Origin of the sequence: Citreicoccus inhibens, assembly GCF_019039035.1 — a bacterium.
Classification (GTDB): Bacteria; Myxococcota; Myxococcia; order Myxococcales; family Myxococcaceae; genus Citreicoccus; species Citreicoccus inhibens.
Genome location: NZ_JAHNZT010000034.1, coordinates 1 through 57671 on the forward strand (window position 1 = coordinate 1; position 57671 = coordinate 57671).

General features: G+C 70.8%; 48 protein-coding genes (1 of these 48 running past the window's edge). 21 read left to right on the forward strand and 27 right to left on the reverse strand.

What is annotated here, in order from left to right; all coding sequences use genetic code 11:
* From KRR26_RS28975 to KRR26_RS28985, 3 genes are all read left to right on the forward strand, one after another.
* Nucleotides 1-1400: type IV pilus twitching motility protein PilT (locus KRR26_RS28975; RefSeq protein ID WP_217081385.1), on the forward strand; the 1400-nt coding region annotated here is incomplete at its 5' end.
* A 1-nt stretch (nucleotide 1401) separates the two neighbouring features.
* Nucleotides 1402-2508 carry a type IV pilus twitching motility protein PilT gene (locus tag KRR26_RS28980; RefSeq protein ID WP_120209115.1) on the forward strand — a complete coding sequence of 369 codons (1107 nt, stop codon included), beginning with the start codon at nucleotides 1402-1404 and terminating at the stop codon, nucleotides 2506-2508.
* Nucleotides 2509-2679: 171 nt separating this feature from the next.
* On the forward strand, nucleotides 2680-3078 hold the full coding sequence (locus tag KRR26_RS28985) for a DUF5684 domain-containing protein (RefSeq protein WP_217081386.1): 399 nt from the start codon (nucleotides 2680-2682) through the stop codon (nucleotides 3076-3078).
* Between the two features lie 366 nt (nucleotides 3079-3444).
* Here the strand turns inward: KRR26_RS28985 and KRR26_RS28990 are convergent, their stop codons facing one another.
* From KRR26_RS28990 to KRR26_RS29000, 3 genes are all read right to left on the reverse strand, one after another.
* Nucleotides 3445-5424 carry an ATP-dependent DNA helicase gene (locus tag KRR26_RS28990; protein ID WP_120209216.1) on the reverse strand — a complete coding sequence of 660 codons (1980 nt, stop codon included), beginning with the start codon at nucleotides 5422-5424 and terminating at the stop codon, nucleotides 3445-3447.
* A gap of 137 nt (nucleotides 5425-5561) precedes the next feature.
* Entirely contained in the window at nucleotides 5562-6299 is a 738-nt protein-coding gene (locus KRR26_RS28995) for a hypothetical protein (RefSeq protein WP_217081387.1), read from the reverse strand.
* Nucleotides 6296-7294 (reverse strand): site-2 protease family protein, encoded by a 999-nt coding sequence (locus KRR26_RS29000; protein ID WP_120209113.1) that lies wholly within the window; start codon nucleotides 7292-7294, stop codon nucleotides 6296-6298. The genes KRR26_RS28995 and KRR26_RS29000 overlap by 4 nt, the downstream gene beginning before the upstream one ends.
* A 226-nt stretch (nucleotides 7295-7520) precedes the next feature.
* On the opposite strand from KRR26_RS29000, the gene KRR26_RS29005 reads away from it, so the two are divergent.
* From KRR26_RS29005 to KRR26_RS29035, 7 genes are all read left to right on the forward strand, one after another.
* Complete coding sequence (locus KRR26_RS29005) at nucleotides 7521-7868, forward strand: hypothetical protein (protein ID WP_120209112.1); 348 nt, start codon at nucleotides 7521-7523, stop codon at nucleotides 7866-7868.
* A 75-nt stretch (nucleotides 7869-7943) separates the two neighbouring features.
* Nucleotides 7944-8744: a hypothetical protein gene (locus KRR26_RS29010; RefSeq protein ID WP_217081388.1), complete on the forward strand. Its 801-nt coding sequence runs from the start codon at nucleotides 7944-7946 to the stop codon at nucleotides 8742-8744.
* Between the two features lie 45 nt (nucleotides 8745-8789).
* Entirely contained in the window at nucleotides 8790-9506 is a 717-nt protein-coding gene (locus KRR26_RS29015; protein ID WP_120209110.1) for an HAD family hydrolase, read from the forward strand.
* Between the two features lie 231 nt (nucleotides 9507-9737).
* The gene (locus KRR26_RS29020) at nucleotides 9738-10139 is read left to right on the forward strand and encodes a hypothetical protein (protein WP_217081389.1); all 402 of its coding nucleotides are present in this window, start codon (nucleotides 9738-9740) and stop codon (nucleotides 10137-10139) included.
* Nucleotides 10140-10462: 323 nt separating this feature from the next.
* Nucleotides 10463-11371 (forward strand): lipid kinase, encoded by a 909-nt coding sequence (locus tag KRR26_RS29025; RefSeq protein ID WP_328707232.1) that lies wholly within the window; start codon nucleotides 10463-10465, stop codon nucleotides 11369-11371.
* Between the two features lie 93 nt (nucleotides 11372-11464).
* Nucleotides 11465-11929 (forward strand): PDZ domain-containing protein, encoded by a 465-nt coding sequence (locus KRR26_RS29030; protein WP_328707233.1) that lies wholly within the window; start codon nucleotides 11465-11467, stop codon nucleotides 11927-11929.
* Nucleotides 11930-12029: 100 nt separating this feature from the next.
* Nucleotides 12030-14285, forward strand: a complete 2256-nt coding sequence (locus KRR26_RS29035) for a TonB-dependent receptor (protein ID WP_217081390.1) — start codon at nucleotides 12030-12032, stop codon at nucleotides 14283-14285.
* An 18-nt stretch (nucleotides 14286-14303) separates the two neighbouring features.
* Here KRR26_RS29035 and hrcA read toward each other — a convergent pair whose 3' ends face one another.
* Complete coding sequence (gene hrcA / locus KRR26_RS29040; protein WP_217081391.1) at nucleotides 14304-15335, reverse strand: heat-inducible transcriptional repressor HrcA; 1032 nt, start codon at nucleotides 15333-15335, stop codon at nucleotides 14304-14306.
* 187 nt (nucleotides 15336-15522) lie between these two features.
* On the opposite strand from hrcA, the gene yedA reads away from it, so the two are divergent.
* Nucleotides 15523-16452, forward strand: coding sequence for a drug/metabolite exporter YedA (gene yedA / locus KRR26_RS29045; protein ID WP_233577352.1), 930 nt, complete (start codon nucleotides 15523-15525; stop codon nucleotides 16450-16452).
* A gap of 14 nt (nucleotides 16453-16466) precedes the next feature.
* Here the strand turns inward: yedA and KRR26_RS29050 are convergent, their stop codons facing one another.
* The 3 genes from KRR26_RS29050 to KRR26_RS29060 all read right to left on the reverse strand — a co-directional run bounded on the left by KRR26_RS29050 (nucleotide 16467) and on the right by KRR26_RS29060 (nucleotide 25369).
* Complete coding sequence (locus KRR26_RS29050; RefSeq protein ID WP_217081392.1) at nucleotides 16467-18440, reverse strand: hybrid sensor histidine kinase/response regulator; 1974 nt, start codon at nucleotides 18438-18440, stop codon at nucleotides 16467-16469.
* An 8-nt stretch (nucleotides 18441-18448) separates the two neighbouring features.
* Nucleotides 18449-24253, reverse strand: coding sequence for a HAMP domain-containing protein (locus tag KRR26_RS29055; RefSeq protein ID WP_217081393.1), 5805 nt, complete (start codon nucleotides 24251-24253; stop codon nucleotides 18449-18451).
* 198 nt (nucleotides 24254-24451) lie between these two features.
* The gene (locus KRR26_RS29060) at nucleotides 24452-25369 is read right to left on the reverse strand and encodes a hypothetical protein (protein WP_217081394.1); all 918 of its coding nucleotides are present in this window, start codon (nucleotides 25367-25369) and stop codon (nucleotides 24452-24454) included.
* A gap of 183 nt (nucleotides 25370-25552) precedes the next feature.
* Between KRR26_RS29060 and KRR26_RS29065 the strand changes: the two genes are divergently transcribed.
* Entirely contained in the window at nucleotides 25553-26584 is a 1032-nt protein-coding gene (locus KRR26_RS29065; RefSeq protein ID WP_217081395.1) for a hypothetical protein, read from the forward strand.
* 57 nt (nucleotides 26585-26641) lie between these two features.
* Here KRR26_RS29065 and KRR26_RS29070 read toward each other — a convergent pair whose 3' ends face one another.
* A complete protein-coding gene (locus tag KRR26_RS29070; RefSeq protein ID WP_120209102.1) occupies nucleotides 26642-26881 on the reverse strand; it encodes a hypothetical protein in 240 nt (79 codons plus the stop codon).
* Nucleotides 26882-26907: 26 nt separating this feature from the next.
* Nucleotides 26908-27753 carry a 2-oxo acid dehydrogenase subunit E2 gene (locus KRR26_RS29075; RefSeq protein ID WP_217081396.1) on the reverse strand — a complete coding sequence of 282 codons (846 nt, stop codon included), beginning with the start codon at nucleotides 27751-27753 and terminating at the stop codon, nucleotides 26908-26910.
* 105 nt (nucleotides 27754-27858) lie between these two features.
* On the opposite strand from KRR26_RS29075, the gene KRR26_RS29080 reads away from it, so the two are divergent.
* From KRR26_RS29080 to KRR26_RS29090, 3 genes are all read left to right on the forward strand, one after another.
* On the forward strand, nucleotides 27859-28782 hold the full coding sequence (locus KRR26_RS29080) for a DUF1684 domain-containing protein (RefSeq protein WP_120209100.1): 924 nt from the start codon (nucleotides 27859-27861) through the stop codon (nucleotides 28780-28782).
* A gap of 88 nt (nucleotides 28783-28870) precedes the next feature.
* Nucleotides 28871-30457 (forward strand): cation:proton antiporter, encoded by a 1587-nt coding sequence (locus tag KRR26_RS29085; protein ID WP_233577351.1) that lies wholly within the window; start codon nucleotides 28871-28873, stop codon nucleotides 30455-30457.
* Entirely contained in the window at nucleotides 30454-31590 is a 1137-nt protein-coding gene (locus KRR26_RS29090; protein WP_120209099.1) for an NAD-binding protein, read from the forward strand. Before KRR26_RS29085 ends, KRR26_RS29090 begins: the two co-directional genes overlap by 4 nt.
* Nucleotides 31591-31789: 199 nt before the next feature.
* Here the strand turns inward: KRR26_RS29090 and KRR26_RS29095 are convergent, their stop codons facing one another.
* The 13 genes from KRR26_RS29095 to KRR26_RS29155 all read right to left on the reverse strand — a co-directional run bounded on the left by KRR26_RS29095 (nucleotide 31790) and on the right by KRR26_RS29155 (nucleotide 45327).
* Nucleotides 31790-32959, reverse strand: coding sequence for a tetratricopeptide repeat protein (locus KRR26_RS29095; RefSeq protein WP_120209098.1), 1170 nt, complete (start codon nucleotides 32957-32959; stop codon nucleotides 31790-31792).
* A gap of 72 nt (nucleotides 32960-33031) precedes the next feature.
* The gene (locus KRR26_RS29100) at nucleotides 33032-34747 is read right to left on the reverse strand and encodes an aldehyde dehydrogenase family protein (RefSeq protein ID WP_217081397.1); all 1716 of its coding nucleotides are present in this window, start codon (nucleotides 34745-34747) and stop codon (nucleotides 33032-33034) included.
* Between the two features lie 85 nt (nucleotides 34748-34832).
* Nucleotides 34833-36974: a M56 family metallopeptidase gene (locus KRR26_RS37490; protein WP_217081398.1), complete on the reverse strand. Its 2142-nt coding sequence runs from the start codon at nucleotides 36972-36974 to the stop codon at nucleotides 34833-34835.
* Nucleotides 36975-36977: 3 nt separating this feature from the next.
* Nucleotides 36978-37361, reverse strand: coding sequence for a BlaI/MecI/CopY family transcriptional regulator (locus KRR26_RS29110; RefSeq protein WP_120209096.1), 384 nt, complete (start codon nucleotides 37359-37361; stop codon nucleotides 36978-36980).
* A gap of 85 nt (nucleotides 37362-37446) precedes the next feature.
* Complete coding sequence (locus KRR26_RS29115; protein WP_147423036.1) at nucleotides 37447-38232, reverse strand: metal-dependent hydrolase; 786 nt, start codon at nucleotides 38230-38232, stop codon at nucleotides 37447-37449.
* A 95-nt stretch (nucleotides 38233-38327) separates the two neighbouring features.
* Complete coding sequence (locus KRR26_RS29120) at nucleotides 38328-39173, reverse strand: helix-turn-helix domain-containing protein (RefSeq protein WP_217081399.1); 846 nt, start codon at nucleotides 39171-39173, stop codon at nucleotides 38328-38330.
* Nucleotides 39174-39177: 4 nt separating this feature from the next.
* On the reverse strand, nucleotides 39178-40587 hold the full coding sequence (locus tag KRR26_RS29125; RefSeq protein WP_217081400.1) for a hypothetical protein: 1410 nt from the start codon (nucleotides 40585-40587) through the stop codon (nucleotides 39178-39180).
* 113 nt (nucleotides 40588-40700) lie between these two features.
* Nucleotides 40701-40940, reverse strand: a complete 240-nt coding sequence (locus KRR26_RS29130) for a chaperonin (protein ID WP_120209092.1) — start codon at nucleotides 40938-40940, stop codon at nucleotides 40701-40703.
* A 278-nt stretch (nucleotides 40941-41218) separates the two neighbouring features.
* On the reverse strand, nucleotides 41219-41671 hold the full coding sequence (locus KRR26_RS29135; RefSeq protein ID WP_120209091.1) for a hypothetical protein: 453 nt from the start codon (nucleotides 41669-41671) through the stop codon (nucleotides 41219-41221).
* Nucleotides 41668-42330 (reverse strand): anti-sigma factor family protein, encoded by a 663-nt coding sequence (locus KRR26_RS29140; protein WP_120209090.1) that lies wholly within the window; start codon nucleotides 42328-42330, stop codon nucleotides 41668-41670. Before KRR26_RS29140 ends, KRR26_RS29135 begins: the two co-directional genes overlap by 4 nt.
* A 71-nt stretch (nucleotides 42331-42401) precedes the next feature.
* The gene (locus KRR26_RS29145; RefSeq protein WP_120209210.1) at nucleotides 42402-43019 is read right to left on the reverse strand and encodes an RNA polymerase sigma factor; all 618 of its coding nucleotides are present in this window, start codon (nucleotides 43017-43019) and stop codon (nucleotides 42402-42404) included.
* Between the two features lie 115 nt (nucleotides 43020-43134).
* On the reverse strand, nucleotides 43135-44112 hold the full coding sequence (locus KRR26_RS29150) for an Immediate early protein ICP0 (RefSeq protein ID WP_120209089.1): 978 nt from the start codon (nucleotides 44110-44112) through the stop codon (nucleotides 43135-43137).
* 306 nt (nucleotides 44113-44418) lie between these two features.
* Nucleotides 44419-45327 (reverse strand): LysR family transcriptional regulator, encoded by a 909-nt coding sequence (locus KRR26_RS29155; protein WP_158611549.1) that lies wholly within the window; start codon nucleotides 45325-45327, stop codon nucleotides 44419-44421.
* 64 nt (nucleotides 45328-45391) lie between these two features.
* Here KRR26_RS29155 and KRR26_RS29160 point away from each other — a divergent pair, with 64 nt between their 5' ends.
* The 3 genes from KRR26_RS29160 to KRR26_RS29170 all read left to right on the forward strand — a co-directional run bounded on the left by KRR26_RS29160 (nucleotide 45392) and on the right by KRR26_RS29170 (nucleotide 50158).
* Entirely contained in the window at nucleotides 45392-46882 is a 1491-nt protein-coding gene (locus tag KRR26_RS29160; protein ID WP_217081401.1) for an alpha/beta hydrolase, read from the forward strand.
* A 271-nt stretch (nucleotides 46883-47153) separates the two neighbouring features.
* On the forward strand, nucleotides 47154-49556 hold the full coding sequence (locus KRR26_RS29165) for an ABC transporter permease (protein ID WP_268905901.1): 2403 nt from the start codon (nucleotides 47154-47156) through the stop codon (nucleotides 49554-49556).
* Between the two features lie 41 nt (nucleotides 49557-49597).
* Nucleotides 49598-50158, forward strand: coding sequence for a hypothetical protein (locus tag KRR26_RS29170; RefSeq protein WP_120209086.1), 561 nt, complete (start codon nucleotides 49598-49600; stop codon nucleotides 50156-50158).
* Nucleotides 50159-50167: 9 nt separating this feature from the next.
* Here KRR26_RS29170 and KRR26_RS29175 read toward each other — a convergent pair whose 3' ends face one another.
* The 4 genes from KRR26_RS29175 to KRR26_RS29190 form a co-directional block, all read right to left on the reverse strand.
* Entirely contained in the window at nucleotides 50168-50662 is a 495-nt protein-coding gene (locus tag KRR26_RS29175; protein ID WP_233577349.1) for a hypothetical protein, read from the reverse strand.
* Nucleotides 50662-51555: an oxygen-dependent coproporphyrinogen oxidase gene (gene hemF / locus KRR26_RS29180; RefSeq protein WP_120209085.1), complete on the reverse strand. Its 894-nt coding sequence runs from the start codon at nucleotides 51553-51555 to the stop codon at nucleotides 50662-50664. Before hemF ends, KRR26_RS29175 begins: the two co-directional genes overlap by 1 nt.
* A 37-nt stretch (nucleotides 51556-51592) precedes the next feature.
* Nucleotides 51593-52351: a hypothetical protein gene (locus tag KRR26_RS29185; protein ID WP_217081402.1), complete on the reverse strand. Its 759-nt coding sequence runs from the start codon at nucleotides 52349-52351 to the stop codon at nucleotides 51593-51595.
* 61 nt (nucleotides 52352-52412) lie between these two features.
* Complete coding sequence (locus KRR26_RS29190) at nucleotides 52413-52703, reverse strand: DUF3467 domain-containing protein (RefSeq protein WP_120209083.1); 291 nt, start codon at nucleotides 52701-52703, stop codon at nucleotides 52413-52415.
* A gap of 69 nt (nucleotides 52704-52772) precedes the next feature.
* Between KRR26_RS29190 and KRR26_RS29195 the strand changes: the two genes are divergently transcribed.
* The gene (locus tag KRR26_RS29195) at nucleotides 52773-53591 is read left to right on the forward strand and encodes an alpha/beta hydrolase (protein WP_120209082.1); all 819 of its coding nucleotides are present in this window, start codon (nucleotides 52773-52775) and stop codon (nucleotides 53589-53591) included.
* On the opposite strand, the gene KRR26_RS29200 is transcribed toward KRR26_RS29195, so the two are convergent.
* Nucleotides 53545-55644 carry a hybrid sensor histidine kinase/response regulator gene (locus KRR26_RS29200; protein WP_120209081.1) on the reverse strand — a complete coding sequence of 700 codons (2100 nt, stop codon included), beginning with the start codon at nucleotides 55642-55644 and terminating at the stop codon, nucleotides 53545-53547. The two genes, KRR26_RS29195 and KRR26_RS29200, sit on opposite strands and share 47 nt — an antisense overlap.
* A gap of 188 nt (nucleotides 55645-55832) precedes the next feature.
* Here KRR26_RS29200 and KRR26_RS29205 point away from each other — a divergent pair, with 188 nt between their 5' ends.
* A complete protein-coding gene (locus tag KRR26_RS29205; RefSeq protein ID WP_120209080.1) occupies nucleotides 55833-56555 on the forward strand; it encodes an ABC transporter ATP-binding protein in 723 nt (240 codons plus the stop codon).
* Nucleotides 56552-57671 carry the 5' portion of an FtsX-like permease family protein gene (locus KRR26_RS29210; RefSeq protein ID WP_120209079.1) on the forward strand. 1418 nt of this gene lie beyond the right edge of the window, so 1120 of the gene's 2538 nt are visible here — the first part of the coding sequence; the start codon lies at nucleotides 56552-56554; the stop codon falls past the right edge of the window. Before KRR26_RS29205 ends, KRR26_RS29210 begins: the two co-directional genes overlap by 4 nt.

Genomic DNA, 57671 nt, shown 5'->3' on the forward strand with positions numbered 1-57671 from the left:
CCGCCGCCGCGCCGGCCCCTCCCGCCGCATCCCCCAGCGCCCGGCCCGCCGCGCCCGCCTCAGCAGCCCCCGCGCCCGCCGCGGGAGCTCGGCCCGGCGTTACGCCGGCGCGCACCACGCATCCCTCCATGCCGGCGGCCTCGGTACCGGGCGCGGAGGCCCGAACGGGCGCTCCCGCTTCAGCGCCCACCGCGGAGGCCCGGCCCGCCGCGCGCGCCATCCCCGTCTCGCGCACGGGCCCCACCGCGGGCCGTGAGCTGGCCCTGTTGCTGGATGAGGCGCGGCGCTCGGGAGCGAGCGACCTGCATGTCGTGGCGGGCCGACCCGCGCTGTTCCGACTGGTGGGCGAGCTGCGGCCACAAGGCGCCGTGCTGGAGGCCGCCACCGTGGAGCGCATGCTGCTCCCCGTGGTGCCCGAGCGACTGCGCGCGGTGCTGGAGAAGGACGGCAGCTGCGACTTCGCGCTCGACTCGGCCGAGACGGGACGCTTCCGCGTCAACGTGGGCCGCCAGCGCACGGGCCTCAAGGGCGTCTTCCGCGTCATCAGCCGCGAGGTGCCCACGCTGGAGTCGCTGGGCCTGCCGATGGACATCGCGAAGGCCACGCACCACCACCAGGGCCTCATCGTCATCACCGGTCCCTCCGGCCACGGCAAGACGAGCACGCTGGCCGCCATCGTCGACATCATCAACCGCGAGACGACGCACCACGTGCTCACCGTGGAGGACCCCGTCGAGTACCTGCACCCGCGCAAGCGCGCGCTCATCAGCCAGCGCGAGGTGGGCAGCACCACGCGCACCTTCGCCAGCGCGCTGAAGGGCTCGCTGCGTGAGGACCCCGACGTCATCGTGGTGGGCGAGCTGCGCGATACCGAGACGGTGCGCATGGCGCTCGCGGCCAGCGAGACGGGCCACCTGCTCATCAGCACCATGAACACGCCGAGCGCGGCGAAGACCATCGACCGGCTCATCGACTTGTTCCCTCCGGCGGATCAGCAGCAGGTGCGGCTGTCGCTCGCCAGCGGCCTGCGCCTCATCGCGAGCCAGCGCCTCATGGCGAGCGCGGACGGCAAGTCCCTGGTCGCCGCGTCCGAGGTGCTCCCCGGCTCCGTCGCGCTGGGCAACCTCATCCGCGACAACAAGACGTACCAGATTCCGTCGCTCCAACAGCGCGGCAAGTCGCTCGGCATCATCCGCTTCGAGGACTCGCTGGCGGACATCGTGCGCGCGGGCAAGGTCTCGCTGGAGACGGCGAAGGGCTTCGCCGAGAACCCCGAGGAGTTGGAGGCCGTGGTGACCGGCAAGCGAGGCGGCGTCAGCGTGGCGCCGCCCCAGACACCGCAGGAAGGTGCGCGGATGCTGTCGAAGATGGGCTCGCTGCTCGGAAAGAAGGGGGCGTGACATGAGCGCCACGCCGCGAATCGCCTCCTGGTTCGACCAGCTCCTGGAGAAGAAGGGCAGCGACCTGCACCTGAGCGTCGGCTATCCGCCCATGGGCCGCATCCGAGGCGAGCTGACGCCCCTGCGCGAGGAGGCCCTCACGGAGGCCGAGCTGGAGGGCCTGCTGTTCGAGATCGTCTCGCCCGAGCAGAGGCGGCAGATCGTCGAGGAGTTGGACCTCGACTTCGCCTATGGCTACGAGACCAAGGCCCGCTTCCGCGCCAACTACTTCTACAAGATGACGGGCCTGGCGGCCGTCTTCCGCACCATCCCGAGCAAGGTGCTGACCCTCGAGGACCTCAAGACGCCCGAGGTGGTGCGCAAGCTGGCCGACCGCCGCAGCGGGCTCGTGCTGGTGACGGGCCCCACGGGCAGCGGCAAGTCCACCACCCTGGCCGGGATGATCAACCACATCAACCAGACGCGTCCCGCGCACGTGCTCACCATCGAGGACCCGGTGGAGTTCGTGCACGAGCCGCTGAAGGCTCAGGTCACCCACCGCGAGGTCGGGCCCCACGCCTCGAGCTTCGCCACGGCCATCCGCTCCGCGGGCCGCGAGGACCCCAACGTCATCCTCATCGGCGAGTTGCGCACCAATGAGACGATGAAGCTGGCGCTCCAGCTCGCGAGCTTCGGCGTGCTCGTGTTCGCCACGGTGCACACCAACAGCGCGCCCGCCACCATCGACCGCATCATCAACGCCTTCCCCGCCGACGAGCAGGGGCAGGTGCGAGGCATGCTCGCCGAGAGCCTCGCGGGCATCGTCGCGCAGCAGCTCATCAAGACCGCGGACGGCAAGGGCCGCGTCGCGGCGCTGGAGATCCTCATCGGCAGCAGCGCCATCGCCGCGATGATTCGCGAGGGCAAGGTCTTCCAGATCGCCTCCAAGATGCAGGCAGGCCAGGGCCAGGGCATGCAGACGCTCGACATGCACCTGGAGCGGCTGGTGAAGGACAACGTCATCACGCCCGAGTCCGCGCTGGAGAAGGCCGCCGACAAGGAGAACTTCGTGAAGGTCATCCAGCGCCTCAAGCCCGACTGGGAAATCCCCGAGTCCGCGAAGGCCTGACCTCCTTCGCCCACTCAAACTCCGCGAATTCGAAACGCCCCCGCAAACCCAAGCAGGGGTGTTCACGCCGTGCGGGGCCAACGCATTGCATCCCCTCCAGGAATCGTCTTTTGTTCGGTTTCACACCAATGCGCCCGTGGTTCACGGGCACCACCTTTGGAGGGGGAATCCATGGATGAGCAGCAGCAGTTGGAGATGATTCAGGCGCAGCAGGCGGCCGGCGGTATCGGCATCGTGGGCGGCATCATCTATCTCGCCGTCATTGGCCTGATGATCGCCGGGCTGTGGAAGACGTTCGCCAAGGCCGGTGAGCCGGGCTGGGCCGCCATCGTCCCCATCTACAACATCATCGTGATGCTGAAGATTGTCGGCCGGCCGATGTGGTGGTTCGTGCTCCTCATGATCCCCTGCGTGAACTTCATCGCGCTCATCATCCTCGGCATGGATATGGCGAAGTCGTTCGGCAAGAGCACGGGCTTCGGTCTGGGCCTCGGGCTGCTGGGCTTCATCTTCTACCCGATGCTGGGCTTCAGCGACGCCAACTATCAGGGTCCGTCGGCCACGGCGTAAGCCGCGCCCTGATACACCCACGCTTCATGCGACGGCGATGGAGGGCACCGGGCCCTTCATCGCCGTTCGTGTTCCCAGGGATGCCCACCACCGGGGTCCGAGTCATCCGGAGGCACTTGCTCCGCCCCCCCGTCCTCGCGATGCCACGAGCCCCCGTCTGGCGCGACCGGCGCCATGGGTTCACCGCTCGCGGCGGGCCCCAGGACAATCGGGTCGCACGCCCCCAGCACCAGCCCAGTGGCGAGACAGCAAAAGAACAAGCGGCGAAGGGGCGCCACGGACATGGGGTTCGCGCGGCATGGGGGCAGCGAGGGGCCGCACCCTGCATACGCACCCAGGCCCATTTTCGGGTCGCTCGAGCGCCGCTCAGCGCACCAGACGGACGGGACCGTTGAACCAGCGGTTCAGCTCCGTCACGTCATCCAAGCGGTGCGCGGGCGGGAGGCTGGACAGGAACACGCGGCCATAACCCTTGGTCACGATGCGTCGGTCCAACATGGCGACGATGCCTCGGTCCGCTTGCGTCCGGATGAGCCGCCCGAAGCCCTGTCGCAGCGCGAGCGCCGCCTGCGGGAGTTGATACTGCTCGAAGGGCTCCTCGCCTCGCGCTTCAAGCTGCCGGATGCGCGCGGCGACCAGCGGGTCTCCCGGCGACGCGAACGGCAACCGGTCGATGATGACCAGGCTGAGCGCATCCCCGGGCACGTCGACACCCTCCCAGAAGCTGTGCGCCGCGAACAACACGCTCGGCGTCGAGCGGAAGGACTCCAGGAGCTGGGCCTTCGGGCGCTCGCCCTGGAGCAGCGCGGGAACCATGAGCCGCCCCGCCACCAGCTCATACGCGCGCACCATGTTCCGCAGGCTGGTGAAGAGCACGAAGGCGCGCCCTCCCGTCACCTGGCACAGCTCCAGAATCTCCTCCGAGGCCGCCTCGATGAAGCCGGGCGCGCTGGGGTCCGGCAGGTGCGTGGGCAGGTACAGCGCGGACTGGCGCGGGAAGTCGAACGGGCTGGGCACGGACAGCGTGCGCACGCGAGCCACCGGCTGGCCCTCGTCGTCGTACATCCCCATGCGGCTGGCGAAGAAGTCGAAGCGGCTGTCGGCCGCGAGCGTGGCCGAGGTGAACACCACCGTGTCCACCGCGCCATACAGGCGCTCGCGAAGCTCCTTCGCCACGTCGATGGGACTGGCGCGCAGGAACACGCCCCGGCCTCGCGACTCCGCCCAATACACGTGGTCCGCGGACTCGGCCTTCTCCAAGAAGGAGAGCTGCTCGACCATCTCCTCGCCGCGCCGGTGGATGGCCGCCAGCTCCGGCTCGCGCTCCCCCGCCGCGAAGGACGCGAGCGCGGCAAGCCCCTCGCGCACCTGCTCCATCGCGCCGGACAGCTTCGCCAGGCTCTCCGGCCGCAGCGCCACGGACGACTCCGCGCCCGACAGGCCCAGCGCGCGCGGCGCCTGATTGAAGAAGGCCTCCGCGTGCGTGCGCACCCGAGCGGCCAAGGCTGACAGCGTGGTGTGTCGCTCGTCAGTGGCGGGCAGCAACGCGGAGGCGTCGCGCGCCAGCTCCTCCAGCCGGAAGTTCGAGACGCCGTAGCCGAAGTTGCCGCTGGCCGCGTCCTCCAACGCGTGCGCCTCGTCGAAGACGACCGCGTCGTACCAGGGCAGCACGCCCTCCACGCGCTTGCCCGAGCTGCGCAGCGACAGGTCCGCGAAGAACAGGTGGTGGTTGACCACCAGCAGATCCGCGGCCTCCGCGGCCTTGCGCATGCGCGTGACGAAGCACGTCTCATACAGCGGGCAGCGCGAACCCAGACACGTCTCCGAGGTCGTGGACAGCCGCGACCACGCGCCGAACGACTCGGGCAGGTCCAGTTCGGCCCGGTCCCCCGTCTTCGTCTCGCCCACCCACGCCTTCAGCCGGGGCCACTGCCGAGCCTCCTCGCGCGAGGGGAACTGCGGGTCCTTCGCGAAGGACTCGTAGCGGTGCAGGCACAGGTAGTTGCTGCGGCCCTTGAGGTACGCGGCCTCGAACTTGAGGCCCATCTTCTCGCGCAGCAGCGGCAGGTCCTTGAAGAAGACCTGATCCTGCAGCGTCTTCGTCGCGGTGGAGACCACCACGCGGCGCCCAGACAGCAGCGCGGGGACCAGATAGGCGAGCGTCTTGCCCGTGCCGGTGCCCGCCTCGGCCAGCAGGTAGCTGTGCTCGGAGAAGGCCCGCTCCACGGCGCGCGCCATCTGGAGCTGTTCCGGACGGTGCTCGTACGCGGGCAACGCTTCCTGTAGGGCGCCACCGGGGCCCAACAGACTGTCGACGGAGAGCGATGGAGTGGCGGAGAGGGACATGCGCGCGAGCCGGTGCGCCAGAGGAAGCGCCCGGCCGGTCAAGATAGCAGCGGGACCCGCTTCCGGCGCGTTCCTGACCGCACATCCGCGCCAGGCCCTCGCGCCCGCCCGCTCAGCGGGGGGCCAACAGGTGGGGACTACGGTCCGCCGAGGAACGCACCGGCAGCGAAGTGGATGGCCATCATCGTGAGCACCAGCGCCACCACCAGGGTGATGCCCATCATCACCGCCTTCGCGCGACGCGCGGCCAGCGGCACCTCCGCGTGCGTCATCTCCGCGGAGGAAGCGGTGGCGGCGCGACGCACGACCTCCTCTCGCCCGCGCCGCGCCTGCGCATCCTCGGGAGCCTGCGCCAGCTGAAGGCGATACAGCCGCCCCGCCATGGCCAGCTCGCCTCGCGCCAGGGCCTGCGCCAGCCATTGCTCGTGCGCGTCCCAGTCCGCCCATCGCTCGCGCAGCGCCCGCCAGCCCTGGGCCAGCACCTCCGAGGGCCGATGCTCCTCCGCCAGGAAGTTGGCGTAGACGAGTCCGCACGCCGCGCAGGACTCACGGTCCTCGCGCCGAGGGGACACGCACTTGGGACAGAAGCCCGGCGGAGCACTGAAGTCATCGCGCACCGGGGCGCCGCCCGTCGCGACAGCGGTCGCGTCCTCCGTGCGCACCACGCGCAGCGCGGGCACGCTCGGGCGAACTGACGGCTCGGCGGGCGTGGGCGTGGCCACCGCGGCCACGGCCTCGGGCTGAGCGGCGGCCACCGTCAGCGCGGCGCGGCTCTCCGCTCCGCAGCGACCGCACGCGACGACGAGCGCGCCTGCTTCGACGCGGAAGACTTCCAATGGGACCAACCGCTCACAGGCCTCGCACTGGAACTTCATGACATCACCGTCCGCAAGGGAATGGGCATGGCACACCCGATGAGCGCCAGCAGGCAGATGGCGCATATCCATTGACGACCTCGGCTCAATGGCTCGCGCGGTTCAATGACTTCCGGATGGCCGAACCCCACCATCTTGCTCGTCACCACCAACCACAGCCCCCAGGACGCGGTGGCGAACACCGTGAGGAACAACAGCAACAGGGCCACGCCCTGCCCCACCCGACGCGCGCGAGAACCCAGCACCGCGAAAGACAGATGTCCGCCGTCGAGCTGTCCCACTGGCATGAGATTGAGCAGCGTGACCAGCAATCCAAACCATCCCGCGATGACCACGGGATGCACGGCCACATCCTTGCCCTCCGGCACCGGCCCCACCGCCAGGCGCGTGAGCCCCTTCATGAGCAAGCTGTCACCGAACAACGTCTGAACCTGTCGCAGCGGCGCCTCGGGCGGCGGCGGCGCGTGCGTCAGCTTCGCGACGAGCCAATGGAACAACTCCGTTCCCAGCACCCACAGCGACGACTCTCCGGGGAAGGGCGACGCCACCGACGGCGCATCCACCACCGCCGAGTGCCGCAGCCCCCAGTAGAGGATGGGCAGCGCCACCACCAGCCCCGCGAGCGGCCCCGCCGCGCCAATGTCCACCAAGGCATTGCGCGAGGGAATGCGGCTGCGGATCCGGATGACCGCGCCCAGCGTGCCCAGACTGCCCGGCACCGGCAGCGGGATGAAGTACGGCAACGACGTGTCCACGCCGTGGATCCGCGCCAGCACGTAGTGCCCCATCTCGTGCGAGCCGAGGATGGCCAACAGCGACAGGCTGAAGGCCAGCGCTTGCGCGCCATCCTCGGGACGCAGGCCCGCTTCGGTGAACGGAAACGAGCCCGTGAAGAGCACCAGATACGCGAGGAACGTGGTGCCCACCGTCAGCACGAACAACAAGACGTGCAGCCAGAGCCGGGCATAGGGACGGGCAACGGAGACGGAGTCCATGGACAGGTGAAGCCTCGGCGGGTGGCGAGCAACAGGAGCGATGTAATTCAACGCGACCAGGCTTTCAGCACAGCCTGGAATGAGACGGGGACGGGTCTTGACAGACAGTTGACATCTGCTACGAAACCCGGCCGCTTGAGGTTTCATCGAACGGCTGGGCGCCTGCCCAGGCCGCCCAGCCACCTCGCAAGCGCTCAACTCTTAGTTTTTAAGGGAGCGAACAACCATGAAGAAGCTCATCCTGTCCGCCGTTCTCGCGAGCAGCCTGGTGGGTTGCACCAGCGTCGAGTCCGCCGTTGTCTCCGGCAGCGAGATCGCCGCCAATGGCGAGGCCGTGGCTGTCGTTCAGGCCAACGCGCTGGGTCTGACGGCCATCTTCCACATCATCGACATCGTGCAGAGCGATCTCGACACCGTGGTGAACAAGCTCCTCATCACCGAGGCCAAGGCCATGGGCGCCTCCAAGGTTGACCTGAAGGGCGCCTCCACCACGCCCCGTCACGGCATCTACGCCCTGTTCGGGACCATCATCGGCGTGACCAGCTCCTCCGCCACGGGCGTCGCCGTCAAGTAGTCCGCTCCGCCTTTCCTGGCGGATAAGAAAGGCCCCCTGGAAACAGCGGGGCCTTTGCTTTTTTCTGGGTCCCTCATGCGTCTTCTTCTCCTGCTGTCGTGTGTCGCACTCGTCGCCTGTCGCTCCCGCTCCGCCACGGAGGAGCCCGGCGCGCTGCTGTCGCAAGCGCGTCAGCGTCTGGCCGAGCGCGACGCGAAGCTCGCCCACTACCGACTGGAGGGCACGCAGCGAGAGGGAGACAGCGCGCAGGCGTCCTTCACCTTCACCTATCGCGCGCCCCAGCGAATGCTGGGCACGGTGACGGCGCCGATGTCTCGCACGGTGGCCTGGGATGGCACGCACCTGTTCGAGAAGCTCGATGAGCCCAAGCAGTTCACCACCTTCGCCAATGAGCTGCCTCCCGAGAAGCTGTCGGGATTTCTCACCGAGGTGTTCGCGCCCTTCGTGCCCGAGGGCTTCCGCGCGCCGCTGCTGCTGCGCAGCGTGACCGCGAAGCGCGTGACGCACGCGCGCGCCAGGGACGCCGTGGAGCTGTCCATGAAGCTGGAGGGCGCCGAGGCCGAGGGCCTGGAAGTGGCCTACGTGCTGCGTTGGCCCACGCTGGACTTCCTCGCCAAGCGCACGCACGCGCCCGACGGTGGCACGTCCGAGGTGCGCGTGGAGGACGAGCACTGCGATGCGGCGCTCCAGCTCTGCGTGCCGCGTCGGCTGACCCGTTGGGTGGATGGCAAGCAGGTAGGAGAGACCTCGCTCTCCCGAGTGGACCTCCAGGCCGCCCTGCCCAATGACACGTTCACCCTGGTGGCGCCGGCGGGCTACACCGCGCAGAGCCGCACGCTCGTGGAGAGTGGGGCGGCCAGCTCGGACGGCGGTTGACCCATCCCCCACGCGTCCCCACCTTCCGCCGGGGGGAGGTGCCGCATGGTGGAGAACGTCATCTTCGACGTGGATGGGACCCTGGTGGACTCGGTGGACGAGCACGCCGAAGCATGGCGCCGCGCGTTCCTGCACTTCGGTCGGGACATCCCCTTCGCCCATGTCCGCAGCCAGATTGGAAAGGGCGCGGATCAGCTCCTGCCCGTCTTCTTCAGCGAAGAGGAGCTGGAGCGCATTGGCAAGGAGCTGGAGGACTACCGCTCCGCGCTGTACCTGCGCGAGTTCCTCCCCAAGGTCCGGGCCTTCCCACGTGTGAAGGAGCTCTTCCAGCGGCTGCGCCAGGAAGGCCGCCACCTGGCCTTGGCCACCAGCGCGAAGGGCGACGAGCTGAAGCACTACGTGAAGCTGTGCGGCATCGACGGTCTGTTCGAGGCGAAGGCGAGCCAGGACGAGGTGGACCAGAGCAAGCCGCACCCGGACATCTACGAGGCCGCCCTGGCGCGACTGGGAAAGCCCGCGCCCGCCGCGACGGCGGTGGTGGGCGATGCACCGTATGACGCTCTCGCCGCGACCAGGCTGGGACTGTCCACCGTGGGCATGCTGTGCGGCGGCTTCTCGCGCGAGGACCTGAACGCCGCGGGGTGTCGCACGCTCGTGAAGGACCCGGAGGCCCTGCTGCGCCGCTTCGAGTCCAATCCGCGAAGCTGGCCGTGGGAGGAGACGCGCGCCGAGGCCACGAGCAAGGACGAAGGCCGCCGCTGAGGTCCTCATGCGCGGTCGGGTGCCGAGACCTGCCCGAGACGCTTCGGAGCCCAACCCCTGGACCATGAACCGGGTCATGCGCGTGGAGTCTGCCCTCCTGCGACCTGCGCGGGCGCGCGTGAGGGCTTGAGGTGTCACTGAGTCGAGACACATGGGCCCTCGGCGGCCTTCACCGCCGAGGGCCTCGTCACGAGCCCGCGCCACTATCTGCGCGAACCGCGCCGCTTCGTCATGCTTCGGCCCCGCGATGCGGTGGCGCGCCTGGCGCCGCGACCGGAGACCCGTGAGCGCCGAGACGTCACGCGCTTGCCCGCGGTTCCCGCGCGCGCCGTGGACTTGCGCCCCATTGTGCGCGTGGCCCGCCGAGGACTGGCCCGCGTGGAGCGACGCGCCGTCGTCCGCTTGCGCGCCGCGGTCGCCTTGCGCGCCGTGCGCTTGCGCGCGGCCGCCACGGACCGCCTGCGGCCCGACACCCGACCCGCCTTGCGCGCGTTCTTCCGCGCGGCGGGACGCCGACGCGCCACCTTCGCCCTGCTTCCGGATCCACCCTTCATACCGCCCCCCGTGAGCTTGTTGACGGTGGCCCAGGCCCGCGCCACGGACGTGCTCTCGTCAACTCCTCGCTGCTCGTAACCCTGCTCGATGTCCCGAGCCATTCGCTGCTGCCTGTTCGAGTACTTCGCCTTGCTCCCTCTCGCCATCCCCACCTCCTGCCCATGCACCCCGCCGGTCGGTATGGAACCAGCGTCGCTTGCAAGGTGTTCAGCCCTCCGCCTCGGCGGAAGTGCGCATGTCACTTCCTCTGTCCACATGGGAACGGCCGCCCCCACACCTGGCCCTCGCGCGCGTGCGTGCACACCCTGTGGGCACGACACCCGTGAGGAGGAGCCACCCTGGAACCCGCGCTCATCGAGCCTCCCCGTCGCCGCCCCCTGGACGAGGGCCCCGCCATCCTGGTGGTCAACACCCGCTCACGCTCCGGCCGCGAAGCCTTCGCCCAGGCACGCGAGCGGCTCGCCGCGCTGGGGGTGACACTCCAGTCCTCGCATGCGCTCGCGACGCCGGAGCAACTGCGCGCGGTGCTGGAGCAAGGCATTCACGGCGGCGTGCGTCGCATCCTGGTGGGCGGCGGCGACGGCACGGTGAGCCATGCCGTGGGCGCGCTGCTGGGCCGAGACGTGACGCTCGGAGTCCTACCCCTGGGCACGGGCAATGACTTCGCCCGCTCCCTGGGAATCGCCGACTCGATGGAGGCGGCCTGCGCGGTCATCGCGAGAGGCTACGCGGCGCGCGTGGACGTGGGGCTCGCCAACGGGCGGCCGTTCCTCAACGCCGCGAGCGTGGGGCTGACGGCGGGCATCGCCCGGCGGCTCACGAAGCGCCTCAAGCAGCGCGCGGGCAAGCTCGCGTATCCCGTGGCCGCCGCCGCGCAGGTGCGCGACCTGCGTCCCTTCCACCTGCGCTTGCAAGCCGACACCGAGATGCTGGAGCTGGACGCGCTCCAGCTCGTGGTGGGCAATGGGCTCTTCCATGGCGCCGGCAACATGGTGGCGCCCGATGCCACGCTGGATGACCGGCTGTTGCATGTGTATGCCGTCGCGGCGGCGTCCTCGGAGGGTGGAAGGACTGGCACGGGCCTGGGCTACTTGCAGGACGTGGCCACGCTGGCGCGCGTGGCGCTGGGGCTGCGCACCGGCGAGCATCCCGAGCACCCATCGGTCATCACGCTCCGCACCGCGCGGCTCTACGTGGAGACCCAGCCGGCCCTGGAGGTGAACGTGGACGGCGAGCTGGGCTGCCGCACACCGGTGCGCTTCGAGGTGGCCCCCGCTGCCCTTCGCGTCTACGCGCCCGCGCCGCACTGAGACGCCGGGTGGGGTTCTCGCGAGCGTGAGACTTCTGGCCTAGGCTCGGTGTTCACCGTGGCGGTTCCCCGCCGCTCGACGGAGGACGAGCCCGTGCGCCAGCGTTCCCGCCTCCCACTCCTCTTCGCCGGCACCTTGGGCTGCGCGGCGATGCTGCTCTTGTGGCTGCGCATGCCGCCACCGGGCTCACCCAGTCTTCGGCCTCACGTCACCGCCACGCTCGACCCGAATGCGCGCGGGGCCGTGCCCGCCCATGACGAGACCCAGCGACTCGAGCCCACCGCGCCGGAGACACGGCGGGCCGCGCCGGGCACGGTGGGCGCGGGCTTCCGCGAGGAGCAGGGCCGCGTCGCCATCGCCTGGTTGATTCCCAATGGGCCCGCGGACCGCGCGGGGGCACACGTCGGCGCATGGTTGCTCGCGGTGGATGGACAAGAAGTCCGCGACGCACAGGAAGCCGAGGCCCGCACGTTCGGTCCACCCGGCACATCGGTTCGACTCCAGGTCCGAGACGACAGCGGCACGGAGCGCGAGGTACGGGTGTCTCGCGCGGACTGACCTCGCGGTCCGTTGCGCATGCATGGCATGATCGCCACGGGCCGGAGGGGTGATGTCCATGTCTGGGTTGGGTTGGGGTTGGTTGGCGAGTGTGGTCGTCATGGCATCGGGTGGAACAGCGCCGGAGGAAGCAACGGCTGCGAATCCACCCTCGGAAGCACGCACCACGCAGGCCCTCACGGGGCACGTGGTGTCTGGGGAGACGAAGCAGTCCTTGCCCGACGTCGTCGTGACCGCGACGTCACCTGTGCTCGCGGAGCCGCGCACCACGGTGACGGACGCCGAGGGGAACTTCCGCATCGAGGATGTGCCGCCCGGCATCTATGCGCTGCGCTTCGAGCACAGCGAATACAACCCATGGCTCCGAGAGGAAATCATCCTGCGGCCGGGGCGCACCCCGCGCATCAACTCCGAACTGTTCCAAGGCTCCGAATCTTACGTCGCAATAGGGCCCTGCAGCGTGGCCGTCGACAAGGACCAGTCGACGACCCGCGAGGAAATATTGGAGAGTGAGCGCTGGCGCTTCGAGCGGGCTCGACCGTCGGCCCAGAGCACGCCGTTCCGTTCGCTGGACCGCGTTCTCGACGTAACGCCGGGCGTGACGAGCGAGGCATTGGGCCTCACCATCCACGGCGCCACGGCCTTCGAGAATCACTATCTGCTCGACCGCCTCACCACCAACGCCCCAGCCACGGGCGCCAATGCGCTGCCGGTGGACACGGAGTTCCTCAGAAACGCACTCATCATCACGGGCGGTCCCAAGGCGGAGTCTGGTCAACACCTGGGCGGAACTGTCGAGGCAATCACGCGATGGGGCGAGCACTCTCTTCGCGGTACCATCTTCAGCCACTGGGTCCCCAGGGCGCTGGGCAGCACCTCCGCCTCGAACCGAGTCCTCCAATATCAAGCGGACTTTGGCGCCACCATCGCGGGCCCCCTCCTCGAGAACAAGCTGTGGTTCCTCGCGGGCGTCGCGCCCGCGTTCCTTCGCACCTCCGATTCGACGACCCCGTTCACGGATCAGCGCGGGATCCAAGCGCTGGCCAAGCTGACCTATCTGACCAACGCCCATCATCTCCTCACCCTGAGCACCCTCATGACGTCAGCTGAGTCCTCGGCACCTTCCGCGGAAGCGACGGAGACGCATGATCTCGCCAGGCTCACCTCGCTGAGCTACTCCGGGGCAGCGATGGAGCAGTTACTCTGGTTCGACGTCAATGCGGGCTGGCTCCATCTCCAAGACACGGCCTCGTCGATTGAGCACACCCAGGAGCGCTATCAAGTGCACTCCAGCGTGCTGGTTCTCCCGCGTGGCTCTCCAGCCCTGCTGAAGCACATGTTCATAGGAGGATTGGATGTGGAGGCCCTGCGAGATGCGCCTGCCCCGGCGCTCGTCACGAGCCAGCTCGTCGGCGGCTATGTGCAGGATAAATGGTACCTCCTCGACTTTCTGACCCTCGACGCGGGCCTCCGCTACGACGCCCAATGGCTGAAGCCAGCCGTGGGCGAGACGTCGCTTCGAGTCGCGAATACCTTCTCGCCTCGGCTGGGATTCTCGCTGGATCCACTCCGCAACTATCACTCGCGGTTCTTCGCTCACATCGGGCAACTCCAGGCCCCGCTTCCGCTCGGACTGTTCGCCGAGGAGAACACCACGGCCGACCCCAGCCTCACCGCGCCCACCGCGCGCGAGTTCGTCACGGGCCTGCAATACGAGGCCCTCAGGAACATCGTCCTGGGCGCCACGTTCACGCATCGCGAGTGGCGCAATGGACTCCAAGCGCTCACTCGCGATGACGGCACCACCGCCATCGTCAACCCGGGCACGGGACTGGGCGTGGACCTGGCCCGCTCGACGCGCCGCTACGACGCGGTCACGGTGGAGATCTTCCGGAGCCCGTTCGAGGAGTGGGACGGGCGCATCAGCTACACATGGTCACGGCTCCGCGGGAACTCCCCGGGCCTGCTGCCGCTCGCGGAGCTGCGCGCCGAGGCAGACCGCGCATCGCTCTCATCGGAGCGACTGCTGTCCACCGACCGCACGCACGTGCTCAAGGCCTCCGGCCACCGGAAGATTTCGTTCTCGCAGTCGACCTCGGCACAGGTGGGGTTCGCGTACTTCGGGGCCTCGGGGACTCCCGTCGCGGGCACGGCGCGGCGCCTTCCTTGGCTCCAGTCGCTCGATGCCCATGCCGACGCGCGCTACGCGCTCACGCCGACCACCTCGGTGACGGTGGGCCTGGATGTCTTCAACGTGCTCAACGCGCAGGCCGAGACACGGCTCGACGCGCAGGGGCTGCCGCTCCAGTACCAGCCCCCGCGACAGGCTCGGCTCTCCGCGCGGTGCGACTTCTGAGCGCCGTGCGCGCGGCGCCTACGCCTTCTCCAGCACGCGCGAGAGCACCTGCGCGGTGAAGTTCACCAACGGAATCACGCGCCGGTAGTCCATGCGCGTGGGGCCGATGACGCCCACCGTGCCCAGCACCTGCTCTCCCGTGCCGTACGGGCTCGCGATGACCGTGACGTCCCCGGCCGCGGAGAACTCGCTCTCCGCGCCGATGAAGACGTGCATCGCGTTCGTGCGCTGCACTCGGTCCAACAGGTGCAACAGCTTGTGCTTCTCATCCAACGCGCGGAACAGCGCGCGCATCCGCTCCACGTCCGCGAACTCGGGCTGCTCCAGGAACGAGCCCGTGCCTTCAATCAACACGCGCTCCGGCGCCTGGAGGTCCGTGGCCGCTGCGCCCAACCGCAGCGCCTTCGCCGTCAGCGCGTTGTAGAGCGCCTGCTCCTGGTCCATCTCCACCCGGATGCGCTCGCGCGCCTCCTCCAACGGGACCTCGCGCAGCAGCTCGGACAGGTAGTTGCTCGCCTTGATGAGCTCATCGGAGGTGAGCGGGAAATCGACCGTCAGCGCCTTGTTGTGCACCTGTCCGTTGTGGCCCACCAGGATGGCGAGCACCCGGTCCTCGCGCAGCCGCACGAACTCGATGCGCTGGAACACCGCCGCATCCGGTCGCGGCGCCAGCACCACGCCCGCGTGCCGCGTCAACGAGTGCAGCACCCGGCTCGCCTCCGACAGCACGTCGCCCAGGTGCGTGTCCAACACCAGCCCCGCGTGGATGAGTTCGCGGTCCCTCGGCGTCGGGTCTCGCAGCTTCACCAGCGTGTCCACGTAGAACCGATAACCCCGGTCCGTCGGGACGCGGCCCGCCGAGGTGTGAGGCTTTTCCAGGAAGCCCAGGGCTTCGAGGTCCGCGAGCACGTTGCGCATGGTCGCGGACGACACGTCGAACTCGGCCTTGCGCGTCAGCTGCTGACTGCCGACAGGGCCGCCCGTGGTGATGTACTCCTGCACGACGGCGCGCAGGACTTCCTTTTCGCGGTCTCCCAGCTCCTCGGACATCCCGGTTCACACTCCGGAGCCGCGACCCGGCTCGCATCATGCGCCGTGGCTCCAGCGAAAGTGTAAAGGGGCACCACCGCGTGGGGCAACGGGCAGGCGGCGAGCCGGGCCCTCCCCCGCGGCGCACCTGGGTGTGGCAATGCGCACATCGCGGGCGCGAAGGTCGGACGCTAGAAGACCGCCGCCCGTGTCTACCTCCGCTCCCGCCCCCTCGACGCCCGCCCCGGTTGCCCCCACCTCAGACGTCGCGCCCGCCGGGGCGCAGCGAGGATGGCTGCTCTTCTGCTTGTTCGCGCTGTACGTCATCTGGGGCTCCACCTACCTGGCCATGAGGTGGGCGCTGGTGAGCTTCCCGCCCTTCCTGATGGCAGGGACGCGCTTCCTGACGGCGGGCTCGCTGCTCTTCGCGGTGATGTGGCTCAGAGGAGCGCCGCTGCCCTCCCCGCGGCAGTGGGGGGCGTCCGCCCTCATCGGGTTCCTGCTGCTCGTGGTGGGCAACGGCGGAGTCGCGCTCGCGCAACACCTGGGGGTGCCCTCGGGGGTGGCCGCGGTGCTGGTGGGCAGTGTGCCTTTGTGGGCCGCCCTCTTCGGCGGGGTGTTCGGGCAGTGGCCGGGCCGCGCGGAGCTGGGCGGGCTGGCGCTGGGGTTCGCGGGCGTGGTGGTGCTCAACCTGGGAGGCGACCTGGGAGGTCACCCGCTGCCCATGCTCGCGATGCTGCTGGCGCCGCTGAGCTGGGCGTTCGGCTCCGTGTTCAGCCGCCGCCTGCCGCTGCCCCAGGGCTTGATGGCCACCGCGGCGCAGATGCTGTGCGGCGGCGCGATGATGCTGGGCATCAGCCTGGCGATGGGCGAGCACCTGACGGGAGTGCCCGAGCCGCGCGCGGTGCTGTCGTTCTTCTATCTCGTGGTCTTCGGCTCGCTGGTGGCCTTCAGCGCGTATGGCTACCTCTTGCGCCATGCGCGGCCCGCGCTGGCGACGAGCTACGCCTACGTCAACCCGGCGGTGGCGGTGCTGCTGGGCGTGGGGCTCGCGGGCGAGTCCCTGCGCCCCGTCACCTGGGTCGCCATGGCGACCATCCTGGTGTCGGTCATCCTCATCGCGCGCCGCAAGCGCTAGCCACGCCGAGTCGGTCAGCTCGCGGGGGGCGGCCCGTTGCCCACGTGCGGCGAGGGCGCCTCCGTCTCGCGCGGGAGCCACACGTGGAAGGCGGAGCCCTTGCCCAGGACGCCCGCGGACTCCACCCAGATGCGTCCGCCGTGCTGCTCGACGATGCCCTGGCTGATGGTGAGCCCCAGGCCCAGGCCGCCGTACTTGCTGCCGTGCGCGCGACCGAAGCGCTCGAAGATGAGCGCCTGCTTCTCGCGGGGAATGCCCACGCCCTGGTCCTGCACGACGAGGTGCACGCCCGTGTCGCCATCGCGCAAGAGGCGCACCCGCACCTGTCCGCCTTCGGGCGAGTAGCGGATGGCGTTGGACAGGAGATTGGTCAGCACCTGTTCCACGCGCCCGCGGTCCCACGTTCCTTCCAATGACTCGGGGCCCTCCACGGTCAGCTCGTGGGCCTGGGACAGCACGGCCATGCGGTCGCGCGTCTCGTTCACCAGCGTGCGCAGGTCGAACCGCTCCAGCTCCAACGACAAGCGGCCCGCTTGCAGCCGGCTGATGTCGAGCAGGTCCTCCACCAGCTTGGCCATGCGGTCGATCTGCCGGTTGATGATCTTCAGCGACTTGCCCGGCCCGGCCTCGGTCTGCCCGCCCAGCTTGAGCAGCGCGAGGTGCGCGTGGCCCTTGGCCGCCGCCAGCGGGGTGCGCAGCTCGTGGCTCGCGGCGGCGAGGAAGGCGTCCTTGGCCTCGCTGGCCAGTCGCAGCGCCGTCTCCGCGCGCTGACGCTCGGTGATGTCGCGCGCCACGGAGATGAAGCGGCCGGGCCCCTCGTCGCCGGGGATGAACTGGAGCATCACCTCCACCGGCACCTCCGAGCCGTCACGTCGCCGGTGCGTGGTGGTGTACGTCTGCGAGGGCAGCGTGCCGGACATGAGCGGCGCGAGGAGCTTGCGGAAGCCCTCTTCGTCGAAGGCGCTCTCCACGTCGAGGATGCCCAGCCCCATCAGCTCCTCGACGGTGCCATGGAGCTGACGGGCCGCGCCCGCGTTGGCGTAGGTGAGCGTCAGCGAGTCCGGCGAGAACATGAGGACGCAGTCGAGCGTGGCATCCAGCGTGGCCTTGAAGCTCGCCAGGGATTGCTCGGCGCGGCGCTTGTCGTCGATGTCCGTGGCCACGGCGAGCCACCCCGCCACCCGGCCGTCCTCGTCCCGCTCCGGCACCGCGCGCGCCATGTGCCAGCGGTACACGCCATCGAAGCGCTTGAGGCGGAACTCCCGCTCCACGCGCAGGCCATGGCGCACCGCCTGGGTCCACGTGGTGCGCAGCCGCTCGCGATCCGCGGGGTGGACGTCCTCCAGGAAGGTGGCCAGCGACAGGGTCCGCTCACTGTGCCGTCCCGTGTAGTCGCGCCACGCGCGGTTCGCATACGTGAGCGTTCCATCCGCGCGCGCGGCCCACATCGCCTCGGGCAGGGACTCGGTGAGCCGGCGGTAGCGCAGCTCGCTCAGTTGCTCCAGCGCCTCGCGCTCACGCTGACGCAGCAGCGCGCCCTGGCGTTGGATCTGCTGCTCCTTGAGGAACAGGTCCACGAAGACGCTCACCTTCGAGCGGAGGATCTCCGGATCGAACGGCTTGAGGAGGTAGTCCACCGCCCCATGCGCGTAGCCCTTGAAGACATGGTCCGCGTCGCGGCTGAGCGCGGTGAGGAAGATGATGGGCGTGGTGCGGGTGCGCTCGCGCTGCTTGATGAGCGAGGCCGTCTGGAAGCCATCCATGCCCGGCATCTGCACGTCCATCAGGATGACGGCGAAGTCCCGATGAAGCAGGTGCTTGAGCGCCTCCTCGCCGCTGGTGGCGCGCACGAGGTCCTGACCGAGCGGCTCGAGGATGGCCTCGAGGGCAAGCAGGTTGGACGGATGGTCGTCCACCAGCAGGATGCTGGCGCGAGACACCGCGGGCGGATTTCCCGCGCCTTCCTGGCCGTGTTCATTGGGCGTCATACCCACCCTCAGGCGCTCACCCAGAGGCGAATGAGCTCCAGCAGCTTGTCGGTGTCCACGGGCTTGGGCAGGTAGTCACTGGCCCCCGCGGCCATGCACTTCTCCCGGTCATCCTTCAGGGCCTTCGCGGTGACGGCGATGATGGGCAGGCTGGCGTAGCGAGGGTCCTTGCGGATGGCACGCATGGTTTCGTACCCGTCCAGCTCCGGCATCATCACGTCCATCACCACCACATCGACGTCACGGTGCTGCTCCAGCATTTCAATGGCGGCACGCCCGTTCTCCGCGAAGGTGACCTGCATGCCGTGGTTCTCCAGCACGCTGGTGAGCGCGAAGATGTTGCGCATGTCATCGTCCACCACGAGCACCTTGCGGCCCGCGAGCGTGGCATCGCCCTCGTCTCGGTGCGCGAGGGCGGCGCGGGCGCGCTCGGGCAGGTTCTGGTCCAGGCGGTGGAGGAAGAGCGCGGTGTCGCTGAGGAGCTGATCCGGGCTCTTGACCCCGCTCTTGAGGATGACGCTGCCGGTGTAGCGGCGCAGCCGGGCCTCGTCCTTCGGCGTGAGCTCGCGGCCGGTGTAGACGACGATGGGCAGGTCGCGGAAGCGCGCCTGGGTTTTCACCTCCTCCAGCAGCTTCATGCCGTCCATGTCGGGCAGGAGCAGGTCGATGACGAGGCAGTCGAACTCCGCCTCCTCCAGCTTGCTCAGCGCCTCGGCGCCCGTGGCCACGGCGGTCACCTCCACGTCCCCGCCCTCGCTCAGCAGCTTCACCAGGCTGTCGCGCTGCACGTCGTCGTCCTCGATGACGAGCAGGTGGCGCGTCTTGCGTTCGAGGAAGCGCGAGAGCTGACCGAAGGCCCGCTCCAGGCCCTCCTTGCTCACGGGCTTGGTGAGGTAACCGAAGGCGCCCTGGGAGTTGCCCAGGTTCTTGTCCATCACGCTGATGATGTGGACCGGGATGTGGCGTGTGCGCGGGTTGCGCTTGAGCCGGTCCAACACGCTCCAGCCGTCCACCACGGGAAGCTGGATGTCCAGGGTGATGGCGTGGGGTTGGAACTCATTGGCCATGGAGAGGCCGCTGTCGCCTCGCGTGGCCACCAGGGCCTTGAAGCCCTTCTCGCGCGCCATCTGCACCATGATGCGCGCGAACTTCAGGTCGTCCTCGATGATGAGCAGGACGCGATCCCCCTCGCGGATGTGCTCGCGGTCGTCCTCCACCGCGGCGAGGGGAGGCATCACGTCCGAGTGCGGCGGGAGCGCGGTCTCCACCACGTCCGGCGCGGCGAACGGCCCAGGCGTCGCGACGGGCGGCTCGCTTGCGCGTGGGGGCTCGGACAGGCCGTCCTCCTCCAGGCCCTGGTAGTCCTGCGGCAGGAACAGGGTGAAGGTGCTGCCCTTGCCCGGCTCGCTGCGCACGTGGATTTCGCCGCCGAGCAGCTTGGCGATCTCCCGGCTGATGGACAGGCCCAGGCCGGTGCCGCCGTACTTGCGCGCGGTGGAGCCGTCCGCCTGCTGGAACGCCTCGAAGATGAGGCGCTGCTTGTCCCGCGCGATGCCGATGCCCGAGTCCTCGACCTCGAACGCGAGGACGGTGGGCGCGCGCATGAGCACCTCATGGTCGAAGCGCGCGGACGGCTCGGCCCGCATAACGGTGAGCTTCACGCCCCCCGAGTCCGTGAACTTGAAGGCGTTGGACAGCAGGTTCTTCAGCACCTGCTGGAGGCGCTGGGGGTCCGTGCGGATGTGGCGCGGCGTGCCGGGCTGCACGTCCACCGTGAAGTCGAGCCCCTTCTGCTCGGCCACGGGCCGGAAGCTGCGGTCGAGGAACTGGTTGAGCTCCGCGAGCACGATGTCTCGGGGCTCCACCTGCATCTTCCCCGCCTCCACCTTGGAGAGGTCGAGGATTTCATTGATGAGGCTGAGCAGGTCCCCACCCGAGGTGTAGATGGTGTTGGCGTACTCCACCTGCTTGCTGCTGAGGTTCCCCTCGCGGTTGTCCGACAGCAGCTTGGCCAGGATGAGCAGTGAGTTGAGCGGCGTGCGCAGCTCGTGGCTCATGTTGGCGAGGAACTCGCTCTTGTACTTGGAGATGATGGTGAGCTGCGCGGCCTTGTCCTCCAGGCTCACGCGGGCCAGCTCCACCTCGCGGTTCTTCTCCTCCACGCGGGCGTTCTGGTCCTCCAGTTGGAGCGCCTTCTCCTCCAGTTCGATGTTGGTGCGTTTGAGTTCCTGCTGCTGGAGCGTGAGTTCCTGCGACTGGCTCTGGAGTTCTTGCGTGAGGCGCTGCGACTCGGACAGGAGCTGCTCCGTGCGCATGTTCGCCATGATCATGTTGAGGACCACGCCGATGCTCTCGGTGAGCTGATCCAGGAACAGCTGATGGATGGTGCTGAAGGGGTGGAAGCTGGCCAGCTCGATGACGGCCTTGATTTCGCCCTCGAAGAGCACGGGCAGGACGATGATGTTGAGCGGCGCGGCCTCGCCCAGCCCGGAGGAGATGGTGATGTAGTCGGCGGGCACCTGGGTGAGCAGGATGGTCTTGCGCTCCAGGGCGCACTGCCCCACCAGCCCTTCGCCCAGGCGGAAGCGGTTGGTGAGCGACTTGCGCTCGCGGTACGCGTACGTGCTGGTGAGCTTGAGGGTGGGCTGGCCGCCGTCTTTATCCACGAGGAAGAAGGCGCCGTGGTGCGCGGACACCAGCGGGGTCAGCTCGCTCATGATGAGGCGGCTGACAGCGTCCAGGGACTTCTGGCCCTGCATCATGCCGCTGAACTTCGCCAGGTTCGTCTTGAGCCAGTCCTGCTCCTGGTTCTTCTGCGTCGTCTCGCGCAGGTTGACGATCATCTGGTTGATGTTGTCCTTGAGCGCGGCGACCTCGCCCTCGGCGGACACGGTGATGCTGCGGGTCAGGTCGCCCTTGGTGACCGCGGTGGCCACGTCCGAGATGGCGCGCAGCTGGCTCGTCAGCGTGCCGGCGAGCTGGTTCACGTTGTCGGTGAGCTGCCGCCACGTGCCGCGCGCGCCGGGCACGCGGGCCTGTCCGCCCAGCTTCCCCTCGATGCCCACTTCGCGCGCCACGGTGGACACCTGCTCGGCGAAGGTGCCCAACGTGTCCGTCATGTTGTTGATGGTCTCCGCGAGCGCGGCCACCTCGCCCTTGGCGTCCACGATGAGCTTCTGGGTGAGGTCGCCGTTGGCCACCGCCGTCACCACGCGCACGATGCCGCGCACCTGCGTGGTGAGGTTGGAGGCCATGAAGTTCACGTTGTCCGTGAGGTCCTTCCACGTGCCCGCGACCCCGGGCACGCGGGCCTGTCCGCCCAGCTTCCCCTCGACGCCCACCTCGCGCGCCACGGTGGACACCTGCTCGGCGAAGGTGCCCAGCGTGTCCGTCATGTTGTTGATGGTCTCCGCGAGCGCGGCCACCTCGCCCTTGGCCTCCACCACCAGCTTCTGCCGCAGGTCGCCCATGGCCACCGCCGTCACCACGCGCACGATGCCGCGCACCTGCGTGGTGAGGTTGGAGGCCATGAAGTTCACGTTGTCCGTGAGGTCCTTCCACACGCCGGACACGCCCTTCACATCCGCTTGTCCGCCGAGCTTGCCCTCGGTGCCCACCTCGCGCGCCACGCGCGTCACCTCGGACGCGAACGAGTTGAGCTGATCCACCATGGTGTTGACGGTGTTCTTCAGCTCCAGGATTTCGCCGCGCGCATCGACCGTGATCTTCTTGGACAGGTCCCCGTTGGCCACCGCCGTGGTCACCAGCGCGATGTTGCGCACCTGACTGGTGAGGTTGGAGGCCATGCTGTTCACGTTGTCCGTGAGGTCCTTCCACACGCCCGCCACGTCCTTCACGTCGGACTGGCCGCCCAGCTTGCCGTCCGTGCCCACCTCGCGCGCCACGCGAGTCACCTCGGACGCGAAGGCGCGGAGCTGATCCACCATGGTGTTGATGGTGCTCTTCAGCTCGAGCATCTCGCCTCGAGCCTCCACGGAGATTTTCTGAGAGAGGTCGCCGTTGGCCACCGCCGTGGTCACCTTTGCGATGTTGCGCACCTGGTCAGTGAGGTTGCCGGCCAGCACGTTCACGTTGTCCGTGAGGTCCTTCCACACGCCCGCGACCCCGGGCACCGCGGCCTGTCCGCCCAGCTTGCCCTCGGTGCCCACCTCCTTCGCCACGCGCGTCACCTCGGACGCGAAGCCGCGCAGCTGGTCCACCATGGTGTTGACGGTGTTCTTCAGCTCCAGCACCTCGCCCTTCACGCTGACGGTGATCTTCTGGGACAGGTCGCCGTTGGCCACCGCCGTGGTCACCTTGGCGATGTTGCGCACCTGGTCCGTGAGGTTGCCGGCCAGCACGTTCACGTTGTCCGTGAGGTCCTTCCACACGCCGGACACGCCCCGCACATCCGCCTGTCCGCCCAAGCGCCCCTCGGTGCCCACCTCCTTCGCCACGCGCGTCACCTCGGACGCGAAGCCGCGCAGCTGGTCCACCATGGTGTTGAGCGTGCTCTTGAGCTCCAGCACCTCGCCCTTGGCGTCCACGGTGATCTTCTTGGAGAGGTCCCCGTTGGCGACGGAGGTGGAGACCTCCGCGATGTTGCGCACCTGGGCCGTGAGGTTGTTGGCCATCAGGTTCACGTTGTTGGTGAGGTCCTTCCACGTGCCCGCGACGCCCGGCACCTCCGCCTGGGCCCCAAGCTTCCCCTCCACGCCCACCGTGCGCGCGACGTCTGTCACCTGCTGCGCGAAGATGGACAGCGTCTGCGTCATCCCGTTGAGGGTGTCCGCCAGCGCGGCGATCTCCCCCTTCGCCTCCATGGACAGCTTCTGGGAAAGGTCGCCGTTGGCCACCGCCGTCACCACGCGCACGATGCCGCGCACCTGGCTGGTGAGGTTGGAGGCCATGAAGTTCACGTTGTCCGTGAGGTCCTTCCACACGCCGGACACGCCCCGCACATCCGCCTGTCCGCCCAGCTTCCCGTCGGTGCCCACCTCCTTCGCCACGCGCGTCACCTCGGACGCGAAGCCGCGCAGCTGGTCCACCATGGTGTTGAGCGTGCTCTTGAGCTCCAGCACCTCGCCCTTGGCGTCCACGGTGATCTTCCGCGAGAGGTCGCCGTTGGCCACCGCGGTGGAGACCTCCGCGATGTTGCGCACCTGGGCCGTGAGGTTTCCGGCCATCAGGTTCACGTTGTCCGTGAGGTCCTTCCACACGCCGGACACGTCCTTGACGACCGCCTGTCCGCCCAGGTTTCCGTCGCTGCCCACCTCGCGCGCGACGCGCGTCACCTCGGCGGCAAACGAGTTGAGCTGATCCACCATCGCGTTCACGGTGGTGCCGATGCGCAGGAACTCGCCCTTCACGGGCTGACCGTCGATCTCCAGCGCCATCTTCTGGGTGAGGTCGCCCTCGGCCACCGCCACCAGCACGCGCGCGACCTCCGTGGTGGGCTGCACCAAGTCGCCGATGAGCGCGTTGATGGACTGGACGCTGGTGGCCCAGTCGCCCCGCACGTCGCCCAGCGACACGCGCTCCGCCATGCGCCCCTCACGCCCCACCACGCGCGCCACCCGCACCATCTCGTGGGTGAGCTGGGCGTTGAGCGCCACGTGGGCGTTGAAGGCCCGGGCGATCTCCGCCATCACCGGGTCGGCCGTCTCGACGGGCAGGCGCACCCCGAAGTCGCCGTCATGCACCGCCCGCAGCGCCGTGAGCAGCGCCTGGAGTGGATGGGGAGCCCCCTTGCCCGCGCCCGTCGCGGCGCGCTTCCTTCCAGGGGAAGTCCTGCCGGCCTTGTTCTCGTCCACGGCTGAAACCTCGGGTCGGAGATGTACGTTGCGAAGATGCGCAGCGGAGGGACGGGCTGCCTGAATCTCCAGGAAGTACGCGGGTTTGTCGATTCCAAAGGCCAGCAATTCACCCAAATGCTTTGAGCTGAACAATCCTGATGAAGTGCCCCCGACTCTCCGTGCAACACATGGAGCGCGGATGCCTTGTCCTGGGGCTCAGGGCGCGGGGGCCGTGCAGGGGAACCCGTCGCAGGCATGCACGTAGAGCGCGCGGCCGAGCAGGCGGCGGGCCGGGGCGCGAGGGCGCGAGGGCGCGGCCCGCGAGGTGCCCAGGCGGACATCCAGGATGAAGGATGCCTGGGGCGCGCCGGCGTCAGGGGGCGTGCCCGCGACGCAGGCCACGAGCACCTCGGACGGCGCATCGAGCCACCAGAGCGACTCCACCGGGCAGGGCGGCGCGCGCTCGGGAAGCAGCGGCGTCAGCGTGCGGGCTTCGTAGGCCAACACCCACCCGCCCCACACCACGGTGGCCAGGGTGCCGCCAGGGCCCACGGACAGCCGGCCTCCGGGCCCCGGCAGCATCACCTGGCCGAGCACGGCCCCCTCGGGCGACACGGAGACGAGCTGGCCCGAGGCATCCAGCGCGAGCACGCCCGAGGCATGCCCCGCGAGCGACACGGGCGGAGAGAAGTCCCCCACGGGGCGCAGCGCGCCGCCCTCCTCGCGCAGCAGGCGATGGCCCGCCGCGACCCAGAGGCGCTGGGCGCCATCGAACGTGAGCGCCGTGGCGCCGGGGACCTCCTCGCGGAACAGGCCGCCCTGGAGATCGCACACGGCCACCACGCGCGGGCCGAACACCGCCGCGCGCGAGGCATCTGGAGAGACGGCCCACCCCAGCCGCGTGCGCTCTCCCAGCGCGCGAAACAGGCAGCGATTGAGCGCGCCGAGATTCGTGTCGCTGGAGGGCGAGACGATGACGAAGGGCAGGCTGGACGAGACGACGTAGAGCAGCAGCCCGAGCGCGGCGGAGGAGACGACCGTCAGCGACCACGCGCGGAGCTGGGCGAGCGCGAACGACCGTCCCGGCGCACGCGCCGCGCGCCTCTGCGCCCCCGGACCGTCACGTCCACTCACCGCCACTCCTCCCCACGCTCGCCGCGCGCGGGCATGCGGGGCAGCACACCACAGCGCCCGGGCAGCGGGAATCCAGCCGGGGCAGGCCGCCGGGCTGCCGATGCCCAGAACGTCCGCCCTTGGCTTGTCCCATCCGTCCGTGTCCGCACCTTTGCGCCTGGTAACGCAGCAAAGGAGCCAACCATGCGCCGCACTCTCACCGCAGCAGCCCTCGCCTTCAGCTTCGTGCTCGCGACCCACGCCTCCGCCGCGCCCCAGGGAGGGAGCGCCACGGGCACGCAGGGGGGAACGGGCCAGTCGGGAACTTCTTCCTCGACCGGCGACACCACCGGAGGTTCCATCTCCACGCCCCCGAGCACCACGGGTGACTCCACCTCCTCCGGGGTGGACGTGGGCACCGGCGGCTCGGGCTCGTCCATGACGACGGATGGCGGGACGGGCGGCGCCGGGTCCACGGGCACGGGCACCAGCACCGGCGGTGGCACGCAGGGCACCACCGGCACGGGCACGACGGGCTCCGGGACGAGCAACCCGGGTTCCACGGGCACCTATGGCGGGAGCAATGGCGCGGGCAGCACGGGCACCACGGGCGGTGGCACGGGGGGCTCGGGCAGCACGGGGACCCTGGGCAATGACTCCACCGGCACGGGCGGTACCGGGACCCCGCCCGCGAGCCTGGATGGACAGGACACGGTGAACCCCGGCGGCACGGGCCAGGGGGGCACCGGCACGAGCGGTGGAGGCACGTCGAGCGGCTCGGGGACGAGTGGTGGCGGGGGTCGGGCCGAGGCCGCGGGCAGCCGCGCGGACTCCGCGGTGGCGCTGCGCCAAGGGGCGACCGAGTTAGAGCCACTGCAGCACGAGGTCTCCCAGCTGAGAGCCACGGTGCACTCGCTCCAGCAACAGGTGACCTCTCTGCGACGCGAGAACGCGGGCACGGGGGGCTCGGGCGGCGCGGTGAAGGCCAGCCCGAGGACCGTGGTGGCCAGCGTGGTGATGGAGGGCCAGGTGGCCGCGGTGGGCAGGGACCGGCTGGCGCTGCGCGACAGTGAGTCGGGCGCCATCTACGACCTGCGCACGGGCCAGGGCTCGCCGCTCATCCAGGGGCTGCCCCCCGGGAGTCAGGTGCGCGCGGCCTACAACCTGACCGCCAACGGGGACAACTACCTGACCCGCGTGCTCGTGCTGCCGCAGCAGCGCGTGGCGCCGCGGTAACGCGAACGCCGCGAGGAAGTCGGCCGCCGGGGTCCGCCTCGGCGGCCGACGCGCGTCTCAGCGTCCGCCGTCGGGCTTCTTCGCCGCGCCATCCGCCAGGCGGCGAAGCTTCGCGGCGAAGGGGCTCTCCTCGCCCGCGGACGACGGAGGACCGCCCGACAGCCGCTCCCGGCGAGTCGCCGCGAGTCCACCTTCTGGCGGCCCCTCGACGCCTTCCTTCTCGAAGCGGTCCTGCCCCCCCAGCACCCGGCCCACGGGGCGGGATGAGCTGACGCGGCGGTTGGTATCCACGGGCATGGCGGCGCCTCCGGCTGTCCCCTCTTCTACCCCGGCGCCAGGCCGCGCGCACCCCAGGCGCGCTCGGGGTCCTCCAGCGCCTCGCCCAGATGGCGCAGCACGCGCGCGGCCAGCGTCACGTCGATGAGCCGCGCATCCCAGGTGCACGTCAACGTCAGGAGATTGCCCGGCACCAGCGCGCCGTCCTCCAGCACGGGCTCGTCGCGCACCGAGCCGGGAGCGAGCAACAGCGGCACCCGCGTGTACGGCGCCAGCGCCACATAGCCGCGCTCCAGCCCCAGCGAGCCCAGGTTGGTCACCACCACCGAGCCGAAGGGGTCCCGGGGCATGCCCACCGCGCGCAGGTCCACGTTCAGCCCGAACCAGACGAAGGACAGCAGCCGCAGCGCCGGCCCCATCAGCCAGCCGGGGAGCCGAGAGGAGCGGCGCTTGCCTCGCTCGATGACGGCGTCGCGGCGGGCGCGGACCTGGGACACGCGCGCCTCGAGCTGCTCGGCCATCGCCTCCAGCGACATCGCGTCCGCGCGGTGCACGGTGGCGGTGGTGAGGTCCACGCGGCCGGTGCCCTGGGCGGGCTGCGCCACCATCACGCACACGCCCACGTCCCGGCGCTGCCACGGGCGGTTGCGGCGCAGCAGCACGTTCGCCTCGGGGTAGCGGGCGAGCGCGTCCGCCGCGGCCTTGGCCACCAGGTGCGTCACCGTGAGGCGTGGACCCGAGTCCCTCCGCAGCGCGGCCATGAAGGCCAGCGCGCGCTCCATGCGGACCTCCAACGACGCATACGCGCTGGGGTCGCGCGGCGTGCGCCACGTGCCCAGCGCGAGCTTGCGAAAGGCGCTGGGGGTCCGCGCCGGCTGGAGGTCCAGGTTCACGCTCGGCTCCGGGCCATCGCACGCCCGAGACTCCCCTGCAACCCACCTCCCGCCCTGTTAGACAGGGAGCCGCAGGCCGGTCCCTCTCGCTTCGAGGCCCTTCCCATGAGCCCCCTCGCCCTCGCTCTCGCCCTGTCCCTCCACGCCACCCCGCAGCCGCCCAAGAAGGCCCCGCCGCCTCCGGCCGCGAAGGCGGCGGCCCCCGCGGAAGATGTCACCACGGCCACGCGCGCCTGGAACGAGAGCCGCATCCAGCGGCTGACGTCGGAGGATGGCTGGCTCACCCTGGTGGGCCTCTCGTGGCTGAAGGAGGGCGAGCAGACCGCCGGCTCCGCGCCGAACAGCGCCGTGCCGCTCCCCGCCTCCACGCCGGCCCGGGTGGGCACCTTCACGCGCACGGGCGAGGCCGTCACCTTCCAGCCCGCGCCGGGCGTGACGCTCACGCGCAACGGCCTGCCATTCACCGGCGGGGCGCTCCAGTCGGACGCGAAGGGCGAGCCGGACGTGCTCAAGGTGGGCAGCGTCACGTTCCAGGTCATCAAGCGCGGGGACCGGTTGGGCGTGCGCGTGAAGGACTCGGAGGCCCCCACGCGCAAGGCGTTCCACGGCATCCCCGTGTATGAGCCGAGCGCCGCGTGGCGCGTGCAGGCGCGCCTGGAGCCCGCGGCCGCGCCCCACACGCTCGCCGTCCCCAACGTGCTGGGCATGGTGGAGGAGATGCCGTCGCCGGGCACGTTGGTGTTCACGGTGAACGGCAAGGAGTACCGCCTGATGCCCGTCATCGAGGAGGGCGCCAACCAGCTCTTCATCATCTTCGCCGACGAGACCAACCGCGACACCACCTACGGCGCGGGCCGCTTCCTCTCCGCGGAGTTGCCGGACAAGGACGGACGCGTGACGTTGGATTTCAATCGCGCGTACAACCCGCCCTGCGCGTTCACGCGCTTCGCCACCTGCCCGCTGCCGCCGCGTGGCAACCGGCTGGCCCTGCGCGTGGAGGCGGGCGAGAAGCGCGCGGGCGACCACTGACGGACACCGCGGGGGGCATCCGCCCGGCCGTGCGCTCGCGGAGGATTTGAGGGGTGCGCGGCGCGGCTCCATTTGAGACGCTGGGGCCGTGCTCCTCGAGATGCCCCTTCTCATTGGCCTCATGGTGGCGGCCATCGCGTTGGCCATCGCGGCCAAGCGCGTGCGCGTGCCCTACAACGTCGCGCTGGTCGTGGGCGGACTGCTCATCTCGGTGGGACACCTGCTGCCGGGCGTGCCCCCTCTGAATCCGGAGGTGGTGTTCCTGGTCTGCCTGCCGCTGCTCCTGTTCGAGGGCGGCATCACCGCGGACCTGGCGAGCATCCGCGCCAACGCCGCGCCCATCAGCCTCCTGTCCACGCTGGGCATGGTGCTGGCCATTGGCGCGACGGGCGGCATGCTCCACGCGCTGGTGGGCCTGGACTGGGGCCCCGCGCTGCTGCTGGGCGCCATCCTGTCCGTCACGGACACCGTCTCCATCCTCTACGCGTTCCGCAAGGCGCCGGTGCCCGCGCGGCTGTCCGGAATCGTGCAGGGCGAGAGCCTCTTCAACGACGGCACCGCGCTGGTGGCGTACTCGGCCATCGCGGCGGTGGTGGCGGGAGGCGCGCCGCCCACGCTGGCGTCCATGGGCGCGCGCATGGTGCTGGCGTCCATGGGCGGCGCCGTGGTGGGCCTGTCCCTGGGCATGCTGGGCGCGTTCATCATCCGCCGCACCGAGGAGCCGCTGGCGGACATCATGGTGACCACGGCCGTGGCGCTCGCCTCGTACGTGCTCGCCGAGCAGCTGCACCTGTCCGGCGCCATCTCCGCCGTCACCTCGGGCCTCGCGGTGGGCGTGACGTTGCATCGCGACGTGACGCCGCAGAGCCAGCTCTCCATCCACACCTTCTGGGAGTACGTCGCCTTCGGGGTGAACACCTTCCTGTTCCTCTCCGTGGGGCTCACCACGCACCCCGGCGACCTGCGCGGCTATCTGCCCGGGGTGGGGCTGGCGGTGCTCAGCGTCTTCGTGGGGCGCGCGGTGGGCGTGTACATCCCCTTCCTCTTGCTGCGCTGGCTGCGGCCCGCGGAGAGCATCCCGCCGCGCTGGCAGCACGTCTTCCTGGTGGGCAACATCAAGGGCGCGCTGTCCATCGGTCTGGCGCTGGGCATGCCCGAGTCCACGCCCTCGCGCGAGCAGCTCGTGGCGCTCTCGTTCGGCGTCACGCTGGTGTCGCTGGTGGGCCAGGGCCTGCTCCTGACGGGCGCGCTCAAGAAGCTGGGCCTCATCCAAGAGGACGCGGTGGCGCTGGCCATGGCGGAGCAGCGCGGAAGGCTCATCGCGAGCCGCGCGGCGCACGTGGAGCTGGAGGCGCTGCACTCGCAGGGGCTGCTGCCGCGCGGGGCCTATGAGCACCTGCGCAGCGAGTACCAGGTGAACATCGCGCGCGCGGAGCGGGAGCTGCGCCGAATCGGGGAGCAGCACCTCGCGGAGGGCGCGCGTGACTTGCTGGCCATGCGCCGGCGGCTCATCGACGCGGAGCGCACCGCGCTTCAGGGCGCGCGGCGCAACGGGCTCATCCCCGAGGCCACCGCGGAGCACATGCTCGGGCAGCTCGACGAGCGCATCCTGGATTTGGAGCACGTGCTGCGCGGCCGCGCGGACTCGGACACTCAGAAGGAGCACGCGTCATGAGGATTGTCATCGCGGGGGGCGGCCGGGTGGGCAGCGTGCTGGCCGCGCGGCTGGTGGATGAGCAGCACGCGGTGACGGTCATCGAGCGGGACCCGGCCACGTGTGCCCGCCTCTTCGAGGAGGTGGGCGTGGTGACGGTGTGCGGGGACGCCACCAACCCCAAGACCCTGGAGGCCGCGGGCATCGGGGCGGCGGACATCGCGGCGGGCGTGCTGGCGCGCGACTCGGAGAACCTGGCGTTCGCGATGCTGGCGCGCTCCGTGTCCAGCGCGCGCGTCATGGTGCGCATGCTGGACACCAGCTACCGCGAGGCCTACCGCATGGCGGGCGTGAAGGAGCTGGTGGCCGAGGCGGAAGTGGTGGTGGCGAAGATGACCACCGCCATCGACTTTCCGCAGGTGGCGGGCTCGCTGCCGCTGACGAGCGGCGACGCGCTCCTCTTCGAGCTGACCATCCCCGCGCGCGCCGGAGTGGCCGGGCAGACGGTGGCGCAGGTGCGCGCGACGGCGGGTTTTCCTCGCGAGTGCATCTTCATCGCGCTGTTGGATCCGGACGGCCAGACGGCGCTCCCGGAGGGCAGCACGGTGCTGCGCGGCGGCCACACCGCCATCCTGGTGGCGCGCCGGGCGCAAGTGGCGCAAGCGGTGGAGTTCCTCACCTACGAGCCCGCGCAGGGCACCGGCGTGACGTCCTCGCTGGCGCAGACGCTGCGCAAGGTGGACTTCCTCACCCCGCTCAGCGACGACGAAGTGGAGGCCGTGGCGCGCGGCGCCGAGTTCCTCCCCAAGGCCGCGGGCGAGCAGATCTTCCACCAGGGCGACGCGGGCGAGACGTTCTACGTCGTGCTCACCGGGGAGGTGGCGCTCAAGGACAACGTGGGCCAGACGGTGTCCACCGTGTCCGCGGGAGGATTCTTCGGCGAGCTGGCCCTGCTCACCGGAGAGCCGCGCACGGCCACCGCCGTGGCGTCCACCACCTGCGAGCTGGCCGCGGTGGGACGCGAGGACTTCCGAGGCGTGGTGATGGCCAACCCCTCGGTGGCGCTGGAGATGAGCCGCATCCTGGGCCAGCGCCTGACGCGCGCGCAGAGCAACGCGCCTCCCACGAAGCGCCGCGGCCTGTTCGGCCGCTGACGCGAAGCAGAGCGCCGCGCGCCTCGTCCAAGACGCTCCAACGCGCGGCGCAGCGCCGGCCCACACGGGTCGACGCAGGCCCTGAACCGGCAGCGCCCTCGGGTGCCCTGCTGTCGCGCGTGCGCGGCGACACGGGCGGGAGCAGCCGCCCGGTCATCGCCGGATGCGCGGATGCATGCGCCCGACTGTCGGCGCGGGCTCAGGCGCCGAGCTGTTCGAGCAACTGGGCCGCCTGCGCCTGGATGTCGCTGTCACCCAGCGCCTGGGCTTGCCGTGCGTGGCGGGCCGCGGTGACAGCGTCCACCGACTGCGTGGCCCGCGCGAGGTTCAGGTGCGTGCCCGCGTCCCGAGGATGCGCCGCCAGCGCTCGCTCCAACACCGGCAGGGCCAGCGCGTGCGCGTTCTCCGCCATCAGGAGCGCCGCGAGGTCATTGGCGGGGCCCAGCTCGCGCGGCACGGCGCTCACGACCTCCTCCAGCAGCGAGCGGGCCATGTCGCGCTCACCGAGCGCCGTGCACACCTGCGCCAGCGCGTGACGCACCTGCCAGCTCGACGGTGAACCCTGGAGCGCCTCGGCGAAGAGGGCCTTGGCCTCCGCGCCCTGGCCCGCGCTCATCATCGCCACGCCGTGCAGGTAGACGTAGTTGACGTTGGTGGGCTCCAGGCGCCGCAGCTCCAGCACCGCGCGCTTGGCCCCATCCGGGCTGCCCGCGGCGAGGTACAGCTTGAAGAGGTCCTCCAGGGCCGCGCGCTGCGTGGCGCCCTGCGCCTTGTCCAACACCTGCGTCGCCGTCTGGAGCGCGAGCCCCACGTCGCCCCGCGCCGCGTGCGCTCGCGACAACATGAGCAGCGGCATGGCCTCCTGGGGCGCCAGCTCCGAGGCCTTCTGGAAGTGCGTCACGGCGGACAGCAGGTCCCCGGACTGCATCCCGATGCGCCCCAGCTCGAAGTGGGTGTGAGCGCTGCCCGGCACCACCTCCAGCGCGGACGCGAAGGCGGCCCGAGCGCCCGCCAGGTCCCCCCGCTCGAAGAGGAGCGAGCCCAGGTTGAAGCGCTCGAAGTAGCCCGCGTCCGGCGCGGCGGCCAGCACCTTGAGGGCCTCCAGCGCCTCGGCGTTGCCCGCCTGGGCGCGCAGCATGGCCAGGTGCCCCTGCCCCTCCACGTGGTCCGGCTTGACCTTCAGGAGCCTCAGGACGGCGGCCTCGGCCTCGGCGGCGGCCCCGGTGCTCAGGTGCGTGCGCACGAGCCCCAGGAGACAATCCACGTCGTGGGGGTCGATGGAGAGGCCCTTCTGGAAGGCCTTCACGGCCTCCTGGGGCACACCCATCTGCAAGAGCCGGCCACCTTCGCGCGCGTGCATCGATGCCATGCCGCGATACCTACCACGCTCCCGCCGCGCCGCTCACTCGGCGGCGCGGGTCCAGGCCGCTTCACCCGCCCCTCACACCCGGAGCGCGGCGGCGGCGATGCCCGGCACCTTCAGCCACGAGGGCCCCAGCTCGAATTGGACCAGCCGACGCCCCAGGTCGAGCGCCCCGCGGTGCCCCGGCACCCAGGGCGGGGGCGGCAGGTTCGTCAGGGGCGCGCGCAGCACCGCCTTCTCGATGTCCTCCAGCATCAGCGTGTTGTGCACCCAGCCCAGCCCGCTCTGGATGTCCTGGGGCGTGGACGAGGGGTGGCCGCCCCAGGGCAGGCTGCCCAGCACGTAGCCCGCGGCCGGCCACGTGTTGATGGCCACCGTGCCGTAGCGCAGCTCGCGCACCGCGCGCTCCACCGCGGCCCGGGCGCGCGCGTCCTGAAGGGTCTTCGGGTGGACGATGAGCGTCGCGTTGAGGGTGCCCCAGACCTTCTCGTTCAGGAAGGGCACCGCCGCGTCCAGGAAGGCCACCGGGTCATCGCCCCCGGGCAGGCCCGTCTCGGACAGCACGGTGCACCAGGGCTCCTGGCGGAAGACGCGGTCATCCAGGTGGCTTGGGTCCACGCCGGGAATCAGCGCGTAGGGCAGCTCGCCCTCGCCCGCCGAGCCCACCAGCCGCAGGCCGCTGCGCCCCTCGGTGAACTGCCTCCAGCGCTGGTCGGCGCCGGGGTAGTACGCGCGGCGCACGGCGGCGCGGCCCAGACCCGCCTGGATGCCGTCCACCAGCGGTCCCCGCTTCGCCCACCCCGCGGGCTGCACCAGCAGCTTGGCCGCGTTGCAGTTGAACGACGCGTTGTTGGACACCATGCCGGCGATGTCGTTCGCCTGGAAGCGCAGCTCACCGTCGGAGTACGGGCCGGGCACCACCACCACGGGGGACACGTTGCCCAGCTCGCTGGACATGGGCTTCCTGAGCAGCGGCTCGTTGCGCGCGCGCCGCGCGTCGGACTCGGGCCCGGGAGGTCCCCACACGAGCGCGTCGTGCGTCCGGTCGCTCCCGGTGATGTGCACCTCGTCCACCGCCGCGTGGTGCACCAGCGCCGCGCCCTCTTCCGCGCCGCCATACACCACGGCGAAGACGTCCTGGTTCGTCAGGACGGAGAAGGCCTCCTCCAGGAAGGGCCCGAGGTAGCCATTCACCGGGTTCATCTTGAGCACGCACGCGGTGCCCTCGACGAAGAGCTTGTAGAGGCAGTCCAGCGGCGGGATGGAGTTGACGTTGCCCGCCCCCAGCACCGCGCACACCCGGCCGCCGTGCGGCTTTCGGTAGAACGAAGCCTGGTGCTCGCGCAGGTTGTCCGCGGTGACACCCGGCTGGAAGTACACCTCGCCCACGTTGCGCGGCAGGAGCATCCCGTCGAGCGCGTTCATCGGGTACACGCGCGCGGCGAGCCGCCCGTCATCCAGCGTCCGCAGCCGCGAACGGGGGATGACGGGCGCGCCGTGCCGCTGGACGTCCTTCAGCGAGTCCACGAGCTGGCGCAGGTTGCGCAGCACCGGCAGCGGGCCGGAGAGCCACTCCTCTCCGGCCAGGGGACTCGCGGGGTCGATGCCCTTGGCCTCGCACGCCGCGCGCACGCTCCGCTCGGCGATGACGCCGTAGGCGCGGCGCAGCTCTTCCAGCAGGGCGATCTTCTCCTTCAGGCCGCGCTTCACCCACGCGCGCGAGCCCTCCTGGACTCGGCGCACCACGGTTTCGAGTGCCTGACTGGAAGTGGACCGCGGAACGGCGACGGACATGGTGACGACCTCCGACGGCATGGGGCTCTCCCGAAGGTATAGGAGATGCCCGCGTCGGGCGTCACGGGGTTGCGTGACTTCGTCGTCAGGTGGGCAGTGGTTCGCCCAGGCCCTGGCGGATCGCCTCGTCGATGATCTCGTACATCTTGCGGTTCAGCTCGCGGCCCAGCGCCTCCTGCTTCTGGCCGAGCTTCTCCTGCTCGCGGCCCAGCGCCTCCTGCTTCTGGCCGAGCTTCTCCTGCTCCTGGGCCAGCGCCTCTTGCTTCTCACTGAGCGCGGCCTGCTCGCGATCCACCGCGGCCTCCAGCTGGTCCAGCTCCGACTCCTTCTTCGCGAGTTCCTGGCGCCGACGGTCCCGCTCACGCTCGTCGGTCATATGGTCGATCGTCGACTCGTCCAACCCGACCAGCGCGCGCTTGTGGCCCAGCTCCGCCTGCTTCACGCCGAGCGCCGCCTGCTGCTGGCCGAGCGCCGCCTGCTTCACCCCCAACGCCCCCTGCTGCTCGCCCAAGGCGCCCTGCTTCTCACCCAGCGCGCCCTGCTCGTTGCCCAGCTCCTGCGCGGGCCGCGTCGCGTCGCGCATGCGCTGGATGATGCCGTTGTCACGGATGAGGAACGACTTGCCGGCGCGGCGCACATAGAGCAGGTCCTTGCCCGGCCGCTTGAAGGTGCGCGCCACGTTCACGTCGTCCGAAGAGCCCGACATGTTGACATGGCCATCGGACATGAGGACGTAGCTGTCCTCGTTGTCATCGTCCTCGCGATAGCGCGGAGCCGGCGGCGCAGGAGGAGGCACGGGCGCCGTCATCCCAGCCGCCGCCCGAGGAGGCACCGGCGGCGGGGGAGTCATCGCGAGACGCGGAGGGGCCGGCGGCGCGGGAACGGAGAGCGAGCGCGGCGTGACTGGCGTCACAGGAGTCACTGGCGTCACAGGAGTCACTGGCGTCACTGGCGTCACGAACGCGCGCGGCGGGGCCGGAGCCACGGGTGCGACCGGAGCCGGAGGGGCAGTGCGCACATGCGGCGCCACCGCGTCCCCCGTCCCACTCGGAGTGGCCGGACTCGCCGAGACGACCGGCGTCGCCTGGGTCCGCGAGGAAGCCGGCGTGGGCTCAGCGGGTCGGGCGACGACCGTGACGGGCACCAGCGCCACGACGCCCAACAATCCCAGTGCTCCCTTCAGCCAGCGGCGGGACCGAGGAACAACCACATCGACGTGCTCGAGCATGCGAAGCCTCCTGTGCAGTGCGTGGAGATGAGCGGAGGCGCCATTCGCCGCCGCGGTACCGGGAGCCCGTGTGACTCCAAAGGCAATGAGCAGATCGCCGTAGTCCGCGGGCTCGGCGCCCGTGAGGTGCAGGGCCTCAGCGTCACAGGCCTCCTCGCGGGCCAGCGCGTATTCGCGGGCCGCCTGGCGCGCGAACGGGTGGAAGAAGAGGAGGGTCTCCGCGAGCGCCGGAACCCAGCCCAGCCACAGGTCCCCGCGCCGCAAGTGCGCCACCTCGTGAGCGAGCGCCATGCGCAGCACGTCCACCGGCAACGAGCGCACCGCCTTGGACGGGAGCACCACCACGGGAGACCAGAGCCCCGCGGCCAGCGGGCTCGCCACCTCGTCCGACACCAGCAGCCGTGGCGGTGCGCGCAGTCCCGCCTCTCCTGAGAGGAACTCCAGCTCCTCCGCGAGTTCCGCGCTCTGGAGCGGCCTCGCTCGCTGACACATGCGCCGCACGCGCAGCCATGCATGCACCTGCATGCGCACCTGCCACGCGATGCCCACGGCCCACGCGAGCAGCAATCCCCCCACCACGTCCCGCAGCAGCGACATGCCCCACGCCAGCCCCGAAGCCGTCGGCGGAGTCGCGCTCATCCGAGGCGCAGAAACCGCTCCCCCCACACGCAAGGGGATGACAGGCGCGTCCGCGCTCGTGCCCTGCTCCCACCGCGTCACCACGCGCGCAGCCGGCGACAGGTCGTGCGTCTCGATGGGCGCCTCCCTCCGCGCGACGGGAGGGCTCGCGACAAGAGGCGGCTCGGCCGACAAGAGGGGCAGCGCCACCGGATGCGGCCAGCCCAGGGACAGCACGAACTTCAGCGCCACCAGCCACCACAGTCCCGCGCGCAACGAGGCGGGCACGCTCGGCACCGCGCGCAGCACCGCCCAGACGAGCAGCGCGCACACCGCGCCCTGCCACGACGCACGCCACAGCCCTTCCCAGAGCAGGCCCATGGCTCACTCCTTCCGCTTCTTCTGCCGCAGCCGCGCCACGACGTCCTGGAGCTGCTTCAGCTCCTCGTCGGACACGTCCTCGGCCTCGGCCAGGTAGGTGACGAAGGGAGACAGGGAGCCCGAGAGCTGCCGCTCCACGAAGTCTCCCACCACGCCCCGCAGCAGCTCGCCCGCGGGCACCGGCGAGACGTACTGGAAGACCCCTTCCACCTTGCGGCGCGTCAGGTAGCCCTTCAGCCGCAGCCGCTCCATCACCGTCAGGATGGTGGAGCGCGCCAGCCCTTGCGCCTCACCGAAGCGCTCGGCCACCTCGCCGACCGTCGCCGGTCCGTGCTCCGCCACATGCCGGAGCACCGCCAGCTCCTGCTCTCCCACGGGTTTCTTCATCGGGGCCTCGCGTGACGACATCTGTAGTCACGGCGAAAGGTACGCGTGACTACAGTCGTAGTCAAGAGGCCCGCCCGCGAGCGGCCTACAGCGACGCGGGCTGTCCGGGAACGAGCACGCGCAGCCGGGGGTCACCGGCGAAGGCGGCGCGCACATCGGGTTCTTCGGAGAGCGGCTCGAAGGTGCCGAAGTGCATGGGGACGATGAGGGAAGGCCGGAAGTATTTGCGCACGGCGAGCGCCGCGGTCTTGGGGTCCATGCCCCAGCGGCCGCCGCCCACGTTGAGCAGCAGGATGTCCGGGTGGAACAGCTCCTGGATGAGGGCCATGTCCCCGAAGAGCCACGAGTCCCCCGTGTGGTACAGCGAGCGTCCATCCGCGAACGTCAGCACGTAGCCCAGAGGCCGGCCTCCGGCCTCGCTCGAGTGCATGGCGGGCACCACGTGCACCGTCACGTCGCCGAGCTGGAACGTGCCACCCACGTTGACGCTGTGCTGCTGCGCCTCGGGAATCTTCATCGCGCGCAGGTGCTCGCCCGTGGCCACCACGGGCGCACCCGTCGTCCACGCGAGCGCGGGCACATCGTCCGCATGGTCCCCATGGGAGTGGGTGACGAGGATGGCGGTGGGGCGCTCGCGCGTGAAGCGCGTCACGTCCGTCCACGCGGGCGGCGTCTTGGGGTTCCCCTTCAGCCACGGGTCGATGAGCAGCCGTGTGCCTCCGGGCGACACGACCTCGAACGCCGCGTGTCCCAGCCACGTCACCTGTACCGCAGCGCGAGGCGGCGTGGGCGTGGGCGGTGGCGCGGCAACAGCGGCGAGAGACACACAACAGAAGACGAGCCACGCGGGCCCGGACAGGGAAGCACGCATTCGAATCACCTCGCGGAGCACGGCCGCGCGAACGAGCGGCACGAGAGTCCAGCGCTCCAGGAGATAGGCGGGCCGCGGCGTGCGCCGCTTGGGCGTTATTGACGTGCGCGGGCGTACTGGCCCGGCGTGAGCCCCACGATGCGCTTGAAGTGGCGGTTGAGCTGGCTCTGGTCGTAGAGCCCCACCTCCAGCGCGACATCGCCCGCGGGACGTCCCCGCGCGAGCAGCACGCGGGCCCGCGCCACGCGCAGGTGCGTGAGGTACTCGTGCGGTGGCAGGCCGAACTCCGCGCGGAACTGGCGCAACAGCTGGAAGCGATTGAGCCCCACCGCGGACGACAGCGCCTCCAGGCCCACGGCCTCCGCGACGCGTGCGTGCAGGAAGTCCCGCGCGCGGCGCACGGCGGGAAGGTGCCGCGCGTCCCCCGTCTCCAAGGGAGCCTCCTCGGCGTACTCGCGCAGCATCGCCTCGACTGTCTCGGCGAGCGCCGACTCGGCCTCGAGCGGACCCACTCCCGAATCGGAGAGCACGGCGCGGAGCCTCCCCCACGCGGCCTCGGTGTGGCCCGTGCCGCGCGTGAGCACGTCGCGAAACGCGAGGGGCGCGCGCAGGCCCACCGCCCGCGCCGCGTTCTCCACGAGCGAGGGCTCGAACGCGAGGGACAGCGCCGTCACGGGGGCATGCACGCGAAGGTCGCGGTGCACCTCGCCGGGTTGCTTGAGCTTCAGCCGCCCCGGCCCCTGCGTCCAGACGCGCTTGCGGTACCAGAAGTCGAAGGCGCCCGCGTCCGTGGCCAGCAGCGCGTAGCGCGTGGAGTGCCCCGCCCACAGGCGGACGTCCTCCTCCACGCGGGTGACCTCCACGCCAGGCAGCAGCGCGGGACGCCACGTGCGAAGCGAGCCCGCCGCCCCCTCCGCGCATGTCACCCGAGCGCGACCCATGGCGTCAGTGGCGCGCGAAGTCCACGCCCACCCCCGCGCCCGCGCTCACCCCGCGCACCAACGTCCCATCCGGCTGCGGGAAGTGCACCGTGTTGCCCGCGGCCCAGAGGTACAGCGCGGGGAGGATGCGCTGACGTCCCTCCACGCCCACCGAGTAGCGAGGCGCCGAGCCCAGGCCCGTCACCACCACCCGCGCGATGCCTCGCGACTTGCCCCCTGGCGTGCTGAAGCTCAGCGACAGGTCCGCGTCCGTGCGGCCGAAGGCGAAGTACTCCACCGAGCCGCTCGCCACCACCTCCGTGGAGTCCGTCCCCGAGCCACGCGCCATGGAGACCTCCAGGTAGCCGGAGAAGTCCTCGGGCAGGTGCTCGCGCGCCGCGGGCTCCTCGGACAGGCCCTGCGCGGAGAAGCGCGCCAGCTCATAGCCCGCGCCGAAGAAGCCGAACCGGAAGCCACCGCCCTGGCGGCGCCCTTGAATGGTGGTGCTGATCTGCGTCCCCTTGAACGTGCCCTCGAAGGCGAGCCCGAGCAGCCCCCCCACGTCCTGCGCGTCGCCGTTGAGGCGCGCGCCGCCGGACAGCAGGACCCAGGCCCGAAGCCGCTCGCCCTTGTACATGGCGACCTCGCCCGCGATCGACGCCAGCGTCACCTCGGGCGTGACGCCTCCCGCCTCACCGAAGTCATGCGCCGCTGACGCGCGCACCAGGTAGCGATCGAAGCGCTCCGGGTTGCCGCTCACCAGGCGGCCAATGTCCAGGAGCAGCTCGCCAGAGAAGATGCGCGCGGCCAGCACGTCGCTGGCGAGCAACTCCACGCGCGCGGGGCCCGCGGTGAATGCCAGCGTGCCTCCCGCCGGGTGGTAGTCCGCCGAGAGCTGGTTGTCGTAGCGGTTCACCAGGTAGCCGCGCCCCAGGGACTCCTCCAGGAACGGCTCGATGCGCAGGCTCCCGTGGCCGTCCTCATTGCCAATGCGCAGCAGGCGCACCACCTGCCCATAGTCGCTGCGCTCGTCCCAGTCCTCGCGCCGCAGATACGCGCCGTAGTCCTGGTCCTTCTGCTTCGGTGCCTCATCCACCATGCGGAAGCGCAGCGGCGCGCCGAGCATGAACGCGAAGTCCTCGCCGCCATCCACGCCCAGCGAAGGATAGGCGTAGGCGAACAGGTCCTGCTTCCCGCCCCGAGTTCCCGACGGGAAGCTCAGCGGCCCTACCTCCAACAGCGCGCGGAAGCCGAGGCCCCCCTTGGAGCCTCCGCTGGGCTCGCTGGGCCAGCTTGGACTCTCGCTGGGCCCGTCGTGGTCCGGAACCGGATCGACTTGGAAGGGAGGGTTCGGATCGTTGGGGACCTCTTGCACCGAGGAGGACTGGGTGTGAATCAACGCGAGGAGGGCAATGAAGGGGGCGGCGCCAGTCATTGACGTGCACTCTACCCGCCCCTCTGGAGCAACGAAGAAGCCGAACGCGCCTTCGTGTGGGAGGCCGCGCCACACCCTGCTCGCAACCAGGCGAGCAGGCTCGACTCCGCGCTTCACCCCACGAACACGATGTGCTTGCCGGTGGCGACGGTCATGTCACGGGACGACACCACCTGCGCCACCTTGCGCGCCTCATCGCCCACGGTGTCGAAGGCCGCCGCGATGAGGTCCCCCAACGTCACCTGCACCCGCCGCACTCGCCGCCCCGCGCCCGTCATCGCCCGCGCCGTCCCCACCTTCACCTGCCGGGCCTTCCGACGAATGACCTGACCACGCTGCTGAGCCTTCGCCATGCTCGCTTCTCCCTAGGTTGAGGATTGCCGCCCTGCTGCCCGGGGCAGCGAGCAACGCCCGTGCCGGTAGCCAACCCCGCGTGCTCGCAGGGAGTGGCGTGGAACGACCCGCCCGGGGCCGTCGGAGGACTGGCATTTCTTCAGGGCCCCCAGGCGCAGGCGCCGTCACGTCCCCGACAGGGAGGCGACGCCTCGGGCATGGAAGTGAGCCGCGAACGACACGTCCTGGGGCACACGCGCCAGCAGAAGCGAGGCGCGGGCCGCGAGCAGGACGCGAGCTACTTGGGCGGCGGGGACAGGACGAGGATGAGCTCGCCGCCCACGTGCCGACCGGCCTTCTGGTACACCGAGCCCTGACGGCCCAGTTCCACGTCCAGCGACGACTGCCGCGGGATGTCCACGCGCACCGTGGCGATGCCGCCCTTCATGGCCAACAGCTTCAGCGAGGCGTTCACCCCGTTGGGGAGCTTCACCTCGGTGGCCTTGTCGGTGCCCACCTCCAGCACCTCCTGGGACAAGCGCTTGAAGGACGTGAAGCTGAAGTTCTGCTTCTGGAACGTCTCCTTCATCTTGCTCAGCTCGGCGGGCTCCACCGCGGTGCCCTTGTTGGAGGCCAACACCACCTCCACCTGCACCTTCACCTTCTCATCCTGAGCGCGGGCCGCGCCGGGCGCGACCACCAGCACCAGCGCGCCCAAGAGGGCCAGTCCCGCCACCCCGTGCATTCTCATAGTGCTCCTCCGGTGGGGCGTGGCGCCCCGGGACCCGCGGGCTTCGCCGGCGTCGCGCCCGGAGCCTGGGTATCCGGCTCCATGCCCAGCTCCTCGCTGTCCGCCTCGTCGCGCGGCGGACGAGCGCCCCCGCCATTCGCGTCGGGGGCCTCCTGCTCATCTACCATCCAGATGATGGAGCCGCCGTTGTCCGTCTCCATCACCACCGGCGCGACGTGGGCTCCCGCGTAGGGCTGGATGGCCTTCACCGTCATGCGCTCGCCGGCGTAGCCCACCGGGGCGCGCTGCGAGAGCAAGAGGGGCAGCCCCACCAGCACCAGCACGGCGGCGGTGGCCAGCGAGGAGAGCATCGCGGTGCGCTGGTAGAGGAACATCTCGGAGAGCGCCAGCCTGAGCCGCTCCAGGAGCGGCGGCTTCTCCGGCGTCACCCGCGCCATCACCTTCTGGGCGAAGTCCTTGAAGTCGACATCGTCCACCGCCATGTCCAGGCCCACGCGCAACAGGCCCGACTCCGCGCGGAGATCCGCCGCGCGGCCCGTGCAGTCACGGCATGCCGTCAGATGACGCTCGACGGTGACGCGCTCCGCGGGAGGCAGTTCTCCGTCGATGTAGGGGGACAGGAGCGGGATGAAGCGCTCGCACGCGGGATTTCCGGCCATGGATTCACCCTGCTGAATCAGTGAAGGTGCCGCGGTGAGACGGGGGCGCTCCCCGCATATTCGACGCCCGCTCACTCACCGCCCACCCCGCTCTTCGCCTCGTCCAATTCCAGGTAATCGCTGAGGATTTTCTGCACCTTGGCGCGGGCATGGAAGAGGCGGCTCATCACCGTCCCCTTGGGAATGTCCAGGGTGCGGGCCAGGTCCTCGTAGGACATGCCCTCGATCTCCCGCAGCAGGAGGATGGCGCGGTGCTTCTCCGGCACCGTGGCGAGGGCCTCCTGAATCTTCTCGGCCAGCTCCTTGCGGAGCGCGCTCTTCTGCGGATTGGTCCCCAGCCGACTGCCCAGCGCGCCGATGCGCGCCTCGGACAGGTCCACCGCCTGCGTCTCATCGAACTCGACGGGGTCTCCCCCACCCCCGCGACGCTTGCGCAGCACGTCGATGCAGATGTTCGAGGTGATGCGGTAGAGCCACGTATAGAAGGAGGCGTCGCCCTTGAAGTGGTCCAGGTACTTGTAGACCTTGACGAACGCCTCCTGGGAGACGTCCATCGCTTCCTCCTTGTCCTTCAGCATTCCCAGCGCAACGGCGTACACCTTGCGCTGATAGCGCTCGACGAGGAGCTTGAAAGCGCGCTGGTCCCCGCTACGGACGCGCTTGACGAGTGTAAGGTCGTCGGTGGCCAACTTGTGCGGCACCGTACCACAAGCCTGCTGCCGCCCAAGCGAATCACGCGGCCCCGCGCCACCATGCCCCCGGTACCTTGGGGGGCGAGCCTGGGGGCGCCCTCCGAGGGCGGGCCTAGAGGCTGCTGATGAGGGCAACCGCAACCAAGGCGATGCCCACGAGCGCCAGCATGGCCCCGAAGGCCATGCGTTCCCACCTCGCCTGCGTCACGGCCCCGTCCTCCTCGGGGCCGGCGCGGAAGCGGTGCAGCACGTTCCACAGCATGGGGCCGCCGAGCTTGCGAGCGCTGCCCTGGCGCGCACTCGGGTCGGCGGGCGACGGGGAGGCATCGAAGCGGTCGCGGCGCTCCAGCGGCACGGACGCGCCCAGCCCGCGCGCGAGGTTCGCCGCGGCGAGCTGGCCCGCGGTGAGGCCGGGCGGCTCGAAGCGCTCGGGGCCTCGCTGCTCCACCGCGGGGCGTTCCCGGGCGGGCTCCTCACGGGGGGGCGCTTCCTTCTGCGGCACGAAGGCCGCTTCCGAGCGCAGCACCTCGGGAGGCGGCTCCAGGCGGACGGTCTCCGCGCGCTGGCGCGCCTCCTCGGGGCTGTCCGCGTCGAGCACCCACAGCGCCGCCGTCACGCCGTCCTGCCCCGTGTCCGCGTCGTGGAAGGTGGCGAAGCCCTGGTCGTCCAGCGCCTCGCGGAACGCGGCGCGTGCCTCATCCTGGGGAGGGTGCGCGGCGGCGGCCTCCGCGTAGGCGGCGAAGAAGGACCACAGGCGCGCCACCCGCTCCGAGGACGGCAGCGACGCGGGGCTCAACCGGGGCGCGAGCAGCGCGGAGTCCGAGGCGAAGCGGCCCGCCAGCGACTCCTGCCCCTCCAGGCCCTCCAGCCCCGGGGGGAGCAGCTCGCGCACGTCCAGGACGGGCTCGCGCGCGGTGGCGCCCAGCGCGGGGCGAGCGCCCGAGGTCCCGGACTTCGACAGGAAACCATCCGCGACCGGCTGGGGCTCCGGCATCGGCGCGCCCCCACCGCGAGGGCGCGGCGTGGCGGGTGACTCTCCGGGCGGCGAGACGCGGACGCCGCGAGTCCCCTCGGAGATGCGGGACGACATGGGAGCTGCCTCGGTGGCGGGGCGCGCGCGGCCGTCCTGGGGGCCGTCGTCCCCGAGGGTGCGGCCCCCCTGTCCGCGTGGCGAGCGCCCCGGCCCGCCTGACTTGGGCCCTCGGAAAGCGCCGCCGTCCTCGGAACCGCCCTGTTCACCGGTGGACATCCGCCCATCGGAAGGACCGTCCGAGCCGGAGCCCTGCCGAGGCTCGCCCGGCCGGCCCCGAGGTCCCTTCACATCACCGACGTGTCCCATGTCCCCATTCTCGCTGAGTCGGCGGCGCCCGTTGCGGGAAGTTCCACGGGCCCCTCGCTACGCGAGCCGGACGCCCGTGAGCCGCGAGACGATTTGGAGACAGGCGCGGAGGGCCGGTCCCGGCGGCGCGAGGGGGCGCGCGATGGTCAGCGCCACGCGCCGCTGCTCGCCCACGAGCGGGCGGTAGACGACGCCCTTGCGACTGAAGGTGCGGACGGACTCGGGGAGGATGGCCACGCCGATGCCCGCCACCACCAAGCTGACGATGGTGTACCACTCGCTCGCTTCGGTGACGAAGGTCGGCGTGAAGCCCGCGCTGGCGCACATGGCCATCATCGCGTCGTGCAGGGGTGGCACGGGCTCGCGGGGAAAGCCGATGAACGGCGCGTCCGCCAGCGCCTCGACCGGCACCTTCGCGCGTCGCGCGAGGCGGTGGTTCGAGGGCAGCACCACCACGAGGGGCTCTTCATACAGCGTGTCCACGCGGATGCCCGGCGCCGGGATGGGGCCTCGCACGAAGGCCACGTCGAGCTGACCGAGCCGCACCTCTTCCAACAACGTCACGCTGTCCGCCTCGCGGAGCACCAGGTGGACATCCGGGTGCGCCTGACGCAGGCGGCGCAGGACCTCCGGCACGAGCGCGAAGGCAGCGGGACTGAGGAACCCCACGCGCAGCAGCGCCACCTGGTTGGCGGCGGTGCGCTGCGCGGCATCCGCGGCGTGGGAGAGCTGCGCGAGCGCGCGACGCCCGGTGTCCAGCAGCGCGGCCCCCGCGGGCGTGAGTTCCACGCGGCGGCGATCTCGCTTCAGCAACTGACAGCCGAGTTCCTCCTCCAAGCGACGGATGTGCTGACTGAGCGCGGGCTGGGCCAGCCGGAGGCGCTCGGCGGCCTTGCGGAAGTGGAGCAGCTCCGCGACTGCGATGAAGTACGCGAGGCGGCGGGAGTCGAGGGTCGGTGAGAGCATTTCGTTATCACAGGCATCAAAGCCGATATTGGACCCCCATGCGCGCCCTTGCTCTAACGGCGCCATGATTCAGGCCGCCGCGTCCGCGCTGCTGATGCTGTCCCTGTCCACCGCGACTCCGCCTCCCCCGTCGGAGCCCCCAGCCGCTCGCTACGAGCGAACCGCCTGCGCCGACGAGGTCGCGAAGGACGAGCCCATCGAGTGCGGCGTGCTGACCGTGCCGGAGAACCGAGGCAAAGCGGGCTCTCGGATGATCCAACTCCCGGTGATGCGGCTGCGCAGCCGCGCCGAGAAGCCGGGCATCCCCTTCGTGTTCCTCCCGGGAGGCCCCGGCGTCAGCGCGGTGGACCACCAGCGCTCGGGCAAGGCGAACCCCATCGTCGAGGAGCACGACTTCATCCTCTTGGAGCCGCGAGGCGGCAAGCACGCGAAGCCCAACCTGGAGTGCCCGGAGATCAACGCGCTCACCGCGGAGGCGTCCGCGGGAAGGCTGCGCGGCAAGCAGTTCGTTGAGGCGATGGCGGGCGCGGCGGGGCGCTGCCGTGCGGCGCTCACCGGCGCGGGCGTGGACCTCGACGGATACACGACGGAGGCCATCGCCGATGACCTCGACGACCTGCGGCGGGCGGTGGGCATCGAGAAGTGGAGCCTCATGGGGCTGTCCTATGGCACTCGGCCAGCGCTGGAGCTGATGCGCCGCCACCCAGAGGGCCTCCAGAGCGTCATCCTGGATTCGGTGTTCCCGCCCGACGTCGTGTTCGATGAGCACCCGGCCAGCAATCTGCTGCGCTCGCTGAACCTCGTCTTCGACGGCTGCGCGGCGGACCGTGAGTGCGGCGCCGCGTATCCGCAGCTGCGCGCGCAGTTCGCTCGGCTGATGACCAGCGCGGACGCGCGACCGCTGGCGCTCGGGCTGGACCTGTCCATGTCGGGAGGACACCCGCTGGAGATCCGCGGCGCGCAGGTGGCCGATGCACTCGCCACGGGATTGCATCAGCGCGACACGATTCCCCGCTTGCCGCGCATCATCTCCCGCGCCGCCTCGGGCCATCCGGAGGAGCTGGCCGCGCTGGTGAAGGACACGCAAGGCCCGTCCAACTTCACGTGGGGGCTGCGCATGTCCGTGACGTGCGCGGAGGAGAATCCCTTCGCCAACGTGCCTCGCGCCACCGCGCAGCTCTCGCCCGCGATGGGGCTGGGAGGAATCGATGGGCGCACGGTTCCGACCGAGGTGTGCCGCGCATGGAATGTCGCCCCCGCGCCCGCTCGCGTGAAGGAGCCCGTCCGCAGCGACATCCCCACGCTCATCTACGCGGGCGAGTTCGACCCGGACACGCCGCCGGACTGGGGGCGTCAGCTCCTGGAGACCCTGCCCCATGCGTACTTCGTGGAGATGCGCGGCCTGAGCCATGGCGCGGGCTTCAACCTCTGCGGCAGGGACATCACCCTCGCCTTCCTCCGCGACCCGACCCACGCACCGCCCGTGGGCTGCGCCCTCCAGCTCCGAGGCGCCGACTTTGGCCAGAGCGCGAAGCCGCCCCCTCCGAGCCCTTGAGCCATACGCCCGCGTGGGCCCATGCATCGCATGGGCGTGGCGCCATCTACGCCCGATGCCCCCGCCCCTTGCTCGGGCGTGGCTCCGTCACCACCGGATGAGGGACAGCATCCGCAGCGTGCGCGGAAATGGGATGGCGGGTTCCCATTTCCGGTCGTGTCCCCAGTCATGGGAGTACGCTCTGCGTCTATCGCGGAGCCTGCGGGTCCTGGCACTGTCGTTGCTTCGCGGGACTCGTCCCCTGGCACGCTGACCACGACCCATGCTCTGGATGGAAGTCCGTCGCGCCCTTCGCTCGATGGCTCGGGAACGAGCCTTCACCGCCGTCGTCGTGCTCACGCTCGCGCTCACCATCGGCGCCACGTCCGCGGTCTTCAGCGTCGTGTATCCGGTGCTCTGGCAGCCCCTGCCCTACCCGGACGCGAACCAGCTCGTCCGCCTCTTCCAGACGACGACACCGGGCGCGGGCGCGGGGCCCCACAAGGACCGCACGCGCGTCACCTCTCCCGTGTGGAGCGCCTGGCGCGAGCGGGCTCGGAGCGTCTCGGACATCGAGGGCCTGCGCGCGGAGAAGCACGTCCTCGGCGGCGCCGGGCTCGACGCGCGATTGACGGTGGGAAGAGCTTCCGCCGGGCTGCTTCCCATGCTCGGCGTCCTGCCGTCACGGGGCCGCCTCTGGGGCGCCGACCTGGAGGTACCAGGACGTGACCGGGAGCTCGTCCTCACGCATGCGGCGTGGCAGCGGCTGTACGGCGGAGACCCCGCGGTGCTCGGCCAACACCTGCTGCTCGATGACGTGTCACACACCATCGTGGGCGTGCTGCCCGAAGACTTCCGCTTCGAGCCGGATGTGGAGGTCTGGAAGCCGCTGGCCCTGGACCTCCTGCATGAGCAAGAGAGCGTGCTGCGCGTCGTGGGACGCCTGCGCCCAGGGGTCTCTCGGGAGCAGGCCCAGGCGGAGCTGCAGTCCCTCGCGATGGACACCCCGCACGTGGCAGGGGTGACGATGATGGGCATCAGCGTGGAGCCCCTCCACGCGCTCTGGGTCGAGCAATCCCGCACACAACTCCACGTCGCCAGCGGAGTGGCGCTGCTGCTGCTCCTGCTCGGCTGCGCCAACCTCACGAACCTCCTGCTCGCCCGCGGAAGCACGCGGCTGCGAGAACTCGCGGTGCGCAGCGCGTTGGGCGCGACCCGCGCACAGCTCGTCCGACAGGTGTTCGTGGAGAACCTGCTTCAAGCCCTGTTCGGCGGCGCGCTCGGGTGGCTCGTCGCGCTCTGGGGTCGCGGACTGCTCCAGGCGTTCATCCCACCGCAGCTCGTCACCGGTCCCGACCAGGGGCCAGTCGTCCTGGGCATCACCACCGCGACATCCCTGCTGACGGCGCTGCTGGTGGGCATCCTCCCCGCGCTCCATGCTTCACGCGGTGGGACAGTGCTCGGCCCTCGGAACCTCGGGGCCTCGGGTGGCTCCTCCGTGGGCTGGGTGCGCTCGGTGCTCGTCATCACTCAGCTCTCGCTGGCGATGGTGCCGCTGGTGGGCGCGGGCCTCATGCTGCGCAGCCTCTGGAAGCTGCAGGACGTTCCGCTCGGCTTCGAGTCTCGGCAGGTCACCGTCGCGGAGGTGTTCTTCCCGCTGGAGAAGTTCCCGGACTCGTCACGCCCTCCCGTGCTCGCGAGGGAACTGACCGCGCGCCTGGAGGCCGTGCCCGGAGTGAGCGCCGCGGGCATCACCAGCGCACTGCCGTTCTCCGGCGAGGTGTGGCGCGAGACCACGGGGGTCCGCGTCCAGGGCACGCCGGAGCCCGAGGGCGCGAGGCCCCGCGTGGGATTGCTCGTGGCCAACGCGGGCTACTTCCAAGCCCTGGGGCTGCCCCTGAAGCGAGGGCGATGGATGCGCACGACGGACACCGCGGATCAACCGCCCGTCGCCCTCATCTCCGAGTTCTTCGCGCAGCGGCACTTCGCGGGACAGGAGCCCGTGGGGGCTCGGCTCTTGCTCGACACGGACCGCGACGGCGGCCCCCCCGTGGCCCGCGAAGTGATTGGCGTGGTGGGCGACGTGCCCATGGTGTCGCGCACGGAGGAGCGCTCCGGCGACGTCTACCTGCCGCTGGAACAGGACATGCGCAAGAGCCTCCAGCTCGCGGTGAAGTCCTCGCTGCCCGCGCCGGCGCTCCTCGCGTTGATGCAGCGCGAGGTGCGCAGCACGAGCCCGGAGCTGAGGCTGCTCAAGGTGCGGGCCTTGGACGAAGTCGTGGCGGACAGCGATGCGCGCATGCGAGTGCTGAGTGGACTCTTGGGCGCCTTCGCGGGGCTGGGGGTCGTACTTGCCGCCGTGGGGCTGTATGGGTTGCTCGCGTTCTGGGTCTCGCAGCGCACGCGAGAGCTGGGCATTCGCGGCGCCCTCGGCGCGACCCCGGCGGACCTGCTGCGTGGCGTGGTGAGCCAGGGGATGGGGCTCACGAGCATCGGCCTGGGCGTGGGGCTGGTGGCGGCGGGGGCGCTGTCTCGCGCGCTGGGCGCCTTGCTGTACGGCGTCGCTCCGCATGACCCGCTCATCTTCGTGGGCGCGCCCGCGCTGCTCCTCATCGTCGCGCTCGCCGCGAGTTGGTGGCCTGCCCGCGCCGCGACCCGGGTGTCTCCGCTCGAGGCGCTTCGCCGCGACACCTGAGGCGCCGCACGCCCTGCCCGTCCCGGTGATACACGGAACGCATGGCACCGAACGACTCCGCCGACGAAGCCCTGCTCGCCCTCTTCCGACACAACGGCATCACGTTCGACTCGGCCGAGGACGCGTGGCAGCGCTCCGAGCCCCTCTTCCCGCTGCTGGGGTGGCTCGCGGCGCGGTTCCCCGAGGAGGAAGCCTTCGAAATCTGCCTGGAGTGGCTGCGCCTGTGCGCGATGGAGGTCCCCGGCGCGGGCGAGGTGCCCGACCTCTTCGCCCAGGCCCGAGGCGGAGGCCCTCGCCAGGGTCACATCAGCGCGAGCGCGCTGGGGGACCAGGTCAATCGCAACATCCTCGACAAGAAGCCCGCGGTGGCCGCGTTCGCGGACTGCGCCGCGCAGCTCTGCGAGGTGTGGGCCGCGGTGACGACGGGCGAGGTGGATGAGGAGACGGACCCCTGGCGCCGCGCGCAGACCGCGTCCCAGGCCATGGTGTCGTCCTGGCTGATGGCACGCGACCTGGACGACGAGAATCGCGAGGAGCGCGCTCGGGCCCGGAGCGGACTCGTCCGGTTGCTCCGCACGGCCCGAGGCCCCCTCGCCGGCTGACGCGGAGGGCTACTCGCCCTCGTGCTGAACCTCGACGGGGCTGGTCATCCCGTTCGCATCCAGCCGCACGCGGTACACCGCGTTGTGCCCGTCTCCATTCGTGTCGATGCGCGCGACGCAGGAGACCTCGGGCTCGCCCACCGGGCTCTCCTGCACTGTCACTTCGTACTGGAAGTGCACGCTCGGCCCGGGGTTGAAGCCGATGCGCTGGAAGGACTCGTCGTCGTGCGGGAAGGGCACCGCCTCGCCGTGCCGGGGCACGGGGCGAGGCAGCGGGCCCGCCGTCACGTAGTTGCCGTGCTCGTCGCGGAACGCCTGCACCGCGTCACACAGGGCCAGCACCTGCACGCGCGCCTCGTTCGCGAGCTGCTCGGGCGAGACGGAGGACGCGTGGCTCGCGAGGAAGCCCGCCACCGCGGCCACCAGGACGAGCCCGCCCAATCCCAGGACGACGAGGACGCGCCGGCTCCGCGTGGCGGGAGGCGGCGCCGCGACGGGCTCCATCAGGCCCACTCCCGAGGCTGACGCAGCACCTCCACCAACCGCGCCTCGGGCGTGCCGGGCTCCGGGTGGTAGTCATAGAGCCAGCGCACCTGCGGCGGCAGCGACATGAGGATGGACTCGGTGCGCCCCTGCGTCTCCAGGCCGAAGATGGTGCCCCGGTCGTAGACGAGGTTGAACTCCACGTAGCGCCCGCGGCGGATCTCCTGCCAGTAGCGCTGCGCCTCCGTGAAGGGCGTGTTCTTGCGGCGCTCGGCGATGGTCAGGTACGCGGGCAGGAAGGCCTTGCCGCAGTCCTGGACGAAGGCGAACTCCTTCTCCAGGTCGCCGCCCATGTTCTCGAAGAAGATGCCGCCCACGCCGCGCGCCTCGCCGCGGTGGCGCACGTGGAAGTACGCGTCGCAGGCCTGCTTGAAGCGCGGGTAGTACGTGGCGTCATGCGCGTCGCACGCCGCCTTGTGCACGCGGTGGAAGTGCGCCGCGTCCTCGTCCTGGAGGTAGTAGGGCGTCAGGTCCGCGCCGCCGCCGAACCACGCCTTGCCGCCCTGGTGGATGAACCGGTAGTTCGCGTGCACCGTGGGCACATGCGGGTTGCGCGGGTGCAGCACCAGCGACAGGCCGCCCGCCCAGAAGGTGCGCCCCTCGCCCTGCAGCCGCTTGGCGAAGGCCTCTTCCAGCTCGCCGTGCACCACGGAGATGTTGACGCCGCCCTTCTCAATCACGGCGCCGCCCTCCAGCACGCGGCTGCGCCCACCGCCGCCGCCCGGACGAGTCCACGGGTCCTCGCGGAAACGACCCTGTCCATCCAGCCGCTCCAGCGCGCCGCAGATGTCGTCCTGCAGCGCGTGGATGAAGGCCGACATGCGCGTCTTCAGGCTCTCCACGTCCACCGTCATGCACGTCTCCCCATGCCAGTCGTGACGGGCGTGGATGCTACTGCTGGGCGGTCTGAGCGGAAGGGGCTTCGAAGTCCACGGAGGCCGTCCCGGGCGCTGGATTGCCCGCGGCGTCAAAGGCATCTACTCGCGCTCGGTAGCTGCGCCCATCCTCCAGCGCGAAGGCGCCACCGCAGGACTCGTGGCCCAGGAACGCGGCGTTGCCCTGCACCACGGGCAGCACGTAGGTCTGGGGCGCGATGCCGGCGCGGCGCGGCGTCAGCTTCACCACCAGATACGAGGGGCTCTCCTCGCGCAGGGCGAGGTTGAGCTTCACGAAGCGGGAGATGCCCTGGGCGGAGCGGCGGAAGAAGCCCTCGGACACGGCGGGCTTCTTCTGCCAGAGGGGTGGGCTCTTGTCCGGGCCCTTGCCCGTGAGCCACCCCGGCAGGCCCGAGCCCCGGCCGTTGAGCAGCGTGACGTTGGGCAACACGCTGTCCAGGTGCATCTCGTAGCGCTTGCCGGGCTGGAGCGGCTCGGAGGCCTGGAGGACGACGGTGACGCGGCCGAGGCTGCTCTCCCAGCCGCGCGTCACCTTCAGCTCCACCGAGTGGCCCGGCGCCGACAACCGCACGGTGCGCCCTGGCAGCGCGGAGACCGGCGAGCGCGCGGTGCCCACGCCTTCCAGCAGGAAGCGCGTGTTGGTGGGGACGACGGCGCCCGGAGTGGGGAACAGCTGCACACCGTCACCCAGACACTGGGCCGAGGCGGCCGGCGCCCACACGAGCGCGAGGAGGACGAGGAGGGCGCGAAGCACGGTGGACGCAGTCTGCGCCGCCCCCCGGCTCCAGGCAAAGCGCCCGCGTGGGGACACCACGTCAATGCACCGGGCCATCGTCCTCGCCCAGCACGATGGCGCCGAAGCGCGCCTCGTAGCGCTGGAGGTTGTCCTGCATGGCCAGCAGCAGGCGCTTCATGTGCTTGGGATTGGTGACGATGCGCGAGCGCACCCGAGCCTTGGCCTGCTGCGGCTGGACGAAGATGAAGTCCAGCACGAACTCGGTGTCGGTGTGGTTCACCAGCGCCATGTTGCAGTACTGGCCGTTGGCCACATCCTCGTCGATTTGTATCTGCAACGGCATGTCCGGGGGCTTCGAAGTGTCCGCCATGTGTCAGGCGGCATAGCGCCTGCGCGAGGCCATGGCCAGTGTCATGGGGTGAGCGCGCCCGCCCGAGCCATGGACCCCGTCAAGACGGCCCCCTTCGACCTGGGGCGAGGCCCGGACGCGTGCCTGTTGTTGCATGGTTTCACCGGCAGCCCGTGGGACCTGCGGCCCCTGGGCGAGTCCCTGGCGACGCGGGGCATGCGCGTGGTGGCGCCTCGTCTCCCGGGCCACGGCACCACGCCCGAGGCGCTCCTGAACGTGACGCACCAGGACTGGCGAGACGCGGCGGATTCAGCGCTGGCCTCGCTGCGCGGGCACCGCCGCGTCTTCGTGGGCGGACTGTCCGTGGGCGCATTGCTGGCCTTGGGGCTCGCGGCGCGACATCCGGGGGTCGTGGAGGCCCTGGCCCTGGTGGCGCCCGCGGTGCGGTTTCGGGGGCCGCGCATGGCGGTCATCCGGCAGCTGGCGCGCACGCCGCTGTTGGCCTGGGCGAAGCCGTGGGCGGACAAGTCCGGCTCGGACATCTGCGACCCGGTGGCGCGCGAAGCAGCGCCCCACCTGCCCGCCTTTCCCGTGGCGCGCCTGCGCGATGTCTGCGCGCTGCAGGATGGCGTGGGGCCCGACGCCGCGCGCGTGCGCTGCCCCGTGCTCGTGGCCGTGGCCGAGCAGGACCACGTGGTGGACCCAGAAGGAGGGCGCTGGCTGGCGCGGCGGCTGACGGGCGCGCCCGAGGTGCGCCTCATCTCCTTCCGCGAGGGGTTCCACATCATCCCGCGCGACACCAGCGGCCCGCGGCTGTCCGACGAAGTGGGCACGTTCCTGGATGCGTGGCGCGACGCGGGGCTCAGCCCTTGGCCGGAAGAGGCGGCGCCAGACGCGCCACCGCCGTGAGCAGCTCCACCGCGTCCAGGGGCTTGGCCACGAAGGCGCTGAAGCCCGCGCGCAGGGCTCGGTCCCGGTCCTCGCGCCGCGCCAGCGCGGTGATGGCCAGCGCGGGCACGCCGCCCCCTGAGTCCCAGGGCAGCTCACGCAGGCGATACAGCAGCGCGTAGCCGTCATCGCCGGGCAACCCCACATCCGTCACCAGCACCGTGGGCGGCAAGCGGCGCACATGCTCCAAGGCCTCATGCACACTGGAGGCGAGCTGCACCTGCGCGCCCACCCGCGTGAGCAGCGCGGCCATGAGTTCGCGCGCGTCCGACTCGTCGTCCACCACCAACACACGCAGCCCCTCCAGCTCCGGGAACGGCGGCAGCACCAGGTCCGCCACGCCTTGCGCGCCGCGGCTGATGCCCGTGCGCGCCTGGGGCAACCACACGCTGAAGGCCGTGCCCTGCCCCTGGCCCTCGCTGGACACGGTGACGGTGCCGCCGTGCAGCTCCACCAGGTGGCGTACGATGGACAGCCCCAGGCCCAGTCCACCGTGGCGGCGGCTGACGCCCGTGTCCGCCTGGCGGAAGCGCTCGAAGAGGAACGGCATGAAGTCCGGCGGGATGCCTTCGCCGTTGTCGCGCACCACCACTTCGACCCCGCTCTCACGACGGCGGGCGGACACCTCCACGCGTCCACCGGCGGGCGTGAACTTGATGGCGTTGGCGAGCAGGTTCCACACCACCTGCTGGAGTCGATCCGGGTCGCCCCACATGGGCACGCCGTCCACGTCCACCAGCGACACCAGCTCCAGCTCTCGCGCGGCGGCGGCGGGGCGCACGGCGTCCAGCGCGGCCTCCACCACGTGCGCCATCTCCAGCGGCCCCATCTCCAGGCGCAGCCGCCCGCTGGCGATGCGGCTGATGTCCAGCAGGTCCTCGATGAGCTGGCGCTGCGCCCTCGCGTTGCGCTCGATGGCCTCCAGCGCGCGCGGCAGCTTCTCGTCCGTCAGCCGCCCCTGCCGCATCATCTGCGCCCAGCCGAGGATGGAGGTCAGCGGCGTGCGCAGCTCGTGCGACACCATGGCGAGGAACTCGTCCTTGGCGCGGCTGGCGGCCTCAGCGGCGGCTCGGGCGGCGCGCTCCTCGTCGTAGAGTCGCGCGCGGTCCATGGCCTGGGCGCACTGGCGGCCCACCGTCATGAGGAAGGCCCGCTCGGAGGCATCGAAGACGCGCGCATCCGAGAACCCCAGCCCCAGCACGCCGAACGAGCGCCCTCCACTCAACAGCGGGATGGCGGCCCAGGCGCCCGCGGCGCCCTGCTGCGCGACCGAGGCCACCAGCGGATAGCGCGTGGCCATCTCCTCCTGGGAACCGAGCACCACCAGGTCGCCCGTGCGCGCCGCATCCATCATGGGCAACTTGTCGCGGGCGGAGACGCGCCGCCAGTTCTCCAGGCTGCCGCTGGGGTAGCCATGGGAGGCGGCCAGCTCGAAGGCATCGCCCTGCACGGGCACCATCACCACGCCCGCGATGGCGCCCAGCGCCAGGGCCCCATCGCGCGCGGCCACCTCCGCCACCTGCCCCGGGGTGAGGGACTCGGAGAGGGCGGCCGTCATCGCTTGGAGTCGCTCGGTGCGCCACGACGCGGTGGCCCACGCGGCGCGGCGGGTGTGAACCAACTCCGTCACATCCACGGCGAAGGCCAGCACGCCCTCCACCTGTCCGTTCGCGTCTCGGCGCGGCAGGAGCGACAGGTTGAAGAACAGCTCCTCGTCCTCGGGGCACAGGCGCGCGGAGGCCTCGCGCAGGTGCAGCGGTTGGCCGGTGGCGAAGACGCGGTCCCACGCCTCGTACCAACCCTGTCCCTCCAGCTGCGGACAGGCCTCGCGCAGCGTCACGCCCGGCGCGGCGCTTCGAGAGAGGAGCGCCAGCCGCGTGTCGCTGAGGAACTCGATGAGGTGCGTGGGGCCCCGATGCAACGCGAAGAAGGCAGGCAGCTGCGCGAGCAGCTCCTGGATGCGCTCGCGCTCATCGACCGGCGACTGCCGCCGCCCGCCCTGGGCATCGTCCACGCGTCCCTCCCGGTGCGGAGGCCTTCCCCTCCGCCATTAAACGCGGAGTGCACCGTGCCTGCACAAAAAGCACCCCTGGAAGGCAGCTGACTGTCGGCGGATGGGCTCTTTGCTCCAACTCGCGTCCGGAAACGGGCACCCTCCCGAGGCGACGCCGGGCGGTGCATCGGCTATGTCGGGAGCCCGGCATGCCCTCTCCTTCCGAGCCCGCCCCTCTCGTCGAGCTGCGTGACGTCACCAAGTCCTATGAGGAGGGCGACTCCGTGAGAGAGGTTCTCGCGGGCGCGTCGCTCCACCTGAGAAGGGGTGAGTTCGTGGTGCTGCTCGGCCGCAGCGGCTCGGGCAAATCGACGCTGCTCAACCTCATCAGTGGAATCGACCTGCCCACGCGCGGCGAGGTGCGCGTGGAGGGCCGCGACCTGGGACGGATGAGCGAGCGGGAGCGCACCCTGCTTCGCCGCGAGCGCATGGGCTTCATCTTCCAGGCCTTCAACCTGCTGCCCACGCTGACGGTGGAGGAGAACGTGCGCCTGCCGCTGGAGTTGACCGGACGCACCGGCGCCTCGGCCCATGAGCGGGCCAGGACGCTGCTGGAGCACGTGGGGCTGGCGGGCCGCGCGGACAGCTTTCCGGACCGACTGTCGGGCGGTGAGCAACAGCGCGTGGCGGTGGCCCGAGCCCTGGCGCACGCCCCGCCGCTGCTGCTGGCGGACGAGCCCACCGGCAACCTCGACGAGAGCACCGGCAAGCGCGTGCTCGACTTGCTGGAGGGACTGACGCGCGAGGGACACGCCTGCGCGCTCGTCGTCACGCATGAACCCGGGCTGGTGGCGCGCGCGGACCGCGTGCTGACGATGGAGGCGGGACGTCTGGTGGAGCGGCCGGGCGGCGCGCGGCGGGAGCAACCATGAACGCCTTGCTGCGGCGCGCGAGCCTGCGCCACCTGGGCAAGCACCCGTGGCTCACGGCGCTGTCCCTGCTGGGCATCGCGCTGGGCGTGGCCGTGGTGGTGTCCATCGACCTGGCGAGCGGCAGCGCGCTGAGCGCCTTCGAGCGCTCCACGGACCTGGTGGCGGGGCGGGCCACGCATCAGCTCGTGGGAGGGACCTCCGGACTCCCCGAGGGCGTGTACACGGCGCTGCGCCTGCGCGCGGACGCGCCGCTCGCCGCGCCGGTGGTGGAAGGGACCGTGCAAGCGGACCTGGGTGACCGCCGCGCGCTCACCGTGCTGGGCGTGGACCCATTCGCGGAGGCCCCCTTCCGAGACTTCGCGAGCGGAGGCGCGGTGGGCAACGTGACCGGGCTCTTGACTCGGCCCGGCGCGGCGCTGTTGGGCGAGCGAGCCGCGCGGGCACTCGGCCTCGGCACCGGCGACACGTTGCCGGTGACGGTGGCGGGCACGCGCCGGGACCTGCACGTGGTGGCGCTGCTGGCGCCACGAGACGAGCGCGCGGCCCGGGCGCTGGAGTCGCTCGTGCTGATGGATGTGTCCTCGGCGCAGGAGCTGCTGGGCCAGGTGGGCCGGCTGTCGCGAATCGACCTGCGCCTGACGGATGGCGAGGCCGAGGCCCAGCGGTTGACGGCCACGCTGCCTCCCGGCGTGGAGCTGACGCGTCCCTCCGCGCGCGCGGGCACGGTGGAGCAGATGACGCGCGCGTTCCGCACCAACCTCACCGCGCTGTCCCTGCTGGCCCTCGTGGTGGGGATGTTCCTCATCTACAACACGATGACGTTCTCGGTGGTGCAGCGGCGCGGGCAGCTCGGACGGCTTCGCGCCATGGGGCTCACGCGCGGCGAGCTGTTCGCGATGGTGCTGGGCGAGGCCTCGGTGCTCGCGCTGGTGGGCACCACGGCCGGCATGCTGATGGGCGTGCTGATGGCGCGCGGGCTGCTGGGGCTCGTCACGCAAACCATCAACGACCTGTACTTCGTGGTCGACGCGCGACGGCTGACGCTCACGCCCTTCACGTTGGGAAAGGGCCTGGCCCTGGGCCTGGGCGCCACGCTGGCGGCGGCGCTGGTGCCCG

Coding starts and splice junctions, on each gene's coding strand:
- KRR26_RS29165 (WP_268905901.1), top strand. CDS start 47,154: ATGGAAGTCCGTCGCGCCCTTCGCTCGATGGCTCGGGAACGAGCCTTC.
- KRR26_RS29000 (WP_120209113.1), bottom strand. CDS start 7,294: ATGGACTCCGTCTCCGTTGCCCGTCCCTATGCCCGGCTCTGGCTGCAC.
- KRR26_RS29015 (WP_120209110.1), top strand. CDS start 8,790: ATGGTGGAGAACGTCATCTTCGACGTGGATGGGACCCTGGTGGACTCG.
- KRR26_RS29120 (WP_217081399.1), bottom strand. CDS start 39,173: ATGGGTCGCGCTCGGGTGACATGCGCGGAGGGGGCGGCGGGCTCGCTT.
- KRR26_RS29205 (WP_120209080.1), top strand. CDS start 55,833: ATGCCCTCTCCTTCCGAGCCCGCCCCTCTCGTCGAGCTGCGTGACGTC.
- KRR26_RS29010 (WP_217081388.1), top strand. CDS start 7,944: ATGCGTCTTCTTCTCCTGCTGTCGTGTGTCGCACTCGTCGCCTGTCGC.
- KRR26_RS29070 (WP_120209102.1), bottom strand. CDS start 26,881: ATGCCCGTGGATACCAACCGCCGCGTCAGCTCATCCCGCCCCGTGGGC.
- KRR26_RS29115 (WP_147423036.1), bottom strand. CDS start 38,232: ATGCGTGCTTCCCTGTCCGGGCCCGCGTGGCTCGTCTTCTGTTGTGTG.
- KRR26_RS29150 (WP_120209089.1), bottom strand. CDS start 44,112: ATGTCGTCCCGCATCTCCGAGGGGACTCGCGGCGTCCGCGTCTCGCCG.
- KRR26_RS29175 (WP_233577349.1), bottom strand. CDS start 50,662: ATGGAGCCCGTCGCGGCGCCGCCTCCCGCCACGCGGAGCCGGCGCGTC.
- KRR26_RS28990 (WP_120209216.1), bottom strand. CDS start 5,424: ATGTCCCTCTCCGCCACTCCATCGCTCTCCGTCGACAGTCTGTTGGGC.
- KRR26_RS29140 (WP_120209090.1), bottom strand. CDS start 42,330: ATGGCCGGAAATCCCGCGTGCGAGCGCTTCATCCCGCTCCTGTCCCCC.
- KRR26_RS29065 (WP_217081395.1), top strand. CDS start 25,553: ATGCGCCGCACTCTCACCGCAGCAGCCCTCGCCTTCAGCTTCGTGCTC.
- KRR26_RS37490 (WP_217081398.1), bottom strand. CDS start 36,974: ATGGGCCTGCTCTGGGAAGGGCTGTGGCGTGCGTCGTGGCAGGGCGCG.
- KRR26_RS28995 (WP_217081387.1), bottom strand. CDS start 6,299: ATGAAGTTCCAGTGCGAGGCCTGTGAGCGGTTGGTCCCATTGGAAGTC.
- KRR26_RS29190 (WP_120209083.1), bottom strand. CDS start 52,703: ATGGCGGACACTTCGAAGCCCCCGGACATGCCGTTGCAGATACAAATC.
- KRR26_RS29195 (WP_120209082.1), top strand. CDS start 52,773: ATGGACCCCGTCAAGACGGCCCCCTTCGACCTGGGGCGAGGCCCGGAC.
- KRR26_RS29050 (WP_217081392.1), bottom strand. CDS start 18,440: ATGACGCCCAATGAACACGGCCAGGAAGGCGCGGGAAATCCGCCCGCG.
- KRR26_RS29100 (WP_217081397.1), bottom strand. CDS start 34,747: ATGTCCGTCGCCGTTCCGCGGTCCACTTCCAGTCAGGCACTCGAAACC.
- KRR26_RS29090 (WP_120209099.1), top strand. CDS start 30,454: ATGAGGATTGTCATCGCGGGGGGCGGCCGGGTGGGCAGCGTGCTGGCC.
- KRR26_RS29135 (WP_120209091.1), bottom strand. CDS start 41,671: ATGAGAATGCACGGGGTGGCGGGACTGGCCCTCTTGGGCGCGCTGGTG.
- KRR26_RS29020 (WP_217081389.1), top strand. CDS start 9,738: ATGCTTCGGCCCCGCGATGCGGTGGCGCGCCTGGCGCCGCGACCGGAG.
- hemF (WP_120209085.1), bottom strand. CDS start 51,555: ATGACGGTGGACGTGGAGAGCCTGAAGACGCGCATGTCGGCCTTCATC.
- KRR26_RS28985 (WP_217081386.1), top strand. CDS start 2,680: ATGGATGAGCAGCAGCAGTTGGAGATGATTCAGGCGCAGCAGGCGGCC.
- KRR26_RS29155 (WP_158611549.1), bottom strand. CDS start 45,327: ATGCTCTCACCGACCCTCGACTCCCGCCGCCTCGCGTACTTCATCGCA.
- KRR26_RS29125 (WP_217081400.1), bottom strand. CDS start 40,587: ATGACTGGCGCCGCCCCCTTCATTGCCCTCCTCGCGTTGATTCACACC.
- KRR26_RS29005 (WP_120209112.1), top strand. CDS start 7,521: ATGAAGAAGCTCATCCTGTCCGCCGTTCTCGCGAGCAGCCTGGTGGGT.
- KRR26_RS29035 (WP_217081390.1), top strand. CDS start 12,030: ATGGCATCGGGTGGAACAGCGCCGGAGGAAGCAACGGCTGCGAATCCA.
- hrcA (WP_217081391.1), bottom strand. CDS start 15,335: ATGTCCGAGGAGCTGGGAGACCGCGAAAAGGAAGTCCTGCGCGCCGTC.
- KRR26_RS29110 (WP_120209096.1), bottom strand. CDS start 37,361: ATGAAGAAACCCGTGGGAGAGCAGGAGCTGGCGGTGCTCCGGCATGTG.
- KRR26_RS29160 (WP_217081401.1), top strand. CDS start 45,392: ATGATTCAGGCCGCCGCGTCCGCGCTGCTGATGCTGTCCCTGTCCACC.
- KRR26_RS29095 (WP_120209098.1), bottom strand. CDS start 32,959: ATGGCATCGATGCACGCGCGCGAAGGTGGCCGGCTCTTGCAGATGGGT.
- KRR26_RS29170 (WP_120209086.1), top strand. CDS start 49,598: ATGGCACCGAACGACTCCGCCGACGAAGCCCTGCTCGCCCTCTTCCGA.
- KRR26_RS28980 (WP_120209115.1), top strand. CDS start 1,402: ATGAGCGCCACGCCGCGAATCGCCTCCTGGTTCGACCAGCTCCTGGAG.
- KRR26_RS29080 (WP_120209100.1), top strand. CDS start 27,859: ATGAGCCCCCTCGCCCTCGCTCTCGCCCTGTCCCTCCACGCCACCCCG.
- KRR26_RS29130 (WP_120209092.1), bottom strand. CDS start 40,940: ATGGCGAAGGCTCAGCAGCGTGGTCAGGTCATTCGTCGGAAGGCCCGG.